The organism is Pantoea sp. Cy-640, from assembly GCF_011752635.1.
Classification (GTDB): Bacteria; Pseudomonadota; Gammaproteobacteria; order Enterobacterales; family Enterobacteriaceae; genus Pantoea; species Pantoea dispersa.
This window is the reverse complement of record NZ_VWXB01000003.1, coordinates 284,739-342,409: the sequence shown is the minus strand read 5'-3', so window position 1 is coordinate 342,409 and position 57,671 is coordinate 284,739. Positions and strand designations below refer to the sequence as shown.

Genomic DNA, 57,671 nt, shown 5'->3' with positions numbered 1-57,671 from the left:
CAGCAGCGCGCGCAGCCGCGCGTCCAGCTCGTCCAGCTCAAACGGTTTAGTGAGGTAATCATCGGCGCCGGCATTCAGTCCCTGCACGCGCTGCTGCAGCGCGCTCTGTGCGGTCAGCAGCAACACCGGCACGTGTTGCCCACGCCGGCGCAGGCGCGCCAGCACCGCCAGGCCATCGAGCCGCGGCAGCGACACGTCCAGCACCACCAGCGCATAGTCTTCGCTTTGCAGCACATGGTCCGCCGCCACCCCGTCGGCCACCCAGTCCACGGCGAAGCCTTTTTGCGTCAGCGCTTTCTGCAGCCAGTTGGCCAGCTCCACGGTATCTTCCACCAGTAAGAGACGCATATCACATCCTGTTAGTTTTGCCGATGGCTGAAAGGTAAATGAAAGGTTGCTGTTTTAACAATTCAGCAACCCCGAATGTTCGGTGGCAATCACACTCTGGAAGAAACAATGGAGCGACAGATGAAAAAAACAATGCGCACCGCCTTTGCCACAACCCTGCTGGCTTTTTCCCTCGCGGCGGCTCAGGCCGCAGCACCCGAGCGGACCGAATGTATCGCCCCGGCCAAACCCGGCGGCGGTTTTGATCTGACCTGTAAACTGATCCAGGTTTCGCTGCAGGAAACCGGGCAGATCACCACGCCGATGCGCGTAACCTACATGCCCGGTGGCGTCGGTGCCGTGGCCTATAACGCCATCATTGCGCAGCGGCCCGCCGAAGCAGGCACGCTGGTGGCCTTCTCCGGCGGGTCGCTGCTGAACCTGTCGCAGGGCAAGTTTGGCCGTTATTCGGTGGATGATGTGAAGTGGCTGGCGGCCGTCGGCACCGATTACGGCATGGTGGCGGTGCGTGCCGATGCACCGTGGAAAACGCTGGGCGAGTTGCTGGCGGCGATGAAGAACGATCCGACCAAAGTGGTGGTTGGTGCCGGCGCCTCCATCGGCAGCCAGGACTGGATGAAAACGGCGCTGCTGGCGCGGGAAGCCGGTATCGATCCGCGCAAAATGCGCTATGTGGCGTTCGAAGGCGGCGGCGAACCGGTCACCGCGCTGCTTGGCAATCACATCCAGGTGGTATCAGGCGACATGAGCGAAATGGTGCCCCATCTGCAAAGCGGCAAGATGCGCGTGCTCGCCGTGATGAGCGATAAACGTTTGCCGGGCGAACTGGCTGACATCCCGACCGCCAAAGAGCAGGGCTTTAACGTCGAGTGGCCGATCATTCGCGGCTATTACCTCGGCCCTAAAGTCAGCGACGCCGATTATCAGTGGTGGGAACAGGCGTTTAAAAAACTGGTCACCACCAAAGAGTTTCAGCAGCAGCGCGATCTGCGCGGTCTGTTTGAGTTCAACCTGTTCGGGAGCGAGCTGGACGCTTACGTGAAAAAACAGGTGGCTGACTATCGCGAACAGGCGAAATCCTTCGGCCTGGCGAAATAACGGAGGCGCACATGAGCGATCGTATTTTTGCTGCCGTCTGGCTGGTGCTGTGCCTCGCCGGACTGTTTATCGGCTGGCAGATTCAGAGCGAGTACAGCTACGAGCCGGTTGGCCCGCGCCCTTTCCCGCTGCTGCTGCTCGGGCTGATGGCGATCTGCGCGGTGATGATGCTGCTGCGCAAGCCGGACAGCGTGCAGTGGCCGGTGGCCTCGACGCTGAAAAAGCTGCTGGCGCTGTGCGTGATGCTGATTGTCTACGGCTGGCTGTTTGAGCGTCTTGGTTTTGCCCTGTGTACCACGCTGCTGACCTTTGGCATCGGCATGCTGTTTGGTGCGCGCTGGTGGGCGGCGGCGCTCTCCGGCGCGGTAATGGGCATTTCACTGTTCTACGCCTTCGATCATCTGCTGGATGTCACCCTGCCCTTCGGCAGCTGGCTGAGCTAACGGGAGTCACTTATGGATACCTGGTCTTTTCTGATGCAGGGCTTCGCCGTCGCCATGACGCCGGAAAACCTGATGATTGCCCTGATAGGCTGCTTTATCGGCACCATCGTCGGCCTGCTGCCGGGGCTGGGGCCGATTAACGGCGTCGCAATTCTGATGCCGCTGGCGTTTGCGCTGCACTTACCGGCGGAATCCGCGCTGATCCTGCTGGCAACGGTGTATATCGGGTGCGAATATGGCGGGCGCATCTCGTCGATTCTGCTCAACGTGCCGGGGGATGCCGGGGCGATCATGACGGCGCTGGATGGCTATCCGATGGCGCAGCAGGGTAAAGCCGGCGTGGCGCTGTCGATCTCGGCGGTCAGCTCGTTTATCGGCTCGACCATTGCCATCATCGGCATCATTCTGTTTGCGCCAATCCTCGCCAACTGGTCGCTGGCGTTTGGTCCGGCAGAGTATTTCGCGCTGATGGTGTTCGCCATTGCCTGCCTCGGCAGCATGATGAGCCACAACCCGCTGAAGTCGTTCCTCGCTGCGCTGATTGGCCTCGGCATGGCGACGGTGGGCGTCGATGCGAATACCGGCGTCTATCGCTTTACCTTTGACAGCGTGCATCTCTCAGACGGCATCCAGTTTGTGGTGGTGGTCATCGGCCTGTTCTCGGTGAGCGAAATTCTGCTGATGCTGGAGTCCACCAGCAGCGGCCAGAAGATGGTGCGCGCCAGCGGCCGCATGCTGTTCAATATGAAAGAGGCGGCACAGGCCACCGGCGCGACGCTGCGCGCCTCGTTCATTGGCTTCTTTGTCGGCGTGCTGCCAGGTGCCGGTGCCACCATCGCCAGCGCCATTGCCTATATGAGTGAGAAGAAAATCAGCGGCAGTGATCAGTTTGGCAAGGGTGACATTCGCGGCGTGGCAGCGCCGGAGGCCGCGAACAACGCCTCAGCCTGCGGATCGTTTATCCCGATGCTGACGCTGGGCATTCCCGGCTCCGGCACCACGGCGGTGATGGTCGGCGCGCTGACGCTGTATAACATCACGCCCGGTCCGGCGATGTTTACCGAGCAGCCGGACATTGTCTGGGGGCTGATCGCCGCACTGCTGATCGGTAACGTGATGCTGCTGATCATGAACATCCCGATGATCAACATCTTTGCGCGCATGCTGACCATTCCGCTGTGGTTCCTGGTACCGGCAATTGCCGCGATTTCGGCGGTGGGCGTGTATGCGGTGCACAGCACCACGTTTGACCTGCTGCTGATGGTCGGGCTGGGCATTTTCGGCTATATCCTGCGTAAGATGGATTTCCCGATGTCGCCGCTGATTCTCGGCTTTGTGCTGGGCGAAATGCTGGAGCAGAACCTGCGCCGCGCGCTGTCAATCAGCAACGGCAACCTGCCAATTCTGTGGGAAAGCCTGATCTGTAAAGTGCTGCTGGTGCTGGCTGTCGCCGTGCTGGTGGTGCCGCTGCTGTGGAAGCGCTGGCGTCGCAAGCGCATGAAGCTGGCCGCCGCCGAATAAATCCGTGTCTTATTGTTTTTCTCCCTGCCGCCCCCGTGGATTTCCCGGGGGCTTTTGCTATCATGTGCCATCGTTTTTCCGGCGCACCCGGATCTGACTCGTTTTCAAGGATTCCGCCATGCAACCTCTCAGCGGTCCCGGTGTGCCCGCGGGCGATCGTTCCTCTGTTAACCCGGCTAACGGCACCGGCCGCCCCGGCGCGGCACTGGGCGACCAGCCGCTCTCCCCGGCCCAGCGCACCACGCTGGAACGCCTGATCGTCCGTATCATGTCACTCAGCACGCTGAAAGCGCCCGAACTGTGGGCTGGCATACGCCACGAAGTGGGCGTGAAAAATGATGCCGAACTGCAGTCGCGCCACTTTCCGGCGGCGGAGCAGCATCTCAACAGCCGTCTGACCCAGGTGCAGAACAGCCACGCCACGCGTCAGCTGTTGCAGCAGTTGCTGGAAAAGCTGCCGCAGGGCAACAATCGCCAGGCGGTGAGCGACTTTATCCGCCAGCAATTTAACCAGACGGTGTTAAGCGCGCTGAGCCAGGATCAGCTGCGTCAGGTGCTGACCATGCTGCAGAACGGCCAGATGGCTATCCCGCAGCCGCAGCAGACGCGCACCACCGATCGCACCCTGTTACCGGCCGAACAGCAGGCGCTCAACCAGCAGGTCACGCGCCTTGCCGCCGCGACCGGGGAATCGCCGGTAAAAGTGCTGGCCGACACGCTGAAACTGGTCAATCTGAAGAGCGGCGACCCGGTTCCGTCGCGCCACTTCCCGCTGCTGACGCAGTTTCTACAGGTGCGCCAGACGCTGAGCCAGCACAGCGCGCCGACGCTGCAGCTGCTGGAAAGCTCGCTGAAGCAGCCGCTGAGCCACGACGAGCAGCGTATGCTGGAGGATTACAGCCTGCAGCGCTTCCATGCCACGCCGCAGACGTTGCTGACGCCAGCGCAGAGTCAGGATCTGCTGATGCTGCTGTTCAGCCGCCGCGCCGAGCGCAACAGCGAAACGCCGCTGGCCGACAGCGAGCTGCGTCCGCAGCCAATCTGGGCACCGTTTGTTGAAATTCTGCCGCGTCCACTGGCGCAGCGCCCGGCGCTGACGTTGGTGCTCGGCCTGGCGCTGTTCTTCTTTTTGCTCTGGCTGCTGCTGTAGTTAAGCCATCGCACTCAGCAGCCGCACTCCGCCGCGGGTGCCGCGGCGGGCCACTCGCCTGCCGCCGCGCCCCACGCCATCGGGTGGCCGTCGCGCTTCCAGAAATCCAGCCCGCCAATCAGCTCTTTAACCTGAAACCCCAGCTCAGCCAGCTTTAGCGCCGCTTTGGTCGAACCGTTGCAGCCGATGCCGTCGCAGTAAGTCACATAGACGCGGTGACGATCGAGCCGCGCGGTGCTGGCCGCATCCATTTCGCGATGCGGCAACGACAGCGCGCCGCAGATATGTCCGGCCTGATACGCGTCGCGGCTGCGGGCATCAATCACCACAATCTGCGTGACGCCCTGCGCCAAATCCGCCGCCAGATCCCAGGCATCGGTGTAATAGCTGAGTTTGTGCTGCAAATAAGCCACGCTGTGCTGCGGGCTGGCGGGCGGATAAAACAAAACGGCTGACATGGCATTCTCCTGTTGTGATGTCCCTGTAGTGTACGGCAAAGTGGTCTGCATCCTGATACCACTTTGACCGTAACGATAAGACCATTATGCACCACGCCTTTTTGCCACTGTTTCGCCATCAGACCCAGGGCGGCTTACGTCAGCGGCTGTGCGCTACGCTGCGCCAGGCCATTGTCAGCGGCCATTTGCGCTTCGGGCAGAAGCTGCCCTCCAGCCGCCAGCTGGCTGCCGATCTGGCACTGTCACGCGTGACGGTCGAAGCCGCTTACAGCCAGCTGGAGAGCGAAGGCTACGTGCAGCGGCACAGCGGACGCGGCACCTTCGTCGCCATCGCGCTGCCGCCACCGGCGGAAAAGGCGACAGCGCAGCGCGCACCGCGCTTTTCGCAGCGCGGCACGCAGGTGCTGGCGACCGGTGGCTGCCAGGATCCCCCTTTTCCCCTTGCCTTTGCCGCCGGATCACCGGAACTGCGCGCGTTTCCGCACCGCCAGTGGCAGCGGCTGAGCCACAGCGTACAGCGCGCGCTGGGCAGCCAGGTGATGGGCTATGGCGATCCGCTCGGTTATGCGCCGCTGCGCCAGGCGGTGGCGGATTATCTGGCGCTGTCGCGCGGCGTGCGCTGTACGGCTGAGCAGGTCATCATGCTTACCAGTTCACAGCAGGCGCTGCAGCTGCTGGCGCTGATGTTTCTGGATGCAGAGGATGAAGTGTGGCTGGAGGAGCCGGGCTACCGTGGCGCACGGAACGCCTTTCTCGCCGCCGGTGCCCGCTGCCGTGCCATGCCGCTGGACGATCAGGGCGCGCTGCCACTCAGCGGCCGGGCGCAACTGGTGTATCTGACGCCCGGCCACCAGTATCCGACCGGCACACCGATGAGCCTCGCGCGGCGGCTGCAGTGGCTGGCGTGGGCTCGTCAGCACGATAGCTGGCTGATCGAGGATGACTACGACAGTGAATTTCACTATGACGGTCGCCCGGCGCCGGCGCTGCAGGGCATGGAAGCCGATAGCCGGGTCATCAGCCTGGGGACCTTTTCCAAAACCCTGTTTCCATCGCTGCGACTGGCGTGGATGGTGGTGCCCGCGGCGCTGGTGACGGCGCTGGGTCGCGCGCGCAGCGTACTGGACGGCCATAGCGCCCTGCTGCCGCAGGCGATCACCGCCGAATTTATCCAGCAAGGCTATTTAGCCAGCCACCTGCGGCTGATGCGTCAGCTCTATCATAGCCGGCGCGATCGGCTGCTGGCGCAGCTGGAACAGCATCTGCAGCCGTGGCTGCGGCCGCTGCCGGCAACAGGCGGGTTGCAATTGACGGTTGAGTTATTACAGGGAGATGAGGCGCGGCTCACACACCTGGCGCAGGCCGACGGTCTGCTGCTGCCGCCGCTGTCACCCCTTTACGCCGGCGCATCGAAACAGCAGGGCTGGATACTCGGCTTTGCCGCGTTGACGCCCGGCGAAATTGACCGCGCCTGCGCGAAGCTGGTAAGGCTGCTGGCAACCTGAATCCGTCAGCGACAAAAACAACAAAGGCCGGATTAACCGGCCTTTGAGCATTAGCGTAAGCGTTACGCCTGGTATTTACGCAGGGTCAGCGTGGCGTTGGTGCCACCGAAGCCGAAGCTATTGGACATCACCGTGGTCAGCGCTTTTTCGGTTGGCTGCGTCACAATGTTCATGCCCTTCGCTGCGTCATCCAGCTGTTCCACGTTAATGCTTGGCGCGATGAAGCTGTGCTCCAGCATCAGCAGAGTGTAAATCGCTTCCTGCACACCTGCCGCACCCAGCGAGTGACCGGTCATGGCTTTGGTCGCAGAGATGTATGGCGTGTTGTCGCCAAACACTTCGCGAATCGCGCCCAGCTCTTTCACGTCGCCGACTGGCGTTGACGTGCCGTGAGTGTTGAGGTAGTCGATTGGCGTATCCAGACCCTGCATCGCCATCTTCATGCAACGCACCGCGCCTTCGCCTGACGGTGCCACCATGTCAGCGCCGTCAGAGGTTGCGCCGTAGCCGACGATCTCAGCGTAGATGTGGGCACCACGCGCCAGCGCATGCTCCAGCTCTTCCACTACCACCATACCGCCGCCGCCGGCGATCACGAAACCGTCACGGCTGGCATCGTAAGTACGCGACGCTTTTTCCGGGGTTTCGTTGTACTTCGTCGAGAGCGCGCCCATGGCGTCGAACTCACAGGCCATTTCCCAGCTCAGCTCTTCGCCGCCGCCAGCAAATACCACATCCTGTTTGCCCAGCTGAATCTGCTCCACCGCGTTGCCGATGCAGTGTGCTGACGTCGCGCACGCCGAGCTGATGGAGTAGTTGACGCCGTGGATTTTGAACGGCGTGGCCAGGCAGGCAGAGACGCCGGACGCCATCGCTTTGGTCACTACGTACGGGCCAACGCCTTTCAGGCCGCGCGGGCCACGCATCGCGTCGGCACCGAACACCTGATAACGCGGGGAACCGCCACCGGAACCGGCAATCAGACCAACACGCGGGTTGTTCTGGTACTGCTCATCGGTCAGGCCGGAATCTTTGATTGCTTCTGCCATCGACAGATAGGCATAGATTGAGGCATCACTCATGAAACGCACGATTTTGCGATCGATGAGCCCGTTAGTGTCCAGTTTGACGTTACCCCATACATGGCTGCGCATGCCGGCATCTTTCATCTCTTCGGAGAAAGTGATTCCGGAACGGCCTTCACGCAGGGAAGCCAGCACTTCCTGCTGGTTATTACCAATACTGGAAACGATACCCAGGCCAGTAATCACTGCACGTTTCATTCAATAGTCCTCATTCCACTTCTTTTGGATTGACGTGCACTCTAGCTTACAGTTGTACGCCGAACAAGTCCGATCAGCCATTTCCTTTTGTAAATTTGCGTCATGTGACGCCACTCGCTAAAATCGCGCCACTGCCTGAAAAATGAGCCTTTCCCGTGAAGTTATCCCCGGTTGAACACGCGCAATTAAACTGGAACGATCAGGGTACACCTGTTTCCCGAGCGTTCGACGACGTCTATTTCTCCAACGACAACGGACTGGAGGAGACGCGCTATGTGTTCCTCGACGGTAACCATCTTCCGCAGCGATTTGCCGCACATCCGCGCGATCTGTTCATCGTTGCCGAGAGCGGTTTTGGCACCGGACTCAACTTTCTTACCCTGTGGCAGGCGTTCGATCGCTTCCGCGCCGCCCATCCGCAAGCCGGCTTGCGCCGCCTGCACTTCATCAGCTGCGAAAAATACCCGCTGACCCACGCCGATCTGGTGAGCGCGCACGCGCACTGGCCGGAACTGGCCCCGTGGGCCGGACAGCTACAGCAGCAGTGGCCGCTGGCCCTGCCCGGCTGTCAGCGCCTGCTGTTCAATGGCGGCGAGGTGACGCTGGATCTGTGGCTGGGTGATATTAACGCGCTGATTGATACTTTTGATGACAGCCTCAACGGCCAGGTTGACGCGTGGTTTTTAGATGGCTTCGCGCCGGCGAAAAACCCGGAGATGTGGACGCCTTCGCTGTTCGCCGCCATGGCGCGGCTGGCGCGTCCCGGCGGCACCTTCGCCACCTTTACCTCGGCGGGCTTTGTGCGGCGGGGCTTACAGCAGGCCGGCTTCAGCGTGGCGAAACGCAAAGGCTTCGGCCACAAGCGTGAAATGCTGACCGGCGTGCTGGACAGCGCCCCTGGGCAGCTAGCGGCTCAGCCGTGGTATGCGCGTCCGCAGGCCACCAGCCGCGAGGTGGCGCTGATTGGCGGCGGCGTGGCCAGCGCGGTGCTGGCGCTGGCGCTGCTGCGGCGTGGCTGGCAGGTTACGCTGTACTGCACCGATGCCGCCCCGGCGCTCGGCGCATCGGGTAACCGTCAGGGCGCGCTCTATCCGCTGCTTAACCAGCACGATCCGGCGCTCGCCACTTTTTTCCCGGCGGCATTCAGCTTTGCCCGCCGCCTGTACGATGCGCTGCCGGTGATGTTCGAACATCAGTGGAGCGGCGTGCTGCAGCTCGGCTGGGATGCCAAAAGCGCAGAGAAGATCGCGCAGATGCTGAGCATGGATCTGCCGCACGAGCTGGCGCACGGCGTCAGCCCGCAGCAGGCTCAGCAGCTGGCCGGCGTCGATCTCGACTGCGGCGGCATTTTCTATCCACAGGGCGGCTGGCTGTCGCCGTCACAGCTCACCAGCAATCTGCTGGAGTATGCCCAGACTCAGGGGCTGCGCATGCACTGGCTGCATCGCGTGACGCAGCTGGTCCGCCAGCAGGCAGGCTGGACGCTGCAGTTCGCCCAACAGCCTGCGGTAAGCCATCAGCAGGTGGTGCTGGCCAACGGCCATGCGCTGCAGGCGATCGGGCAAAGCCGCGATTTGCCGGTGTATGCGGTGGCCGGTCAGGTCAGCCATGTGCCGACCAACGCGGCGCTGAACCCGCTGCGCACCGTGCTGTGTTACGACGGCTATCTCACCCCGGTCAGCCCGAACTTTGCCACGCACTGCATTGGTGCCAGCTACCATCGCGGTGAGACGGCAACCGCTTTCCGCGCCGACGATCAGCAGGAGAATCGCCAGCGGCTGATTAACTGTCTGCCGCAGGTCAGCTGGCCGACACAGGTTGACGTCAGCGCTGATGAAGCGCGCAGCGGCGTGCGCTGCGCCACGCGCGATCACCTGCCGATGAGCGGCAGCGTGCCGGATTACGCGGCGACGCTCAGTGAGTATGCGGATTTACCGGCGCAGCGCGCGCGCGGCGAGCAGATTGCGGACGCGCCGGTGCATCCCGGCCTGTTCGTGCTCGGCGCACTGGGGTCGCGCGGACTGTGCAGCGCGCCGCTGGCAGCAGAAGTGCTGGCGGCACAAATGAGTGGCGAGCCGCAGCCGCTGGACAGCAGCACGCTGGCGGCGCTGCATCCCAACCGTTACTGGGTGCGCAAATTGCTGAAAGGGAAAAAGGCAGGACGCTAAAGCGCGGGGCGAGCGATCGCCCCGGCCAGTCAGGCAGTGAGGCGCGCCTGGGTAAACAGGTTATCCCACATGCCCACCACCAGCGCCTGGTCGCGCGGCGACAGCTCACCGGCGGCGATGGCGTTTTGCAGGCTGTTGGTGACCTGAATCTGCAGCGCTTCCGGCGTGTGTTCGCCGCTCTGCTCAATTTCCGCTACTGCCAGCGTCAGATGGCCACGCAGATAACCGCTGGCAAACAGTTCGTCGTCGCTGGCGTGTTCGACCATATCGTCAATCAGCGCCAGAATGCGGGACTCGAATTCTACGATCATCTTCTCATCATCCTTCATTTATCGGAGTGCGGCTCACAGATCTTCCGGCCACGGAAACTGTGCCGCCGTCAGTGCAGGCGTACCATAATAGCTTGCTAACGCATCAATAAAGCGCGCCGGACGCGCCGGAATGCCGTGCTGCAGATAATGCATCACCTGCGCATGCACCTTGCGCTGAAACGCGATGCGATCCGGTTCACAATCGCCGTCGAGATTGTCACAGCTGACGTTGAAGGGAAAGCCGGCTGCCACACAGAACAGCCACTCCAGCGCCTGCGGCTTAATCTCCACCGCTTCAAACTGGCCCTGCGTTTGCGCATCGCGCCCGTCCGGGCAGTACCAGTAACCAAAATCCACCAGCTTACGCCGCGCTTCACCGGCAATGCACCAGTGCGAAATTTCGTGCAGCGCGCTGGCGTAAAAGCCATGGGCAAACACCACGCGGTGCCACGGTGAGGTGTCATCCGCTGGAAGATAAATAGGTTCATCATCGCCTTTAATTAGACGCGTCTGAAAATCGTCAGCAAAGCAGCCGTCAAAAATCTCCACCAGCTGCTGATAATGGTGCTCTTTACTCATAATATTTTAATCTTTAAACAAACCGCCGCCATTGTCGCACTGGCGGCCGGTTTTGACGAGTGCGGATTACAGTGCGGCAAACCAGGCGAGAATGACACTGCCGTGGCTGTCCCACAACAGCTTAGCGCTCATCACGGCAGACACCGTCACCACCATCGGGCGAATCAGCTTCTGACCGCGGCTCAGCACCAGCCTGGCGCCGAGGCGTGCGCCAATAAACGCCCCCAGCAGCATAATCACGCCGGTGCCCCACACCACCTTGCCGCCGAACATAAAGAACAGCAGACTGGCGAAGTTGGAGGTGAAATTTAGGATTTTGGCGTGGGCGGTGGCTTTGGCCAGATTGAAGCCGCAAAGCGTGACGAAGGCCAGCGCATAGAACGAGCCGGCACCCGGGCCGAAGAAGCCATCGTAAAAGCCGACGCAGCCGCCACCGACCAGCGCAAACGCCAGGCCATGCAGGCGCTGCTCGCGATCGGCCTCGCCAAGACGTGGCATCAGCAGGAACCACAGCCCGATGCTGATCAGCAGCAGCGGCAGTATCTGGCGCAGTATCTCAGCCTGAATATGCTGAATCAGCAGCGTTCCGCCAATCGCGCCGAGAAAGGTCATGGCGATATTCAGCCGCTGCTCGCGCAGTTTCACCGCGCCGCGCCGCACAAAATAGAGGCTGGCCGAGAAGGAGCCGCCGACCGATTGCAGCTTGTTGGTCGCCAGCGCCTGCGCCGGCGAAAGACCGGCCGCCAGCAGCGACGGCACGGTCAGCAGACCGCCACCGCCGGCGATGGAATCAATAAAGGCCGCCAGCACCGCGACCAGAAACAGCACGCCAAGTACCATCGGGCTGACAACAAACAGATCCATCTCAGGTTCCTACAGTAGATGCTTATCAAGTAACGCCTGGCAGGAAGGCGGCAACGGCGGCGGCGACTTCTTCACCGGCGGCGTAGTGCCCGGCTTCTTCGGCAGGAACCAGCTTTCCAGCTCTGCGCCGCAGCCATCGCCCGGCGGCGGTGGCGCCTGATCTTCACACTCCAGGCTGCCCGGCGGACAGCGCAGGCGCACGTGCATGTGTGCCCGGTGGGCGAACCACGGTCGCACTTTGTTGAGCCACGCACGATCGTTACCGGCATCGGCACAAAGCTGCTTTTTAATCGCCGGATTGACGAAGATGCGCGTGACGTCGTCATCTTTCGCCGCCAGCTTGATCAGGCTGTCGATCTGCGGCTGCCAGTGCCGCGCGATGACCTGGCGATCGTCCGGCCCAACCAGATCGAGCGGCTGCGGCTTCAGCAGCTGCTGTGCCGTCCAGCGGCTCTGCGGCAGCTGCAGCCAGATATCCACGTCGAGGCCGGTCTGATGGCTGGCGTGGCCGCTGCTAAAGCGTCCGCCGGCGGCCATGCCCATATCACCAATCAGCACCTGGCCCAGCTGCAGCTGATGTGCCTGGGTGCTGAGGCGCTGGATAAAGGCGATCAGGTCCGGGTGGCCGTAATAGCGGCGCTGATCCTGACGCATCACCTGATAGTTAGGCGAGTTGAGGGGCAGCTGCTGCGCCCCGACGATACAGCCGTTGGCAAAGCTGCCGATGGACTGCGGGCTGCCGGCAATCGGTTGATGGATTTGCTGCCACGGCGTGGCAGCCAGGCTGACCGCACTGCACAGCAGCGCGGCAAGGGAGAGAAGCAGGCGGCGTATCATGCGGCTTACCAGCGCGGGACGCTGCTGTTGACGTCAGCGTTCTGCCCACGCTGGCGCAGCAGGTGATCCATCAGCACAATAGCCATCATCGCTTCCGCGATCGGCACCGCGCGGATGCCAACACAGGGATCGTGACGGCCTTTGGTAATCATCTCCACTTCCGCGCCGTCGCGGGTGATGGTGTTGCCCGGCACGGTGATGCTGGAAGTGGGCTTCATCGCCAGGTTGGCGCTGATGGTCTGACCGCTGCTGATCCCGCCGAGAATGCCACCGGCATGGTTGCTTTGAAAACCGTTGCTGCGGATTTCATCACGGTGCTGACTGCCGCGCTGGTTGATTACCGCGAAACCATCACCGATCTCCACGCCTTTCACCGCGTTGATGCTCATCAGCGCGTGGGCCAGGTCGGCGTCAAGGCGATCGAACACCGGCTCACCGAGGCCCGGCGGCACATTTTCGGCCATCACCGTGACTTTGGCACCGATGGAGTCACCCTCTTTTTTCAGCGCGCGCATCAGTTCGTCCAGTGCATCGAGCTGGTCGGCATCGGGGCAGAAAAACGGGTTATCTTCCACGATACTCCAGTCTTTCAGCTCGCAGGCGATGTCGCCAATCTGCGCCAGATAGCCGCGCACCACGATACCGTGCTTCATCTGCAGATACTTTTTAGCAATGGCACCGGCCGCCACGCGCATGGCGGTTTCGCGGGCCGAGGACCGGCCGCCGCCGCGATAGTCGCGCAGGCCATATTTCTGTTCGTAGGTGTAATCCGCATGGCCGGGACGGAACAGATCTTTAATCGCGCTGTAATCCTGCGAACGCTGGTCGGTGTTTTCAATCAGCAGACCGATGGAGGTGCCGGTGGTGACGCCTTCAAACACGCCGGACAAAATCTTCACCTGATCCGGCTCGCGGCGCTGGGTGGTATAGCGCGAAGTGCCGGGACGACGACGATCGAGATCGTGCTGAATATCGGCTTCGGTCAGCGGGATGCCGGGCGGCACACCATCAACAATGCAGCCAAGCGCAATACCGTGCGACTCGCCAAAGGTGGTAACGCGAAAAAGTTGTCCGATGCTGTTTCCGGCCATGGGGGTTCCTTGTTGCGATGTTGCGGGCGAGCGCTCGCCCCGATTTTTAGTCTTTATAGAATGAGAAGTGCGACTGCGCCGCGACGATTTGATCGCGCGTCAGCATGAACACGCCGTCACCGCCGTTATCAAATTCCAGCCAGGTAAAAGGCACGTCCGGATACTGCTCCATCATATGCACCATGCTGTTACCGACTTCGCAAATCAGCACGCCCTGCTCGCTGAGGTAGTCCGGCGCGCAAGCCAGGATGCGGCGCACCAGCTTCAGGCCGTCGCTGCCCGCGGCGAGGCCGAGCTCCGGCTCGTGGCGATATTCGTTCGGCAGGTCGTCCATGTCTTCGGCATCGACGTACGGTGGATTGGTGACGATCAGGTCATATTTAACCTGCGGCAGATTGCGGAACAGGTCGGCGCGAATCGGCGTGACGTGATGCAGCAGACCGTGCTCTTCGATATTCTGTTCAGCCACGGCCAGCGCGTCGGTGGAGATATCGACCGCATCCACTTCCGCTTCCGGGAAGGCGTACGCACAGGCGATGGCGATGCAGCCGCTGCCGGTGCACATATCGAGAATGTGGCGTGGCGCGCCGTCGATCAGGCCGGCAAAGCGGTTTTCGATCAGCTCGCCAATTGGTGAACGCGGCACCAGCACGCGCTCATCGACGTAGAATTCATGGCCGCAGAACCAGGCTTTGTTGGTGAGATAGGCCACCGGAATGCGCTCGTTAACGCGACGGATTACGCGTTCTACGATGCGGTGACGTTCGCTGGCGGTCAGGCGCGCGTGGCGCATGTCTTCCGGAATATCCAGCGGCAGCCACAGCGTCGGCAGCACCAGTTGGACCGCTTCGTCCCAGGGATTGTCCGTGCCGTGGCCGTACCAGATGCCCGCCGCCGAAAAGCGGCTTACTGCCCAGCGCAGCATATCCTGAATGGTGTGCAGTTCGTTCACTGCCTCATCGACGAAAATCTTGTCCACGTAGCCCTCCGCAGGCCATAAAATCAATCGGCCGATAGTGTGCCATGAAGCCGGGCAGAATTCAGCGCAGCGAGGTGAAAAAGCTGACATTTGTTGACGCTTAGCGGTAAGGTAACGGCCAGACACCCGCCATTTCTGATGATTCACTGAGACATGAGTAAAAAGACGCCGCTAAGCCAGGACGACCAGGCGCTGTTCCGCCAGCTAATGAGCGGTACGCGCCAGCTGAAACAGGATACGATCGTGCACAAACCGGCAGTGAAAAGCCGTGAAGTGCCGCTGAAGCGGCTGCTGTCTGAGCAGGCCGATAACAGCCATTATTTCTCCGATGAGTTTCAGCCCCTGCTCTCCAGCGACGGGCCGACGCGCTACGTACGCGCCGACGTCAGCCATTACGAGCTGAAAAAATTACGGCGTGGCGATTACACGCCAGAGATTTTTCTCGATCTGCACGGGTTAACCCAGCTTCAGGCCAAACAGGAACTCGGCGCGCTGATTGCCGCCTGCCGCCGCGAGCATATTTTCTGTGCCAGCGTGATGACCGGCCACGGCAAGCACATTCTCAAGCAGCAAACCCCGCTGTGGCTGGCACAGCATCCGCACGTGATGGCGTTTCACCAGGCACCCAAACTGTTTGGCGGCGACGCCGCGCTGCTGGTATTGATTGAAGTCGAAGAGTGGCAGCCGCCGGAATTACCCTGACAGGCCAGGATTAAGGAATATTGCGCTCAATATTCCCCGAAATAATTCAGGTTGCAGCAAGGCGGCAAGGAAATGAATCCCCAGGAGCTTACATCAGTAAGTGACTGGGGTGAATTGACGCAGCCAACGCAGCTGCAGCCTGAAGTATGAAGGGGAATTACATGGCTTTGGCTAATTTGGCCGGACTCACCTGCCACGCCAGCTTGCCTTCGCAGGCGTCGGCATCAAACTCCACGCAGGCAATGGCGGAGGTGGCGAACATCGGTGGCGCTTCCTGCGGGCAGAGTTCAGATACCAGATAACCGACCAGCGGCAGATGCGAAATCACCAGCACCGCGTGCGCACCCTGCACCGCCAGCGCCTGTAAATGACAGGCGACCATGCCCGGATCGCCGCCTGGCGTCAGTTCTGGCAGCACTTCCTGCCCTTCCGGCAGTTTCAGCGCTTCACGTACCGTGGCGAGCGTTTGCCCGGCGCGCAGATAAGGGCTGACCAGCACCTTATCGATTCCCGGCGTCTGACCATTCAGCCAGCTCGCCATCTGACGTGATTCGTCGCAGCCACACAGGGTGAGAGGACGAACCGCATCACTCGCTGCTTCCAGAGCTGCGTCGCCGTGACGCATGATAAAAACTTGCATAAAGCACCGCTGTTGTTTGTCGATATCGCCGGGTACCACAGCACCAGACGCTTCATTCTGCGAATGAACGCTGTGTTTTACCCCAATGGCTTGAGTATAGTCAACCGGTTGTTTATTAAATAAGCATATCTCAGAATGGTGCCGCGCCAGGCACTGCGCGGCCCCGATTCTAACCCGCTGAATCCGTGCGGCTATTCATGAATGTGCAGAAGTGTAAAAATTCGTTTTCCCTTCTGACATTGCCACTAACGCGTCACAGGGCGTAAAACGCTCGCCGTATTGCTGCATTAATGTACGTAATGTATTGACGATCTCGCCCGCACCACGCTGGTCAATATAGCGGAACGGCCCGCCGAGAAACGGCGGAAACCCGATGCCAAACACTGCCGCGATGTCGCCATCGCGGGCGCTGCGGATCACCGCCTCGTCGAGACAACGTACCGCCTCGTTGAGCATCAGCATCACACAGCGCGTGGCGATCTGCTGCTCGCTCTGTTTCGCCTGGGGTTTTAACTGCAGCAGGCGGTACAGACTGGCATCGGCCTGACGTTTGCGCGGCCAGCGCGTGCGCTGATAATCATAAAAACCTTTCTGGTTTTTACGCCCTTTGCGTTCGTCGGCCAGGATAGCGCTCACCGCCTGCGGCGCGCTGAAGCGTGAACCGTAGGCCTGTTCAAGAATTGGGCTGATTTTGCTGCCGACATCAATACCGACTTCATCCAGCAGCTGCAGCGGGCCGACCGGGAAACCAAATTTCACCAGTGCGCTATCAATGTGTTCAATGGGCTCGCCCTCCAGCAGACAGCGCATGGCTTCATTTATATAGGGCGCGAGAATGCGGTTAACATAAAAGCCGGGACGGTCAGCCACCACCACGGCGGTTTTGCCCTGACGACGCGCCAGATCCACCGTGGTGGCCAGCGTCTGTGCTGAAGTGCCGCTATGCGGAATCACCTCGACCAGCGGCATCTTGTCTACCGGACTGAAGAAGTGCAGGCCGATAACATTCTCCGGGCGCTGCGCGCCGGCGGCGATCTGCGCAATCGGCAGCGAAGAGGTGTTAGACGCAAAGATAGTGTGCGGCTGACAGTGTTCTTCAATCTCGGCCACCATTTGCTGCTTCAGCGCCAGATCCTCAAACACCGCTTCGATCACCAGATCGCGCTGGCGGAAGCCCTGATAATCGGTGCCGCCGCTGATGCGCGCCATCTGCTGCTGGCGTTCCGCCGGCTTGAGCTGGCGCCGTTTCACCTTTTTGCTCAGCAAATCCCAGCTGTACTGCAGCGCGTGGTTAACGCCGTTCAGGTTGATATCGCGGATTCGCACCGGCAGACCGGCTTTCAGCGCGGTGACGCTGGCAATCCCACCGCCCATCAGCCCGCCGCCCAGCACGCCAATCTGCTGCAGCGGGCGCGGCGGCGCATCCGCCATCGGCTCTTTCTTCAGGGCGGTGGAAGCAAAAAACAGGCTGCGCAGTGCGGCCGACTGCGCGGTCATCGCCAGCTCGCCAAACGCGCGCGCTTCCGCGGCGTGACCGGCGGCGCTGCCCTGCTCCAGCCCGATGCGTACCACCTGCAAAATGCGGTCGGTGGCCGGATAGTTACCGTGGGTTTTACCGTCGGTCTGGCGTTTGGCCAGCGTAAACAGCAGCGGACGCGCCAGCGGCCCCTGCAGCAGGCGATCGCGGCGCGACAGGCTGCGTGCGGCGTGCTTTCCTTTATGTACACGTGCCACGGCGGTTGCCAGCAGAATCGCCTGCGGCACCGCATCATCCACCAGGCCAAGCTTTAGCGCCTGCTTTGCGCGCAGCTGTTTGCCACTGAGGATCAGCGGCAGCGCCTGCTGCACACCTATCAGACGCGGCAACCGCTGGGTGCCGCCGGAACCTGGCAACAGGCCGAGCTGCACCTCCGGCAGGCCGAGACGGGTTTTCTCATCCAGCGAGCAGATGCGCGCATCGCAGGCCAGCGCCAGCTCCAGCCCGCCGCCAAGACAGGCTCCATGAATGGCGGCGACCACCGGGAACGGCAGCGCGGCGATCTCCGCCATCACTTCCTGTCCCTGCCGCGCCAGCGCTTCAGCCTGCTGCGCCGTTTCACAACTGGCGATCATGCTGATGTCCGCACCGGCGACAAAGTTGTCGCGTTTGCCTGAAATCAGCACGATGCCCGCCAGATGCGCATCGCTGCGCGCCTCCGCCAGCACCGCGCGGATTTGCGGCACAAACTCTGCTTTCAGGGTGTTCATCTTTTCGCCCGGTACATCAATGGTGATCACCGCAACGTGATCCGGACGCATCTGTAAATGGAATGCAGATTCGCTCATTATTCGGCCTCCAGAACCATCGCGCTGCCTAATCCGCCAGCGGCACAGGCGGTTACCAGCCCTAAGCCGCCGCCGCGCCGCCGCAGCTCATGCAGCGTTTGCGTGATCATGCGCGCGCCGGTGGCGGCGAACGGATGACCGTAGGCGATGGAACCGCCCAGCACGTTGAAACGCGTCTCGTCGACTTCGCCCAGCGCGCGATCGCGCTTCAGCACCTCGCGCGCAAAGCGTTCATCGTTAAACAGCCTGAGGTTGGCCAGCGTCTGCGCGGCAAAGGCTTCATGCATGTCGATCAGCGTCAGATCGCCGAGGGTAATGCCGGCACGATCCAGCGCCAACGGTGATGCGTAAGCCGGTCCGAGCAACATGTCCTGCCAGACATCAATCGCGGCAAACGCATAGCTGCGCAGGTAACCGAGCGGTGTAATGCCCAGCTCACGCGCGCGCCCTTCGCGCATCAGAATCAGCGCAGCCGCGCCATCGGTCAGCGGCGTGCTGTTGGCCGCGGTAACCGAGCCGTGGCGACGGTCAAACGCCGGACGCAGCTTTGCATAATCCGCCGCACTGGCGTTAAAGCGAATGTTGTTGTCCTGCTCAATCGGTGCTTTCCACGGCGGCACAAACGCCGGCATCACTTCCTGCGCCAGCACGCCGGATTGCCAGGCCTGCGCTGCACGCTGGTGCGAGCGCAGCGCCAGCGCGTCCTGCTGCTCACGCGTAATACCGTGCGTTTTGGCCATCTGCTCGGCGGTGTCGCCCATGCGTAAACCGGTGGAGTATTCCGCCACTGCCGGCGGCACCGGCAACAGATCGCGTGGGCGCAGGCGGCGTAAGATGTGTAATTTTTTGCTCAGGGTGCGGGCTTTGTTGAGGTCAACCAGCGCGCGCGCCAGCGTTTTGCTGACGCCAATCGGCAGCACCGAGGAGGAGTCAGCGCCACCGGCAATACCCGCATCAATGGTCCCGGCCATCAGGCTTTCCGCCACGTTGGCCACTGCCTGAAAGCTGGTGGCGCAGGCGCGGCTCACGCTGTAGGCATCGGTGTGCACGCTCAGTCCGCTGCTTAGCACGATTTCACGCGCGATGTTGGGGGCTTCCGGCATCTGCACCACCTGGCCGAACACCAGCTGATCGATCACCTCCACCGGCAATTCGCTGCGCGCCATTAATTCGCTGACCACCATGCGCCCCAGCTCCAGCGCCGGAATGCCATGAAAGTCGCTTGCCTGGCGGGCAAACGGGGTGCGTAATCCGTGGGTAATGGCGATACGTTCGCCCTGACGCGTCAGCAGCGGCTGCGCTTTGCTCATTGCTCTCACCTGTAATTTACGACCTGAGCATCATTGCCCAACAGGTCTGACCTGATCATCAGTGTTAACCAGGTGTTGCTAAGTCGCCAATAACAGAAGAAAAAAAGTGCGAGGAGTAACACGAAAAAGAGGCAACGCTGCCGAAAAAGCGGGTCGGCAGCGGCGGGATTAGCGTAAGCCGAGCTGGAAAATCAGGGTTTCGGCCTGGCAGGCAAAGGTGAAATCGACGTCCAGGCGCACGCCGTCTGCTTCGTCGGTAAAGCGCGAATGAATCTCGCACGGATCGGACTCAACCTGGCGCGCTTTGGCGCTCAGCTCGGCCAGCATTGCTTCAGCCGCCTGACGGTCAGCGAACACGCCTGACCAGCTGGCGCTGCAATCGGTATTGTCCATCACGGTGCCCACGTCAACGCAGCAGCAGGCTGCCGTTTCGTTCGCACTACAGTTTCTAATGGCATCAGTCATGTTTTTCTCCTGACGATAAATCAACACTATCGGATCATTTTCTGCTGCAAAGTGTACGCCGGATGCCACGTCGCGGCTATCTTCCGCCCGCTAAGTGACGAATATCACACTAAAATTTGATCCAAAACAAATTTGACTCGCTATGCTGGAGCAGAACCGCAAGGATTTTGTTAAGCAGATCTGATTTTATCGATCAAAGCAGAAATATTTTAAAAACAATATTGCAACAAATACACAGGTCGGACCTATACTCGTCGCACTGGTCTGATATGTGTCTGTATCGTCAGTCCCTACAATCCGCCGTCCTTTGTTACGCGACGTAACTACGTTTAATAATAATTTAGATGAGGTTGTGGTCATGAACCATAAGAACCTGTTTGCAAAGTCAGCTGTGGCAGCTGCAGTGGCGCTCGTCTCTTCTCACGTCTACGCCGCAGGCTTTCAACTTAACGAATTCTCAGCAATCGGCCTGGGCCGCGCCTATTCCGGTGAAGGCGCCATGGGTGATACCGCCGCCTCTGCCAGCCGTAACCCAGCCACCATGGCCCTGATGGACCGCCCTTCTTTCTCCATCGGTGCCGTCTATATCGACCCGGAAGTGGATATCAGCGGTAACAGCCCGACCGGCAACAGCCTCAACGCCAGCAATATTGCGCCAAACCAGTGGATCCCGAACATCCATTATGTGCATCCGATTAACGATCAGTGGTGGATTGGCGCCTCGGCCACCTCGAACTACGGTCTGGCCACCGAATTTAATAACGGTTACACCGCGGGCGGCTTTGGTGGCAAAACCGATCTGATGACCGGCAACTTCAACCTCAGCACCGCTTATCGGTTAAATGATAACTTCAGCTTCGGCGTCGGCTTTGACGCGGTGTACGCCAAAGCGAAAATTGAGCGCTACGCCGGTGAAGCCGGTGCCCGCGCCGGTCTGCCGGCCGATACCCAGGTCGCGCACCTGAAAGGTGACGAATGGGGCTACGGCTGGAACGCCGGTATCCTGTATGAAGTGGATAAAAACAACCGCTTCGGCTTCACCTATCGTTCCAAAGTGAAGATCGACTTCGACGGCGACTATAAGAGCAATATCCCGCGCGCCTTTAACGGCACGCCGCAGGCGATTGCGCTGGGTCTGCCGTATGGCACCAGCGGCGCCACCATTCCAGGTTCGCTGACGCTGAACCTGCCGGAAATGTGGGAAGTGTCCGGCTGGCATAAAGTGGCGCCACAGTGGGCGGTGCACTACAGCCTCGCCTATACCAGCTGGAGCCAGTTCCAGGAGCTGAAAGCCACCGGCAGCAACGGCCAGACGCTGTTCTATAAAGATGAAGGCTACCGTGATGCATATCGCATCGCGTTAGGTACCACTTACAACTACGACGACAACTGGACGTTCCGTACCGGTATCGCGTTTGATGACAGCCCGGTGCCGGCGGATAAACGTTCCATCTCGATTCCGGATCAGGATCGCCTGTGGCTGAGCGCCGGTGCATCTTACGCCTTCACGCCGGACGCGTCGGTTGATGTCGGGGTTTCCTATATGCACGGTCAGCACGTGACGGTAAAAGAAGGTCCTTATACCTTTAATTCCGAAGGTAAGGCCTGGCTGTACGGCGCTAACTTTAACTACAAGTTCTGATAATCAGTGCAGCGGCCCATGCGGGTCGCCAGCTGAAAACAAAACGGCGACCTGTTGGTCGCCGTTGTCATTTATTGAGAGTCGATATCTTTTAAATCGTCCTGAATCGCGCTGGCGTTCGGATTCTCCTCCGGCTTCAGCTTGCCGCCGCTGGCGAGGAAATCGTTACGCTGGAAATAGGCGTTGCGGATAAAGGCGTACGGATCCTGCTGCTGTCGGAGCAGGCCATCGGAATCAAGCAGCTGCGCGCGCGTTTCCACCCCTTCCAGCGTCCATTTACCGATCGACATCGGCCAGGTAAGCCAGCTCAGCACCGGATAAAGCGTATCGACGTAGTCGCCGCCATCCTGACGCACGGTAAAGCTGCCGTAACCTGGCAGCACCACGTACGGACCGTAGCCAACGCCATAACGGCCCAGCGTGCTGCCAAAGTGGTGCGGCACTTCACGCGCCAGCTGGGGATTGGCTTTACCGGCGACGTCGATGAAACCGCCAAGGCCGAGCACGGTATTCAGGAAGAAACGGGTAAAGTGAATGCCCGCCTGACGCGGCTCGCCGACCAGAATCGAGTTCACCATGCTGGCCGGTTCATCAAGGTTACCGAGAAAGTTGCTCAGCCCGGTACGGGCCGGCACCGGCACGTAATCACGCCAGGCAACCGCCACCGGGCGCACCACATAGGGATCCAGCACGTTGTAGTTGAAGTTAAACATCGTGCGGTTGAACCCTTCGAGCGGATCGCTGCGCTGCGCAGGCGTCGTCTCGTCGGCCGGTTTGGAACTGGCACATCCCACCAGCAGTAAACTGGCCAGCGCCAGGCCGGTCAGGCGATTATTCATTCTTCTCTCCCTGTGCAGATAAAAGGTGTATCGCTTCAGGGCTGCTGCTGATTGACCTCAACAGCCATCGGCTGGTGACCATCCCAGGGGGTGACCGCGCTTAAACCAAACCAGTCGCCGGACTGCGGATTAGCACTACCATCGCGCGAAATGCGCACCCTGACCTGCACCTGATGCTGCGCCGAAAGCAGGCGATCCGGCATCATGGCGTTGCTGTCATCCAGCGTAAGCGATAGCGGGAAGTGGCTGAGCGGTAAACGCTTTACAGCCACAGGCACCGGTGAAACACCGTCAGACACAGAAATATACAACACTCCGCCCGGCGGTAACATTTTTTCTGCCTCTGGCGTTAAGCTCACCGTCAATGCCAGCTGGCTATTTTGCTGTCCCGCGTCGGTTTTCGCTTGTTCAATGCTGCGCTCGATCATGGTAATGCGTCGATCGCCGGCCGGCAGCAGCTTCAGCATCACCTGCCATGCGCCAATCGCTTCGCCATACTGCTGCTGTTCAAAGGCATTGAACGCCAGCAGACTGAGGGTGCGCACGTTGCTGTGGTCGCGCTTCAGCAGGTCTTTGAGCAGCATATTGGCCTGGCGGTTATCCTGCGGATCGCTGGAACGCGTCAGCACTTCGGCATAATCCTGCTGCAGTTCAAGGTTGTCCGGCGCCAGCTGCAAAGCGTGCTCAAAGGCCTGGCTGGCATCGGTGGCGTTGTTCAGCACCATGCCGAGGCGGCCCAGCATCGCCCAGTCATTGAGGTTTTGCGGATCGTTTTGCAGCGAGGTGCGCAGGCCGAGCTGCAGACGCGCCAGCTCTTCCATGGTCAGCGGCTGCGCGTTGGGATCCATCACCCGCGCGCGCAGCGCCGGGTACTCCTGCTGCACGCTCTGCCAGCCCGCCAGCTGGGCGAGGCCACCGGTTTTCAGATAAACGCCCACCGACACCAGCACCAGGACGATCACGCCCGGCAGCAGCACCCAGCGGCTGCTGTGATGCGCGCGTGCCGCCGCGTCGCCGGGCACGTCGGTCAGCAGCGTTTGCTGCAGTTCGCGCACCATCTCCGGACGCTCACTGACCACGCCCTCGGCTTCATCATGCTCCAGCTCGCGCAGGCGCTGCTGATAAAAATCGGTATTGAGACGATCGCGATCGCCGCTGCTGGCCTGACGCTGCCGCCAGCCGGCACCGACAAACAGCGCCGTCGCGGCCGCCAGTAAAATAATCAGGGTAATCCAGAATCCAGTCATTACGGCTTCCCGTCACGCTTCAGAATCGCCGCAAGGCGCTGTTGTTCATCGTCATCCAGCTCACTGCGCGCGTTGCCGCGTCGGCTGCGCAGAATAATAATCAGCCCACCGAGCACCACAAACAGTGCCGGTCCGACCCACAGAATCAGCGTCGACGGCGTCACCGGCGGTTCATAAGTGACGAAGTTGCCATAACGCGCCACCATGTAATCAATGATCTGCTGGCGGCTCTGGCCCTGCTTCATCAGCTCATACACTTTTAGCCGCATGTCGGCGGCAATCATCGCGTTGGAGTCGGCAATACTGTTGTTCTGGCACTTCGGGCAGCGCAGCGATGCGGTGAGCTCGCGATACTGCTCCTCCTGCTGGACCGAATCGAACTGATAAGTATCGATCGCGGCCCACAGGCTGGTGCTCAGCAGCAGACCCGCGAGCAGCATAAGCAGCTGTTTCATACGCCGGCCTCCCTGCTGTATTTCTGCCACAGCGGCTTCACCTCTTCATTCCACACCCGGTCGTTCATGTCGCCGGCGTGGCGGTAGCGGATAATGCCGTGGCCATCAATCAGGAAGGTCTCCGGCGCGCCGTAGACGCCGAGATCCAGACCGAGCATGCCGTCGCCGTCATACAGGCTCAGCGCATACGGATTGCCGAGCGTGTTAAGCCAGGTGACGGCTTTGCTGCGGTCGTCTTTGTAATTGAGGCCAACCACGCGAATGCCCTGCTCCGCCAGCGTGTTGAGATATTGATGTTCGGCGCGGCAGGTCGGGCACCAGGTGGCCCAGACATTCAGCAGCAGCGGTTTGCCATCGGTCAGCACCTGCTGGTTATAGATTTTACCCGGCTGATCCAGCGCTTCGAGTTTAAACACCGGCACCGGTTTACCGATCAGCGCCGATTCGAGGCGCGTAGGATCGTCACCGCTGGCGTTGCGCGTCAGCTGCCACAGCAGCGCTGCCGCCAGCAGCAGAAACAGGACTAAAGGAATAAACAGGATCTTTTTATTCATGCCAGTTCCTCGCGCTGCGCTTTTTTGCGCGAGCGATAGCGCGGATCGAGCAGGCACAGCAGGCCGCCCACCGCCATAAACACGCCGCCGAACCAGATCCAGCGCACAAAGGGTTTGTAATAAATCCGCACCGCCCAGGAACCGTCATCCAGCTCTTCGCCCAGCGCCGCATAGAGATCGCGCGTGAAGCCGCCGCTGATCGCCGCTTCCGTCATCATGGTGCGCGCTGCGGTATAGAAGCGCTTCTCTGCATGCAGCACCGCTTCTGGCTTACCGTTGCGTGTGACATCGATAATCGCCACGCCGCCGCTGTAGTTGGGGCCCTGCAGATTGTGCACGTCGCGGAAAATAAAGTGATAGTTGTGGATATCCACGCTGTCGCCGGCCTTCATGCGCACGTCACGCTCAACGCTGTATTGGGTGCTGAAGGCAATGCCCACCACCGTCACCGCCACGCCAAGATGGCCCAGCACCATGCCCCAGTGGCTGCGCGACAGATGGCGCAATCCCGCCAGGAAACGGTGCCGATGGGTAGCGCGTTCGTGCAGCTCCATCAGCGTCAGCAGGATCACCCAGATGGCCATCAGCAGGCCAATCACCGTCATCGCTTCGATGCGATCCTGCAACAGCCACGGCAGCACGATCGACAGGATCAGCGTCACCAGCAGACCCACACCGAGCCGCTTCCACAGCTTTTGCGGCTCATCGCGGCGCCAGCGCACCAGCGGCCCGATGCCGAGCATCAGCGCGAACGGTGCCATCAGCCAGGTGAACATGGTATTGAAGAACGGCTCACCAACCGAAATGCTGCCCAGCCCAAGCTGTTTATGCACCAGCGGCAGCAGCGTACCGAGCAGCACCACCAGCATTGCGGCAATCAGCAGCACGTTGTTGCCGAGCAGGAAGGATTCGCGCGACCAGGCTTCGCTCTGCACGCGGCTGCGCACCTGGCCCCCTTTCAGGGCGTACAGCAGCAGCGAACTGCCGATGACAATCACCAGGAAGGCGAGGATAAACATCCCGCGCGCCGGATCCGAGGCGAACGAGTGCACCGATACCAGCACGCCGGAACGCACCAGGAAGGTGCCCAGCAGGCTCAATGAGAACGCGGTAATCGCCAGCAGCACCGTCCACGACTTAAAGCTGCCGCGTTTTTCTGTCACCGCCAATGAGTGCATCAGCGCAGTACCGGCCAGCCACGGCATAAAGGACGCGTTTTCAACCGGATCCCAGAACCACCAGCCGCCCCAGCCGAGTTCGTAATACGCCCACGCGGAACCGAGCACGATACCAATAGTCAGAAATACCCATGCCGCAGTGGTCCACGGACGTGACCAGCGCGCCCAGGCAGTATCCAGCCGGCCCGCCATCAGCGACGCGATGGCAAAGGCAAACGCCACCGAGAAGCCAACATAGCCCATATAGAGCAGCGGCGGATGGAAGATCAGCCCGATATCCTGCAGCATCGGGTTGAGGTCGCGCCCATCAATCGGGAAGTTCGGCAGCGTGCGGGTAAACGGATTCGAGGTGAGGATGATGAACAACAGGAAGCCGAGGTTGATCATCCCCATCACCGCCAGTACGCGCGCCAGCGCATCCTGCGGCATGCCGCGGCTGAAAATCGCCACTGCTAATGTCCAGGTGCTGAGCAGCAGTACCCATAGCAGCAGCGATCCTTCATGCGCACCCCAGGTGGCGGCGATGCGGTAATACACCGGCAGCAGCGAATTGGAGTTGGTGGCAACGTAGCCGACGGTAAAATCGTTGACCACAAACGCTTGCACCAGCACGAGGAACGCGGCGGCGATGCACAGGAACATGCCCCAGGTGAGCGGACGCGCCAGCGCCATCAGCCGGCCATCCTGACGTGCTGCGCCCCACAGCGGATAAATACTTAATAACAGCGCTAAGCCCAGCGCCAGACACAGCAGAAAGCTGCCAATTTCCGGCATCATGATTGCGTACCCGCCTGCTGATAGGCCGCTGCCGGTCCGTTATGATTCTTCTTCATTGCGTCCTGAATTTCCGGCGGCGTGTACTTCTCATCGTGCTTCGCCAGCACCTCTTTGGCGTTGACCAGGTTGCCGTCTTCCAGCACGCCCTGCGCCACCACGCCCTGCCCTTCACGGAACAGATCCGGCAGAATGCCTTCGTAGCTGACGCTCACCACGCCGTTGGCATCATACAGTTTGAACGACACCGCCAGCGTTTTCGGATCGCGTTTTACGCTACCGGGCATCACCATGCCGCCGACGCGCAGGCGCTGACCGGCCTCTGGCTTCTGGTGATCCTCACCTTTGCCGTACAGAATTTCACTCGGGGTGTAGAACAGGTCGATGTTGGAACGCAGTGCGTACATCACCAGCGACGTGGCAAGGCCTAAGCCCACCAGCACCGCCACCACCACATACAGGCGGTTACGACGACGGATATTCACACGGACTCTCCTGCTGCTTCACTGGCAGCTTGTTTAGCTTTTGCCGCGCGGATGCGGCGCTCGCGGGACTGACGCTGGCGAATTTCTGCCAGCAGGCGGCGACGGAACAACACGGTGTGCAGCACCAGACCGATCAGCGGAATCAGCGTAAAACACACGGCCAGCCAGACGTAAAAGGCATAGCCGCCCATGGCGAAAAACTCGCTCCACGATGAGAAGGCAGGCGTCATGCTTTGCGTCCTCCCTGCGCCACGTCAATCGCCCACGGGCGGTGACGCTCGGTAAACAGAATCAGGTTGCGCAGACGCATCAGGGTGAGCGCACCAAACACCAGCAGATAGCCAAGAATCGACCAGCGCAGCGGCGTGCGCATGCTGGGATCGATCGCCTGTTGCAGAATGCCCGACGAGCCCTGATGCAGCGTGTTCCACCACTGCACGGAGAAGTGAATAATCGGCAGGTTAACCACGCCGACCAGAATCAGGATGCCGGCCGCGCGTCCGGCGGTGCGGCGATCGTCGAAAGAGTGATAGAGCGCAATCACGCCCATATAGAAGAACAGCAGCACCAGTTCAGAAGTCAGACGCGCGTCCCAAATCCACCAGGTGCCCCACATCGGCTTGCCCCACGCCGAGCCGGTCACCAGCGCGATAAAGGTGAACACCGCACCAATCGGCGCCATCGCGGCAGCCGCCAGATCGGCCATTTTCATCTGCCACACCAGGCCGATGAGGGCGGCGATGGCCATCGAGGCATAGACGCCCATCGACCACATCGCCGCCGGCACGTGAATGTACATGATGCGGAAGCTGTTGCCCTGCTGATAATCCGCCGGCGCAAAGCCGAATCCCCAAATCCAGCCGAGCAGCAGCGCGCCGACGCCCAGAACTGCGAACCAGGGTATCAAGCGACCGCATAGCTGGTAAAGCCGCTCAGGCTTTGCCCACTGGTGTAACCATTTCCACATTGACATTGCTCACACTAAATAAGAATTCGGATGGCGGCCTCTCTGCCGGAGGCCCGCCTTAATGCAGACTGATGCGCAGCGCGGCAGCAGTCGCAAACGGCGACAGCGTGGCGCTGACCGCCAGCATGGCGCCGAGAATCGCCAGATAACCGCCGATCGGTAACCCCTGACCGGCCGCATCAATCGCCGCGCTGGCAAAAATCAGTACCGGTATCGACAGCGGCAACACCAGTAAACTCAGCAATACGCCGCCGCGCCGCAGCCCGACGGTCAGGCCGGTGCCAATCGCACCGAGAAAACTCAGGGTTGGCGTGCCGATCAGCAGCGTCAGCGCCATTGCCCGCCAGCCTGCAAAATCCAGCGACAGCAGCAGCGCCGCCAGCGGCGAGAGTAAAATCAGCGGCAGCCCGGTAATCAGCCAGTGCGCAATCACTTTGCCCAGCACGGTGATTGGCAGCGGCGTCGGCAGCAACAGCAGCTGCTCCAGCGATCCATCCAGAAAGTCGTCGCGAAACAGCCGCTCCAGCGCCAGCAGCGATGCCAGCAGCGCGGCTACCCAGGCGACGCCAGGCGCGATGCGCGCCAGCTGCTGCGGCTCAGGGCCAATGCCTAACGGGAACAGCGTAATCACGATCAGAAAAAACCACAGCGGATTAACCACTTCCGCGCCGCTGCGAAAGGCAATCTTTAACTCACGCTGAATAACCCGGCCAAGCATCACGCCCACTCCGATATAAGACGAATTTTGCGCACGCGCGCATGGCTGTCCGGCAGATCCTGATGGGTCGTCAGAATCACCACGCCACCGTTATCGGCATGCTCGGCGAAGCGCGCCATTAATTTTTCCACGCCGTGTTTGTCGATGGCGGTCAGCGGCTCATCCAGAATCCACACCGGAGCCGGGCTGAGCCAAAGTCGCGCCAGCGCCACGCGCCGCTGCTGCCCGGCAGAAAGCTGAGCCACCGGCACCTCTTCATAGCCCAGCAGATTGACCTGCTCCAGCGCGTCATACAGCGTGTCTTCGCTGCGATCGCCGTGCCAGAAATGCAGATTCTCCCGCGGCGACAGCACCGATTTCACGCCCGGATGATGGCCGAGATACAGCAGGTTTTGCTGCCATATTTCGCGCTGCCGGCGAATAGACTGCTGCTGCCAGCGTACTTCGCCCTGCTCTGGCCGGCTTAACCCGGCCAGCAGTCGCAACAGTGAAGTTTTGCCTGCGCCGTTGGGCCCTTCGATTTGCACCACATCGCCCGCCTGCACCTGGAAACTCAGTCCGTGGAACAGGGTTCGCTCATCGCGAACGCAGGCGAGATTAATCACTTCGAGCATAGAAGGGAGATTCATAGCAATAAATGAGGCGGGAATAATACCACACTCAAACCAGGGGCCGAAGTCTGTGCGCAAGCTCCCCCTTCCCCCAAATGAGGTATTCATGCGCATCAGATCAAGAAAGCGCTCAAAAAACCATCTTTGCTAATCTCTTGTTACTCTTAATTTGAATCTTTGTAACATTTCGCCCTTGCTAAAAACGTCTACGCTTATTACGCACTGGCATTATCACCGGGAGAAAAAATGAAGCCATCGCCATCAAATAACACGCATGACAATGACGTGGACAGTGAAGAAAAAGAACAGGGAACGGATATTGAAGTGGACGAAGACGCCCTGCCCTCGCGGGCTGCGGCGATCCATGAAGAAATTCGGCAGGATGGGGAAAAGGAGCTGGAGCGCGACGGCATGGCGCTGCTGTGGTCAGCGATTGCCGCCGGCTTATCAATGGGTGCCTCGCTGATGGCGAAAGGCATTTTCCAGGTGCACCTCGCTGGCGTGCCCGGCGCCTATCTGCTGGAGAATCTCGGCTACACCTTTGGTTTTGTCATCGTGATTATGGCGCGCCAGCAGCTGTTTACTGAGAATACCGTCACCGCCGTGCTGCCGGTGATGCATAAACCCACCGGCGGCAATTTTATGCTGCTGCTGCGGCTGTGGAGCGTGGTGCTGATCGGCAATTTGATTGGTACCGCGCTTGGGGCGCTGGCGTTTAATCATATGCCGATTTTCGATGACGCTACGCGCCAGGCCTTCACCGCCATCAGCGAAAAAGTGATGGAGCACACGCCGGGCGAAATGTTTGCCAACGCAGTGATTTCAGGCTGGATCATCGCCACCATGGTGTGGATGTTTCCTTACGCTGGCGGCGCCAAAATTGTGGTGATCGTGATGATGACCTGGCTGGTGGCGCTGGGCGATCTGGCCCACATTGTGGTCGGATCGGTTGAAGTGCTGTATCTGGTGTTTGCCGGCACGCTGCCGTGGCAGGAGTTTTTGTGGCCGTTTGCACTGCCCACCCTGCTGGGCAACATCACCGGCGGTACGCTGATTTTTGCTCTGATCAGTCACGCGCAGATCCGTAACGACATGAGCGAAGCGGCCAAAGCCAAAGCGCGAGCCGAACAGAAGCGTAAAGAGAGGCAGGAAAAGCAGAAAGATCAGGAAAAAGCGTGATCGCCACCGCCTGATTGCTGACACTTTGAGCAAACAGGCGGCCCACGGTTAAAATCCCCTGCACGGTGCGCTATACTGCGCGCCGCACGTCTCCTTAGTTAAATGGATATAACGAGCCCCTCCTAAGGGCTAGTTGCAGGTTCGATTCCTGCAGGGGACACCAGTAACGACTCTTCTGCTTTGGTTTACCGCTTCGCTTATTGGTCCTCTCCCTCTGCTACCCCAACGCTGTTTTTCATCTGCCACAAGGTGTAAATCTGCGATCGCAGGTGCTGTTCGAGCTGGCGGATAAGCTGTTGCCGCTGGGGCGCACTGGCTGGTAGCGAGTGAATTTGCCGCAATTGTTCCTCAATGGGCTCAGCCTGCTGAAAACGGGTCATCATGACAAATACCGAGGACTTCAGCTCACTCACCGTGATGTATTTTCCTTTTTGCTCATCCAGGCCATTCAGCCGCTCGCTTAACTGTGCCAGCTTCATCATCCCCTGATGCCAGGCCGCAAGGTTTTGCGCTGGCAACGTGCTGGCCTCAAGCTGATGCTGCCACCGAGCTGATAACGAACCCGCCTGTTCCGGCCACAGCACCTGCGCCTGCTCCACCAGCTGCTGGCCATACGCAATATTCCAGTCGGGCGCGAGTTGTTCCAGACGAGATAACTGCTGCTGCGTGTCGGCGATCAAGGCTGATGGTAAGGACGTCCGCTGCCGCAGCACATCCCGCTGCTGTGACGTGAGTGTGGCGGGCACAGGAGCCAGCGATGCCACCAGCTGAGCCTGCAGTGGATCGGGCCGGTGCAGATATTGCCAGCCGCCCACCGCGGCCATGCTGATTAGCAGCATGGTAAACATCCCGGCACTGAAAAATTGCCACTTATTACTACGGGACAGCGCCGCTGTCTGCACCTTTATCTTTGGCTGATGTTGCTGCTGCGCGACATACACCCATCTGGCGCTATGCGGGGTTTTCGTTTCATGCGGGTGTGCGGATATCGCCCCGTTATCTAGCGTGGTGCCGGGCAAGATGTCGCTGGTCGTATCGTCACGGCTTTCCAGCCTGGCGGCACTGTTGTGCATCAGAGCACGCAATGTATCAAGCTGGCTAAGATGTTTAAGCTCCAGCCGCTGTAACACGGTCCCCAGGCGGGTAAGCAGTTGTTCAGCACGATAAAGCTGACTCAGATCGTCATAATTCAGGGAAAGGGTGCGCATCTGCTGCTGCACGCGCTGGCTCAGGCTGGTGAGAATGTCCATGCGCGCGTGGATCGGTTGCGGCCACAGCACACCCCATTGATGACTCACCAGCGCTTCCAGTAGCGCCAGACCTTCATTCAATCCGATCAAACCAGCCAGTTGCAGGCGGGCAAGCGTGTACCAGGCCGCGGTCTGCAACTCCACTCCGTTTTGTTCGAACAGCGAAAGACAGCGTTGTTCAACATAAAGCCAGTCTATATCTGGCCGTGCCGGATGGGTCAATTTGCTCAGCTCTTCACGCAGAGCAGCATAATCCGGCAGCTTACGCGGGTCGCTGCCGGTTTTAACTTTACGTTGGGAAAGATTGTTCATGGCCAGATATCCATATGGCGTAGTTGAAGCAATGGCAATTATTATTTATGCGGCTTAACTTTCTACATACTCAAGGGCTTGCAAATACTGCAAAGCTATCGGATCTGCAAGGTATTCCACCAGCTCATGATGGCGTTCCACTTCATCGATAATGCGACTGAGTACGATGCGGAAAAACTTTTTACGCAGGTGGATCCTGTTAATCCGGTAACTTTCCAAATATTCATGCAGGGTCTTTTCAAGTGCGGGTGCGTCATCGCATGAACTCATAGCGTGAACATCAAAATAAAAAGGTACGGCAGTTCCACTCGTTTTTTTACGCGCTTCTTGGGTTTCAGTCGTCATTTCATGCCAATTTTGAAGACATTTTCACCGAAGGATCCAATATTCGAAATCATATACACATGTCCCTGTTTTGGAAGCTGAACCATAGATTTGACACGTTCATATTGCTGGTGTACCTCCTGAATTTTCTGCTCCAGCGCCAGGCGCTGCCTTTCCAGCTCTTCCCTGTGGGCACCTTCGGCAGCGAGCAGGGCTTCTTCCTGTAAACACTGCTGCTCAGCAAGACGTTACTCTTCCTCTTCCGCTTCGCGCTGTTGCTGGTCCAACTCATCCTGACGCTGTTTCTCTTCCCGCATCTGATGCTTAATCTCAGCCTGATACTCTTTGTCTTCCTGCGCTTTTTCAGCAGGACAACTTTATCCAGAAACTACTGCCTGACGCCTTCCCAGGCAGCATTATCTTCAAGTTCCAGAAAGGTGATTTTCTCACTAAAGGCAGAGTAAGCCTCTCTTTTCCTAATCAGCTGGTCGCATTTACTTTGCCAGTTATTCTTACGAATATTTTGGGTTCGGCAATAGCAATGCGCTGCATTTTTCATCCATTTTTAAAGTAATAGTGACAACCAATGAAGGGAATGATTAGTGCTTACTGATTTAGATATTTTTACAAGTTTTCCAATCAAAATCACCACCCCCTCTAAAATTCTGTTTAGGATAGTTATCAGGCAGCGTCAGGGACCATCCTTTTAGCCTTGATACGCAAACAACAACAGGAAAAAGGGAATAATCTATTGACTCACCAATGAACTGAGCTTTACCTATATTGCTCAGGAATTTATCACCTCGATTCCAAATTGCTTTTCTTAGTCGAATATTCCACTCTCGATAACTTATGCCAGCAATATATCTCCCTTGTCCATTTTCGTTTGTTTTCTTCCAATTAACCTCGCCACCATCACTTAAATATTGCCATATTGCATAGCGCTCAAGTTCAAATTGACTGGGTAATTCACTGGCGTGTGCAGAATTAACATGGTCAAGCAAATGCGGGTCTGCCAGCAACATAGCCATTGCTTTATGCATATAACCAAGCATGATTTCAGGATGCTCCGGCAATCCTTCTTCAGCATTAAACAAGCTAAGATACGATAAATAAAGTGCATCATTTTGCACTGTTCTTCCGTTATCTTTAGCTGTTGCAACTATTTTTGCAGCACGATATTGCAAACTCCCCCAGGATTCTGCGCCGCTGATTGGTCTGTAACGATGAGGATAAAGATTTCCTGTAAGGAATCCTTCTGCAGATTTTAGATCCCCGTTGTCCATTGCTGAAACTGCCCGAGCATGATCGGAAAGTGTCAATGTATTATTTTTAATATTTTTTGCAGTATTGATTATAGGTATGCATCCGGAAGACATAACACTAGAAAACACCACAAAAAAAAGCAGAAATCGCGACCCTTTTAATTTTATCCATGAGCTTCCCTTTACTTATATATATATTGCGTTGTTATTTGATATGGTTCAAGTGTAAGCAAGACAACTGTGCGGCCTTTTTCGTAGTCGCTCTGCCATTTTGGGCAATTTGTTATTTTGCTAACATCCAGACCTTTAGTATACCACTCCTTCTGTTTTCTCTTACATTCAGAAAGGCTTTTATAAAAATTCCTCTTGTCAGTAACTGTCTCTTCTTTATTTTTAGCCAGACCATATTGATTTTTCAGAAATTTAGTTTGTTTTTGATAAATCTCAAGCCCCTCTTTTCCATTATCAACTCTCGCTAATTTATTTTTGTTATCATGCTGTTCATCGACTGATGCTGTAAATACGGCACCTATCAGTCCGGCTTTCTTGTCAAAATATAAAATCACATGCTGGAATTCATTAGCATTCAATTCAGATGGTTCTACCACTGCAGAGATTAGGTTAGGATCCATCCCTGCGTAGTTAATATCCTGGACTTCTAATGAGTACAACGGAATATTCCTTGCCTCATCGTAACTCATACCCCACCTTAAATTGTATGGCGCTGATGGTTCACCATCGTGATTAACACTGGCAACTGCGGCTACAAATATAGACGAAAGGAAACACGCCACTACTATCATTAACTTTACTTTTTTCATTACCATCTCTCTTTTTAATACACCTATTTGAAATCACCTATCATTCAGCAATGAATGCATCAGTGATCAACTTTTATAACATCAGTCCTTTTATCTGCCACCGATGATAAGTTGGCCATTTTAATAATTCGGACATCAACCGGGGCAAGACGGTCTTAAGCCCCTATATTTCTGATATCCTGATTACAACACATGCTCCACGATAACAACATTCTGGCGCAGTGGTTACTGAGTAAAAAAATCAACATTAAGCACCGAAAAATTGATTAAACATTCAATTTATTTGGATTATCATTGCCATCTGATAGGTCACACTACTTTCAATTGGTTAAATGATTCACTTTGGCGAACAGAAACACCTTCAGATTTCAGGATGGGATTTACACAGGTTTACTTGCTATATTTTCAATGCATCAAATACTTTCTCATTACTAAGGAAATCAGCGCAATTTCATTTCACATCATTAAATTACAATCAAAAAAATAGTAGCTCCCTATTTATTGACATGGATTTGCACTCGTGAGTGGCGACAAGAATTAACAAGGCAGACATTATGATGGAGATATCAGCACCTGATCTATAATAAAAAAAATAACAGTAGATGCTGACGCACAGCTTGCTACAGCAAAGAAAAATCAACATATAGTTTTGTTTATGTATTACTAAGTGGCTCCATTTCCTGCATTCTAATGTCATTTTTTCACACATAAGGTCCGGCCGTATTTAGCCATTTTGATAATTCATGGGACGTCCGAATCATGCCCATCGCACGACATCACTTGCTGCCAGTTTTTGTTACGGATATTCATTCACTAACTGGGCTAAACTCTGGCCTGGTGAGCAAGATACTGCTGCTGCTTAAGATGCCTCAACAGAACACGTCCCTCGGGCATAAACTCGGTGCCATAGCGTACGAGGCCAATGCCTTTCAATTCAGCATCAATGGCATAACGCAACTCGCCGGGGACATTCTGCTCCAGCAGTACCACTCTGATACTTTTCAGGCGCGGCTCATACCTGAGCAGAACAGCAGACAGGGTGCCAATCAGCTCATGGGCAGTACCCGGCATGCCCTGAAGGATTTTGGTCATATCGGGCAGACCATAGTCCGGCAAATGCGCCAGCGTGCCGGCGCGGCAGTTGAGGATGCGCTGCATGTTATCGAGCACGGACAAAATCACCTGATTTTGTTCGCTGACCTGATCGAGAGCCAGGCCGCCAGTGAAGTTGCCGGTGAGCATTTCATACAGCGAAGGTGTGTTATGTCCCTGGGGCATCAGTCGTCCTTGAGCGGTTGCAGCGTCAGATGGTTGTTACCGGCTTCCAGAATGCGCGGCTTATCCGGGTCGAGGTCTTCACGCCCTATGACCAGCTTCCAGGTGTTGTTAACCCTATCCGGATGGCGGAACAGCCCTGCCACGGCGACAAACTGCGCATCTTCTTCCATTGGCATATCGAGGTTCGCATCACCGCCAGGTTTTACCACTACATCCCGGGTCGCCAGCAGATCGGCTTTCAGGATCGTGTCGCCATCCCTGAGGAGCTGCTGATAGACCGTTTTGTCGAAGGTTTTACGGTCTTTCAGCTGCCAGACACGAATAACCACCGGCTCAGACAGCGAGTTACTTTCACGGGAATCAGTGTTCAGCGCCTCACGGGCGGTGAAATCCAGGTGAAGCACCTTAATCTTTTTGTAAAACACGGCGTTAAATGCCGATTTGGTGCCATCGGTGATCCCCTGCGTCACTCCACACCCCGCCAGGCTGAACGCCAGTAGCGCAGGAAGCAAGCATGCGGATTTAATCAAACTTGTACGTAACACGTCGGTTTCCTTGTTGTGATGATGCAGGCTCCAGCCCGGCGTAATAACCCAGTTCCGTGGTAAAGGTCTGCGGAAAATCCTCCGGGATATCTTCGTCTTGCGCGCCCAGAACGCCATTCATCCCCAGCCAGAATGGGCCTTCGCCGAGCGGCGGCGCAACCAGCAGGCGGATTCGGGTGGTCAGGGTGATTTTTGCTTTAAAGCGCCAGCCGAGATACACCCGCAGCATCACCATAAAGTCCTGATACAGCAGGCCGTCCGGTTTCCAGCCCTGTGATTCCTGCTCGTTATCGGTGGACAGAGCAATCAGCAGCTGGCTGTTGGCATCCATCGCCTCTTCACCCAGCGGTGTGTTGCCATCCAGCAGAAAATCGTCATCGCCGTAAAAGCCCAGCGGCTGGCTGACTGCCACTGGTCGCAGGCAATACGGGCTCACCTGCACCGTCGTGTCGGGTGCCAGCAGGCTCACCAGGGCCTGTATTCCCTCCTGGGTTTTACCTGGCTGTTGCAGCACACCCAGCAGCGCCAGAAATCGGGACACCGGGGTGGCGATGTGCTCTGCGGTGCCCGGTATCCCCAGTCCCACCAGACCCAGCAGTGACTGCGAGATAGTATCAGTACCGCCGGGCTCAAAGGTGGCCGGGTAGGAGTATTTACGCCAGATACGGTAAAACTGCGTCAGGATACGGTGGCTGAAGATATCCAGAAAACCCTGCAGCGCTTCGTGACCTTCGCGACGCTGAGTGATGTCATCGAGATAGGCGGTCGGCAAGGGGGAATCAACCCCGTACATCCCCATAAAGGTCGTGCGGATGAGCGGTGGCTTGCTGTCATCCTCCTCGTCATATTCGACAGCCTTCAATTCGCTGGCCGGAAATCCCATCCCCGGATGTGGCGCAAACCGCACCGGGTCATCCGCCGGGTGGCTGGTCGAGCCCATCAGCGGCCTGCCAGGATTACGCTTCTCCAGCAGCTGGCATAAGCGGTAAAAGTTGATGCGGTGAAGGTCGGCTTCCAGCCGCGGGGTCAGCCGGGAATGCGGCGGTTGTGCTTCTCTTCCCATTCCAGGCGCTCTCCGGTCGGTTGCAGGATGATAATCAGGCGGTTGAACAGATAGATATCGGTATACAGCGCAAAGAAGCGGCTCAGCATCTCGCCGAACAGACAGATGTCGCCGCGCCCGGCAAAGCCGTGACTGTCCAGCGTCACCTCAATCTGCACACCGCGTACCAGATAGCCCTGTTCGAAACGCTCGGTTTCGCGGTGCTTCACGTCAATAATGGCTTCCAGCCGACGGCGGTTCATCTCACTGTCGGTCCATTCGTACAGCGCCAGCGTCCCGCGCAGCACGTCGGCGTTGTCCATCATCGACAGGAATCCGCTGCCGAGATGGCTCAGCACGCGCCAGTGGAAACGGTCCTGCGCCGGTGGATAACAGGGTAGTGTCGGCGCACACAGGTTACGCACGGCGATACTGGCTGAGGTGGTTTTCATCACCGTATCAAGCACCGTGCTCTGCAGAGCTCGTCGTGGCAGTTGGCCGTTGGTGCCGGTGAGCGTCAGCGACAGGCTTTCGTCTTCCGGCACCGTGTGGTTATCAAACGCTTCACCGCCAAGGATAAGCCAGGTGTTATGCAGTCCGGACGGACCGCGACGTACGCGAGTGTGGTAGTAATATTCGGGGGCCTGATGGCGCATCATGCCGCCTTTGTGGCGAAAGCTCGAAAACGGCACGTAGGTATGCTGGCTGGATGACATCACCGAATCCACCGCATAAATCTCGGTATGACCATCCTGCACGCGCATCGGACGCAGCATGTATTCGGTCTGCAGGGAGTTGAGCGTCAGCGGGTCTGACTCCAGCGGGAACAGGTTAATCACCGGCACACAGTTCAGGCGCAGATGCTTTTCGGTAAAGCTGAAGTCATGTTCCCAGCGCGCCGCCAGCACCACGTCGATTTCAAACCAGGGGAGCTCAGCCGGAAAGACCACGGTCTCCAGCCCACGCAGGCCCGTGAACATGAATTTCTCGCGGAAGGTGAAATACTCCAGCAACAGCTGATAGCCGCTGAAACTGCTGCTGCCCTTCGGCCACAGGTCGTCGTTATCGCCAAAGCCCAGCGCGGTGAAATACCCGTCGAGCGGTCTTGTGTCCATGTCACCCGGCAGGCGCAGCCACAGGCGGGCGACATTCATGGTGAAGGCTTCATGCATGGCACAGGCAAGCGGCGCATCGGCGTTGAAATACAGCGGAATACAGCTCAGGTCGATGCGCGTCCAGTCAGCCAGGTCACTGCAGTGAAAACGCAGATTGATAACCGAACGCCCGTCAGGGTCAGTCGACAGACGGGCATGTTCCAGCGACAACGGTTGAAGAGTCATCTCTTTGGTGGTGGTATACCGGCAGCGCGTGCCCTTCTCGCCGATCGGCCGCGAGTTCACCTCAAAACCTTTGACGATGCGCATCGGCTCTTTCATCTCGCGCCAGTCAGGGGTGAATTCCACCACCGACATGGACGGAATGGTACGCAGGTAATGTGGCCACAGCAGGCTGACCAGCCCTTCGGTCAGTTCAGGTAGGTCGTCATCAAGCTTCTCGCGCAGCCGGCCCATCAGGAAGGCAAAGCCCTCGAACAGCCGCTCCACGTACGGGTCGCGCGCACCTGCTTTATCGAGATTGAGCATTGCCGCCTGCTCGGGGTGAGCACGGGCAAACTCTTCACCGGCTTCCAGCAGGTAGCGCATTTCAGCGTCGTAATAACGCAGGGTTAAGTCATCCATATTTATTCTGCTTAGTAAATTGCTGCGTGTTAAACACTGAAGCAGACTCCGGGAGCCTGCACGGGTAATCATAGAGTCAAGAGAACCTTCAATGCTGAATACAAAGGGATGGCTTTATGGCATATTTTCTTGCCATGCCAGGCATCCAACCCGAAGGGATCCCCTGGCATTCTGTGTAACCTTTATGCATTAAAGATGTTGTGTATTTTTCTTGAAAGATAAACATCCCCAGGAAAGTTAACCCCAGGATAATAAACGTGGTTTTCAGTAATTTTTTACCTGATGCAATGGTTATCTGCCTCCCGGTAAAAATAACAGGAAAAACCACCACCAATAACGGTGAGAAAAAAAAGAAAAATGCGGCAGCAAAAGTCACCCAAAAAGAAAAGTTAACGACATCGGGGTAAGAAAGGTATTCACGCAACTTAAAAATACCGAGATATGAAATCCCGATAGAAATCACCAGGAAGAATACCACCCCGAAAAATGCAATTACACGTTGTTTAAGAGGATACATTATTAATAATCCATTGGAATAATTTCTTGTAGCGTTTCACGCAGGTATTTCCTGGTTTCTGCAATCACAAACTCTCTCCCGGTCCGTAGCATCCCATCCAGATACATAGCTCCAAGATCCCAGAATCCGTCCTCTATCTCGCGAGCTTTATCAACAAACTCCTGTTGTGCATTTTCAATAAATTCAACTAGTTTATCAGTAACTTTAAAGTGATCGTCAAGTACGTTCAATGCGATGCTCGCCCCAAGACCAACAAGTACGACAGCCACGATCGGGCCAATAACAAATGGAGTCATTGTCAATAAGGCACCGGCCCCCCAACTGACAGCAGACGCTATACCGATTTTTACAACATCTGTTGCCAGCGAGCTTATAAATTCAGCCAGACTGGTATCATCATTCATTATGAAATCAATAGTACGATACGCGAGAGCGAAATAAAATGTTATAACAGTGCCTTCGGCAATGGCACTTTTAACACCAAACTTCCCAATCCCCAAGCTGACGACCTTGGGATTTTTAAGCGCATATACAGGTGCGTTTAATATTTTTCGTATCCCTGCATATCCAGTAAGCTTTATGAGCTCAGTTCCATTTTTATTTACGTACACTGTAGATTTAATGTCATACAGTTTTAAATCGGCAATAAGCATGGTTGTTGTAATGGCATCTTTAATACCCAGGCCATAATTTACTGCAATCTGTCCCGGCTGACTTTGTGTCAGGTCCACCCAACCATTTTTGTAAACCCCCCATGACGACAGTATTTCATATACTTCGCCGAGGGTAAGTAGCATAACTTCCTGGCTATTGGCCTGTAGCATGGCCCTTAACTTACTATCCGGGAAGTTACGTGTATTACGTAATGCCGGGTAATCAGGCACAAACCCTGTCGGCTTTTGCTCACCGGTCAGATAACCAGGCAATTCAGGAGAAGTTTGCGTCGGAGCCGCTGTAAAGCCTGCTGCCGATTCTCCAGCGGAAGCTCCACTGCTCTTCTCGTACGTATCATTCATCATCGATGGAATAAACTTCGCCTTACAGGGGCAGGTACTGTAGCTGTCGAGGGTTCCGGCCATTCGCCTGTCGTGTATGGTATCGTTGTCGATGCCACCGGCTATCTTGAATAGTCCGGCATGCTTCCCGCAGGTCACACTGTCCTGCTCCCGGGCCACAGGTTTATCAAACAGAGTATGATCCTCTGCACCTGTGGTAATTCTCCCACCGCAGGTCGTTTTGTCGCCCTGCACCAGATAAAAGCCTTCCGCTGCCATATTTTTCCCTTTAGCTGAATTCTGTCCGGGTTAGCCGCAAAGCACTGCACTGCTTGCCGGATCGAGCGCAATCAGACCCGCCAGAAGCTGGTCCATCTCTGGCTGTAACCGTGATTTATCAGTTTCACTGCGTGTGGCTTTCATGCGTAGCAGTCTGAGGCGGCGCGATTTCACTTCAAACAGCAATGCCGGTGTCCACTGCGTGAGGGTAATTGACTGTGCGGCACTGTCGAGCTCTCCCAGCAGATGCAGGGCCAGTTCATTTTTGCCCTTCTGCTCGGCCACGCGGGCCATCAGCAAACGCAGCAACCATCTGTCTTTTGTCGAGTCGGTGCCCTGGCGTGTCTGTAGCCAGCGAAGCGTGGCATCCAGACCGTCGGTGTCGGCTTTATCCAGCGCTTCCGGCTCAAGCGCCAGAATATCGTTGTCATCCGTGCTGGCGGCGCTGACCGGCTCATCCCGCCAGCCGGAAATGTCGTCCAGTACGCTCTGGTTTATCCAGTTCAGCGTCACTTCATCGGCAAACGGCGTACCGTCATTAAAGGCCAGGGTTTCAAGCCCGGTAAGGCGACGCAGTAATCCTTTCAGGTCGGCGGCGATGATCCCGGCAAGCACCTCCTGCCCCGATTTCATCAGCGCCTGGTGGATATACCACTGCAAATCCAGCCAGAGGTGATTAGCGCCACGCGAAAAGGCGCTGTCTGCCTGCTCCAGTATTTCGCCCCAGCTCTGCTGCAGATACAGACGTTTGAGCATGGCACGCTGGTCTGCGCGAGGCGGATCTATACGGGTTTTGCCTTGTGCATCCGGGGCAGGAATGCTGTGCAACGTGTCATGACGCAGACTTTTCATCAGCCGGTGGGCGGCAAGCCAGCCATCGGGTTGCTCACGCAGATATCCGGTCAGGGTGCGGGCCTGGGCCAGCAAATCCTGACCGGAGGTGATGCGGCTCAGCACTGGCGCATCTGGCTCCGTCACAGGCGTGGAGAACTGTGACGGAGCCTTATCACCTGCATTCTGCGGTACCACGGCATCCACACCACCGGCCTTTATCAGGCGGGATTCCAGCGCGCTGTACAAGGCATTCAGCTCTGGCCGCGATGCTTCCGGCTCTGTATCCAGGCTGTCGCGCAACAGCAGCAGCGCACCGGCAGTGCGCAGTGCATGGTCGCGAATCACTTCCGGCCAGAGTGACAGGCTGTCCAGAACGCGGGAGCCTGCGAGCCACTCCAGCGCCGGTTTACGGCTCCGCTCGCGCTGAGGATGAAGCTGCGTGCCATAACGCTGTAGCAATCCCGCCAGCAGCTCAAGTCCTTCGGCAAAACCGGCTTCGCCGTCCTGGTGCAGGCGCGCCCAGCAGTAATAAGTCGCAATGCGGATATCTTTGGCCGCAGTGGTCAGCAGTTTTTCGGCAAGCGTACAAATCAACCCGGTATCAATGCCGGAGAGCTTATTGACCTCTTCACGGATACGCTGAAAATCATCATCATAGCCCGGGTCTTCACCGGTCGGACAGATACCACTTACCGGCGCAAGCCAGGGCTGCCAGTTTTCCGTGCATGTCTGCGCCTGCCGCCGCAGCTCAGTTTCGTCAGCCTGACAGGCGGTGACCAGATTCTGCAGTGTGCTCATTCTTCGACCTCCTCCATGTCACTGTTTGCGGTGTCAGCCATCAGCGCCTGCGCGGTGGCTGCGCTGTCGACACTGAATATCTGATCCGGCAGCGTGAAACCACGCAGATCCAGCAACGCCAGCGGACCTTTTCCGAGTTGTGAGCGCAGCACCCACTGCAAAGTGCGACCGTCCGGGGCAGTAAAGCTCATCATCCACTGGCTGCGGTCAAGCTGCTGGCGTCTGCCCTGGTCCAGCCAGCGAATAAAGCCCCAGGTTCCGCTGTAATCCCCGTACAGACGCGCCCCGGCGTTGACTGAGGTCCAGGTCAGCATCGACCCCGGCTTGTAAGTGTCACCCGGCCAGCGGAAGCTCTGCCAGTCGGCCATCTGGTTGAAGTAGTGCAGCTTTTGTCCATCAATAATCAGCTGGGTTTCCACTACCTGCGGTACAGGACGCGCCTGCAGCTCAAAGCTGATGCCCTGGCTGCCATCGGTGAACAGAATGTCTGACAGTTGGCTCAGCTGATTAATCGCCCGCAGCAAGGCCGGGTTAAAGCTCAGCCCCTGGCTGTTGACCTTATCCGGCACCCACTGGCTGCCCTCTTTGTGCAGCACTCCGTTGAGCTCTGTCGTCAGGAAGCGCTCGATACGCCCGCTGTCCTTGCGCACAAATTCAGCCAGCATGGGTAAAGAGGCATCACTTTTGCTGGCGGCAAACGGGAAACGTCCGTCAAAGGCAGTTTGCCAGTTGGCGACAATCGAGCGGCTCCATTTATCATTCAGGCTCGCCGCCGACGGCTGAAGCACGGTCTCCCAGGCCTGAGTCAGAGGCTGGACAAACATCGTGCTGCCAAAACCACTCCACTCTTCGCCCAGACTTGCTGAAATCAGACTGCCGTACTGCTGGGTGTCGGTCAGATCCACACTTTTGCCCTGGAACACGGTCTGCGCCAGAGTCTGCATCATTGCCTGCGGATCAGAGGCGCTGGCCACCTGCTGCAGGCGCAGGCGCACGCGGGTGATGCGTGTCAGATACGTCTGCAGGCTCAGTGAAGTGTCCGCCGACATAACGTTGCTGCCTTTGTTTTTACCTAAAAGCTGAAGCAGTGGGCCAAAGGTGTCATCCAGCGGGCCCTGCGGCCCTGATGCAGACTGGTCAATCGCTGGCTTGTCCTGTCCACTTACGAGATCTTTAGCCGATTTGATAATGGAATCCGACAGACTTTCGCTGTGCTGGCCGGTCTGCCCCTGCCAGGCAATCGTATTCATCAGGGCAATCAGTGGCGACTGGCGGACATCGCTCATCAGCGTCAGCTGGTCGGTAACGTCTGCGATGTTGTTAGCAGGATTAAGTCGCAGACTGTTAAGGAAGCTGAGCCAGCTACCGGCAAAGTCGGTGAAGTAACGTTGCGTCAGACGTGCTTTCAGGGCCTCCGGCGACAGGTCTGAAGAGACCGCTTTCCGGCTGTCACTCAGCACCCAGTCAATTTCATCCCGACGGGAGTTGGCGGCCTTTTCGATAGCCTGCTGAATACCGCCCTCCCACGCCTGCCGGGTAAACATGCCCGGTACTACTTCATCAGTGGTGAACAGGCGGCGGGCATCAGTACCGCTGGTCATGTCTTCCAGCGACACATCGGCAAAGTTACGCCGCACCGATGTGAGCATGTTTTCATACAGCGTGCTTTCGGCGTTGCGCCGGCCAATCTGTTGCAACAAAACCTGGCGGCTCTGGCTCACCAGCTGCGCATCCGGGGTGATTTTCCACTGTGGTTGCCCGGGCAGTTCGTTGATGTAGAAAGCCCACAAATCCGGCGCCAGGCTTTGCCACAGACCGGTTGAAATGCCCTTTCGCGTCGGCTGCACAGTTTTCATGGTCTGGGCGTAATACGCGCCATCGGCTTTATCCGGACGCGCCATCATCAGCCAGGCCTTCAGCTGGTCATAGCCCAGCGTCGCCAGCTGAGCGCGCCGATCGCTGTTCGGTTCGGAATTCGCCAGCGCATTGAGTTTTTTAGTCAGCGCAGCACTGGCCGGATTGCGGATCAGGCGATTGTTCGCCACGCCATACCAGGGCAGCAATGCATCGAGCAGCTGCGGGTTATGGTCCAGGCCAAAGCGCTGATACCAGGGAGCGCCTTCCTGAATACGGTGCTGCAGGCGGCCGGCATGATTACGCAGCGTATGCAGCGCCGTCAGCTGCTCATCCGATACCGCAGGATGCTCCACCAGGGCATGGGCCTGCTCAGCAACAGAAACGATCTGCTGACGGTTGACCGCGAACGACAGCAGCGTTCCCGCACCCCAGATACCCATGATGGCCATCAGCGTCCAGGCAAGCGTCTGTTCCCACGCCATACCGACTCGGCGGCCACGAACACGGATACAGTCGTCCACGATGCCCTGCCAGGTCACTGGCAAAGTCAGCGCATGGCGTTGTGATTGCGGGATATATTTCTCAGCGTCGGCTGTTCCCTCTGTCGGATGAATAGAGTGACTGTCCGGCAGGCTGAACATCAGACCACGCAGCGGAACGCGCTGCTGGGAGGCTGTCAGCCATGGCACCAGTTGCTGGACCCAGCGGGCGATACCGCCGTCTTTGAGGTGCTGACCCAGACGCAGCAGGAAGTCGTGGCCGTTGTTCTCAGCGACCTGACTCACCCCCTGCGTCCGTAGGCCAGACAGCATCCGTTCAAGCTGACGACAAATATCGTCAGGCTCAGCACGCAGAGGAAAAGTAGCTCCTACCGTCTGTTCAGTGCGTTTTGCCTGCGACCAGGCGCTGTCGCACAGCTGCCACAAATAAACCGGGGCGGAATAGCGCAGCAGTTCGCTGATTTTTTCCAGGCCGCGTAAATCGTTGTCACTGATTTGCGGAGTCAGATTAAACGACTGCGGCATGACGCGGACAATCCCGTCCAGCGGGCGCCCGCGGCGCAGTTTACGCAGCGCGGTGTATTCTTCCTTATCGGGCTCAGCAGTCAGGCTGCCGCCATAAATCAGAACGGTACGGTTACCTTCCAGCCACTGGTTTTCCTTCAGGCCAGGAATCAGCTGTTCGATTGCTGCCTCATCGCCAGTGACTAATAACAGACGGGTTTTACGACGCCAGTAAAGGCCAATACGGGCGCGGAGATGTCCCCGAATCTTGTTACACATGGCCACCGCAGGGTGAACAGGTGCTTTATCATTTTCCCGTTGCTTTTTCTCATCATCACCTTTGGTGTTGTCGACAAGCGCATTAAACTCCTGCTTACCGGCACTACGCACCGCCGCCAGAAGCACCACGGATACGATAAGGGCACAGCCTGAAATACATCCGCCGGCAATAAGCCAGTAAATTTGCTGCTGACTACCGTCTTCAATCCCGGCTATATCCGGATGCTTCCAGACCATGAGCGTCATAACGGCTAACAGCAAAAAGAAAATCAATGCGACAGCAAGATAGCGGCCTTCCGTAGTCTTCGGTGCTAAAGGTAGCTTCACGGATCCATCTCCTGTCGGGAAGCAATCGGGGTAATGAGCGTGCTCCACAGCACATTCTGTGTGGTATCACCGCAGATAATCATCTGTGGTGACTGAGTTTGTCGGGCGATTTCAGTGGCGGCGGCGATAGCCAGCCAGGGGGCCGCGGCACCGGCATGTCCCATGGAGATATCGAGCGAAACGACCGCTTCGTCCTCTACAGACTGCGCTGGGTGCGCATTCTGGCACTTAATAACTTCTGCACGCTGCTCACCTTTCAGCCCGGCGAGCCATAAATTTTTCACGATATTTTCTTTAAGCGGGACGTTATAAGCGGCCATGTTCATCCCCTCACTCAATTCACCGGTTGGAGCAGCATCTGGCCGGTGTAGCAACGCGAGAGGTTCAAGTGTCTTCTGGGTCAGGCGGTTGCCAAGAAGCAGAGCAACGGCTGCTTCAGCAGTATTGTTTGAAATAACCGGATCAATCTGGAGACCAACAATCAATAACATTGCATCATCTTTAAAGCGGTGATCCAGCCAGTGGCTGACTACCCCCAGGCCATTGCTGTCTGTGTACTCAAACGCGCAGGTTATGCCACTCTCCTGCCAGGCTTCCTGCCAGATATTTCTGACAGCAGGGAGTGACAGAGATGACGAGGCATCGAGGATGACAACAAGCGAAGCGTTCTCCGGAAACTGGTGAACGGGAAGATCTGCAATGAGCTCAGAGAACAGACGTGAGATGACCAATCCAGGAGTATCTTCTGGTTCTGCCGTAATACGGCTTAGCCTCCTGCTTTTTTCGCCTTTCCAGTCCGACTGCGAAATGATAATGCTGTGATTATTGAGCATATCATCAGCGACAGAACGCTGTTCATCTTCCACATGGGCTGTAATAAATGTCGTATTCAACACCTGAAGCGCACGACGAGCCCTGCGGGTTTCACTCAAGATCCATTGCTCCCGACGCCGGTCAAAACCATTCGCTTTACTGTCCTGTAATGACCAGGCCCACATGCGAATAGTGAAACTCACAATCCACACAACTAATGGTATACCTATAGCCAGCATCCAGAAGTGACTGTTATCGATGTATCGTCCGAATATCCGCATAAGAATCACGCTGATGACCAGCATCGCAACCAATACGGCAAGCCAACGGGATATTTTAGGTGATACTTGCCGGGGATAACATTTCGGAAGATCTTTCAGGGAATACGACATTCACACTCTCATGCTTTAAAATTTCCAAACTTTAACTAAGGCTAGTCATCATCAAATGAAATGCTCTCAAGCAATTTCAATGTTTCTTTAGATAGATCTTCACCTTTATTATCCGAAGAATTAACACCAGAACCACATAGGGCATTATTTTTATGTATTAAACAAAAATAAACACTCTGGCCTGGCGTTCCATCTTTAAGTTTCGCCATGGCATTAACAGCCATAAAACCAGATACATCTTTGCTTTTAACCTGAAATAGAGACAGATGATTTGCCTTCCCATTTTTCACATATGTAGCATCCGGAATTGATTTCCATACCTTATTCTTGCAGTCATAAACAATTTTATTATCAGCGGCACTAACACTGACCCCCTTGTTGTTAACCTGCTGTACATCATATCCTGCTTCAAATGCTTCACCAGAATACATGCAAGTCCACTCCGATATTGGTGATTTTTTTGGAAGTACTCATCATCAGACAATGCGGGGTATTTAAAATCAATAAAATGCATATTGCATGCATCAAAATTGGATGACGACGAAATGTCGGCACTTGAATCAGATGACAGGGTTCTGGTTACAGATACAAATCCTGCATTAGCAGTAAGAACAGAAGCCATAGAGAAAAAACCGAAACCGATAATGAATGGCATGCAAAATTTTTTCATAACATTATATTCTGTGCTTACATACCTACATGGATGCCCTAATGACTATGAAATTTAACTTTTCCCCAGGCTTCGATCATTGATACAATTCTTCAATTAAATATATCTTTAACTCTATATATCTCTTTTACATATCGAATGCAGTTATTTAAGACTTTTGAGGGGGATAGAGCATGACTTTGGAGTGTTATCGTCATAAATCATATTAATCAGATCATGACCTTCAATTCTTACGTTAACAAAGTCATCGCCGCATGTTGGCTTTATCTCTTTGAACTTGTTGTCGGCAGGAGAAAAGACAAAAAACCTATAAATTTTATAAGTGCCCATTCCCTCATCCAGATGCCAAATACTAAAATCTTTATAGCCATCACGATTGTAATCTTCAAATGTAATGTGATTTTTTTTCTCCGATGACACATCAACATTTTCTTGATTAACTTCCTTGCCGGCTTCTGAAACTGATACTTCCAACGAAGCATTATCTTTCAGCAAAACCTTAGCAGAAATTTTTTTTGCACTATTAACATCTAAAATATCATCATCACAACCAAATGCAATTTTGGTAAAAATGAACAAAAAGAAAAAAGCATATTTCATAGTAATACCTTTATGATTTTATTAAGTCTACAACAATGCGAGACTTTCCAGTAGGACTTACGCTAACCGTGGTGTTAGTATTTACTTCATCCATCAAATAAAGCCCTATAAATTTTGAGTACGCTTGCCTTTCATAGTATCCATTGGACCCTCCATTAACCAAACGATTAATTAACCCAACATTGTCCGCAGTAAAATCTTCATCTGCGACTCTGTTCATTGACGTTTTGTGTTTATAGACTTTTGAAGCCCAATAAAAGCCTCCAGAATCACAAGCGTTGTATGAATCTTCAGCCACAATATCGGGATCAAATCCTGGAGACCATCGGAACAAAGTACCACCATCATCGGGATGGACTGTATAATGAGTTGAGACTGCAGTAAGCCTAGGGGTATCAGTGTGTAATCTATCAGTATATGAGCCTGAGTGATTTGGAAAACTTCGGTATTCACCGTAGGTTTTATACAGTCCAGCCCATGTAAGTTGCATAATCCCTCTGCCATAAAAAACAGTATAATACTCTGTGGCTGGATTCACTGAGTTATAACGACCAAACCCCCACTCATGTAATAACCTTCTGCTGCCACCTAAATCTCTCCACTGCGCAGTTTCTAGTAATGTCTGAGGTAAGAAGAATGATATTCTTTTCTTATCTCCTCCAATATATTTTCTAATATTTAAATTCAAAGAGTCATAATGTGACTCAATTCTACTTTTAGCATGGGTATGATTTATTGAATATACGCTTGCAGGCTGCTTTTGAGCCGTTCTTGGGTTGCCGCTTGATGAGTAAAATAAGTACTTCGGAAATGTGGAGGCTAACTCATCAAGACTCATCCAACTACAATTCCTAAAATGTTCAATAAATGCCTTTGGTTCAAAATGCCACAAGCTCCCGCTACTAAGTTCCGCAGAGTCAAAACACAACGCTTCGGCATGAGCCTTGAATTTTGCATAATCTTCTTGCGTCATCGGATCATGCTCTTCACTACCCATTTTCAGCCACGAGAAGCGGGTGTCGATTGTGTTTTTTTCCCATTCGAACGGGAAATGACAGATTAACTTTCCGCACTGGTTATCGAACTCACCGCTTTCCTGTAGTTTCTTGATAGCGGCTGAATTACACTGGCTGTCGCTGTCACTATCGTCATCGACCAATTGCCAGCCCGTCCAGTGAGGGAAATCAGCGTCACTAAACTTTTTAATGCTGGAGTCAGCAAGATTGACCACCCCTTTTCCTCCCGGGTAACTGACCGTCATCCATAATGGCGCGTCTGCCGGCACCAGTGTTTCATGCTCAGTATTGATTACCCGTCCAAAACGGAGTAATTCGAATCCGGCACTTGGGCTCTCCTTATAATTCCGCATCGCGGTTTTATAGAGATTATATTCGTAGTCTTTGCCATCAGCATTCACCAGTGGCTCGCCCAGCAGATCATATTTCTCATCAACCTGCGTATTTTTCTCCCGCGTTACCATCGTACAGTTGCCTTGGGCCAGAGTCATGCTGGCATACAGAGGCGCATTGCTGGTATAGAGCTCAGAAAGTCCGGTGATAGACGTGCTGTTATCTGCTGGGGCCTTGTCATAAAACTTTGTCTGCGGAGGCAGATAAAAATGAATATCACCGTAAACCGCATCAGTGCGGCCATTCTTCGAAATATCCAGCTCTCCTGTTTTCCTGCCTGTGAGCTTACTGGTGTTGTCGTCGTCGCAGAATACCTGGAAGTGGAACGCATTCACTCCATCCACCACCCCGGGAGTACCCAACGGATCTTTACGATAAACTTTCTCACCTTCCTTAACAGTTTCAGCCAGCGACTTCAGGTGCATGTAGAGGGAGTAGAAAACTACTTTTGCTTCATCACCGCTGCCGATCTCAGTTTCATGCTTTATCAGCACATAACCATCATCACTGCCTTTAGAGTTCGGCTTATCAGCATTGAGATTCAGTGGTGCCTGATCACGTTTGTCGGAGCTATTACGCAGTGAAACGACGGTGCCATCTGCAATCGCCCGCACTTTCTCCGCAGGCCTTCCCTCGTCAGTGTGATGGATATGGATCCCACCATGCCACGAGCCATAGATGTTTACCGGAAAATCACGACCATCAACAACGGTCATCACTCTCTCAATCCAGGCCACATCAGTTTCATGAGCTTCTTTCGCTTTAAGAAGCGGTGGGCTGATAATCATAGACTGACTCCCTGTCAGGAAAATATGAATTTACTGGAAGGTTCTGTGGTTTCAGCAGCCACATTCGGAAAGTCTTCTTGTTTGCTGGCCTTTTCTTTTCGCCCGTAGTGCCCGGCTTTAGTCCGGTACTCACCCTGAGTGGCAGATTCAATACCATTGGCATCAAGGGTGATATAGCTTCCACCCCCGTTGATCGTGACCTGCTTCCTGGCAATAATTTCGATACGATCTTCAGTACTGACGACGCTGATTTCTCCACGAGCGATGAGCTCCATCAAATCATTCTGTGCCTGGATCTTCACCGGCCCCTGGTTCGCGATGAGCTTGATCCCCAGCTTGCGAACAAACACACTCAGGGCATTACCTACCCCGATGAACAGATTTTTCACCACGCTGACGTCGGCATTTTTACCGGCAGTGGCTATCAGGTTCTCACCAGCAGATACCTGCAGATGTTGTCCGCTGGTCAGCGCCATTCCATCCGGTGCGCTGAGCAGCAGTACCGATTTTTTGAGGTCCGTCAGCTGCTGTTCCAGCAGTTTAATTTGCGCCTGGAGATCGGCCGGGTTCGCGGTCGCCTTCTGCGCATCATCGGAGATGGACGTCATCTGCTCCCGGGCATCACCCAGATTGCTGACCGCCGGCTGCATCTCCAGCACCTGGCCCTGTGCTTTCGTCTGGCCATCAGCGCTGATAAACATCCCTTTCTGTGCCCGGATGGCGCCCCAGCTGTCGGTTCTGAGCTCGAAACCCTCCCCACGCTTCTGCTTTTCGCCGTCGACCAGGTGCCCCAGATTCAGCTGGCTCTTGCCGCCGTACTCGGTGCTGACCTTGACATGCTCTTTTCCGCGCTCGTCGTCGAGGCGGATTTTGTTGTTCGCCGGCGTGCGCAGCACGTTGCGTTTGTAGTTGCGGATGGTGACGTGGTCGCCGTGCGCCGAGTCGTGCAGCACGCCGGCGATGTACGGCCGGTCCGGGTTACCGTCCTCAAAGCCAATCGCCACTTCGGTGCCCGCCAGCAGCGGCAGGTGCAGACCGTAAGTGTCGCCGGCATACGGGCGGGACTGGCGCACCCACAGGCTCTCAAACCCGGTTTCCCGGTTATCCCGGTCAAACAGCATGTTGACGCGATAGCGGCCGTCTTTATCGATGTGGCCGTAGGTGTCATTCTCGGTGGTGCTGGTGACGCGGGCTGGTAATGTGCCGGCCATCACCGGGCGTGAGCCTGGCTCAGGACGGAAACTAAAATCCGTGCTGTCCGGGATCCCGTCAAAATGCACTTCAAAATCCCGGTCACGCCGCGCATGGCTGCGCATCGCCGTGATGACAACGCCCTGAGCAAACACCTCGGCCACTTCATACCCACCGGTGACGTTGAGCACCTGGCCCGGAGAGAGGGTCAGGCAGCTGGTGATGGCATGGGTCCGGGTCTGGCCATTCAGGTAGCGCTCATGACGAATGCGGGCATAGAACGCCCCCGACTCCGCAGCCGGATTGCGGTCGTATGTATTACCCTGGGTAAGGTAGTTGTCCCCCCAGTGGTAGGCATCTCCACAGGTGGTGGCATCCCCGCGGGTCACATCAACCTCGGTATTCATGTCATCCGTGGCCTGGCGGTAGTTGTAGTCGCGGGTGCTGACCTGCTTCTGCACCACGTTATGATGGCTCTCCATGCCCCACACCGCGTCCACTCCGTCTGAATGCTGGCCCGACGGCGGCACTGAGGGCAGCGTCAGGCCTTTTTCATACCCCTGCTGACCGTCGTAAAACTCCACCACGTCGATGTTCAGACGTGTATCCGTGGTAAAGCGAAACCAGATACCCACCTCACCCAGCAGGCGGGTAATGAAGCGCAGGTCATCCTCGCCGTACTGCATCACCTGCTCACGGCGCGGGTACTCTTTTGAGAGCGAGAACAGAAAATCCTGACCGCGCAGGGTGTGACGCTCGCGCAGGATTTTTTCCACAATCTGCGGCACCGACATGTCCTGATAAATGGCGTTCTGATGCGAACGGTCGAGCAGCGCCAGGCGTGGCTGCAGCGTCAGGGCATAATGGGTCTCATCTTTTGAGGTGTTGAGGCGTTCAAAGCCGCTCACCACGCCCTGAAGGGTGCGCACCGCCTGCTGCATTTTGATGCCGTAACCCTGGTCAACCGGGGCCTGCAGCGTCAGGGAGGCCGCTTTCATCAGCATCATCTCTTTGCTGATTGCATGGTCAGAGCTGGTGAATTCAATACGGTAGCTGAACGGCCGGCTGAGCGCTTCATCGCCTTCAAACGCCAGTACATCGAGCCCGGCTTCACATCCCTTCACCGATAACTGGTGATGGCTGTGGCTGAATCTGATCGGGAGACGGGTGTTCATGCGTTATCTCCTTCAGTCCGGTCAAACTCCAGCCCGATCCCCTCTTCCTCGCTCCAGCTCAGCCATAGCGACTGTGGTTTCTGTCTGGCGGCCATGTGTCTCAGCAGTTGCTGACTCAGCACCGGCAAAATCTGCTGATTGAGCAGGCTGTCAACGTTGCGCGCGCCGGTATCCGGCAGCAGGCAGGCGGCGGTCAGCGCGTCATACAGGCTCTCATCAATGTGCGTGTTCAAACCGTAGTGACGATGTAAGCGCTTGCTGACCTGTGACAGCTTCATTTCCACGATGGTACGCATGGCGGCCTCAGCCAGCGGGCGATAAATCACCGTCTGGAAGCGCGCCAGCAGCGCCGGCTGGAAGTGGTCGCGCAATATCGGGCGCAGCAGCTCGTGGAGATTACCTTCGCTGGCCTCCGGCTGTTCGCTGAGCAGCTGCATCAGATGGTCGCTACCAAGGTTGGAGGTCATCAGGATCACGGTGTTGCGGAAGTCAATTTCACGCCCTTCGCCGTCGCGCATAAAGCCGCGATCAAACACCTGATAGAACAGGTTCATCACGTCACGGTGCGCCTTTTCCACCTCATCGAGCAGTACCACGCTGTACGGGCGCTTACGTACCGCTTCGGTGAGGATGCCGCCCTGACCGTAACCCACGTAGCCCGGCGGTGAGCCTTTCAACTGGGAAACAGTGTGCGGCTCCTGGTACTCGGACAGGTTGATGGTAATCAGCGATTTTTCACCGCCGTACAGCACATCCGCCAGCGCCAGCGCGGTTTCGGTTTTACCGACGCCGCTCGAACCGACCAGCAGGAACACGCCCTGCGGGCCGTTCTCTGACGTGAGTCCGGTCTTCGCCGCGCGCAGGCGCCGGGCGATGGCGGTCAGCGCCACGTCCTGCCCGACCACACGCTGGCCGATTTCGTTTTCCAGCGTCAGCAGTTCGGTTTGCTCGTCTTTCATCAGCGAAGACAGCGGCACGCCGGTCCAGTCGGCAATCACATTCGCGACGGTGCGGGTGTCCACATCCACCTGAACCAGCACATCGCCCTGCTGCGCCTGTTCAAGCTGCTGTTGCAGGTCGGCAACGTCAGCCTGCTGGCTGATGTCCTGGCGGCTGATCATCAGTTGCTGTGCCAGCGCCTTTTCGTGGCTGAAACGTGCTTCCTGCTCTTCGATGCGCGTCTCCAGTTCAGTCCGCTGCTGCTCAATGACACCCAGGCGGTCATCGTGACGGTTGCTGCCGGCGGCGATATCTTCCCGCAGCGCCTGCGCTTCCAGTGCCAGTGCGGTCAGTTGTGCTGTCAGGCGCACAATTTGTTCTGGCACGGTATCAAGACTCATCCGCACACGTGCGGCGGCGGTATCCAGCAAATCAACCGCCTTGTCCGGCAGCTGGCGGCCCGTCAGATAGCGGCGGGAAAGCGTAACGGCTGCGCGTACTGCATCATCAGTGATATGCACGTTGTGGTGTTCGGCGTAGCGGGCTTTCAGTCCGCGCAGCATCAGGCAGGCGGTGTCGTCGTCCGGCTCGTCGACCTTCACCATCTGAAAGCGGCGCTCCAGCGCGGCATCGCGTTCGAAGTATTGCTTGTATTCAGACCAGGTAGTGGCGGCGATGGTACGCAGTTCGCCACGAGCGAGTGCCGGTTTCAGCAGGTTGGCGGCATCCGCGCCGCCGGCCTGGTTGCCGGCGCCAATGATAGTGTGCGCTTCATCGATAAACAGCAGAATCGGTACCGGGGACTGCTGCACCGCATCAATGACGTTTTTCAGGCGCTGTTCGAATTCGCCCTTCACGCCTGCGCCCGCCTGCAACAGGCCGAGGTCGAGGGTGCGCAGAATAACCGGCTTCAGGCTTTCCGGAACGTTGCCTTCAGCGATACGTAAAGCCAGGCCTTCCACCAGCGCGGTTTTACCGACGCCCGGTTCACCGACCAGAATCGGGTTGTTCTTGCGGCGACGCGAGAGAATATCCACCATCTGGCGGATCTCCGTATCGCGCCCAAAAACCGGGTCGATTTTGCCTTCTCTGGCTTTGGCAGTAACGTCGAGCGTGAATTTATCGAGTGCGTTCTGCAGCGCTGGATTGAGTTCGCCGTCCTTTATGGCCGCGCCGACCGGGTGCCCGACAAACTCCACCTCACCACCATAACTCTGCGCAAGTTCCGCTGCCTGTTGCCGTTCCGGGCGTTCCTCCGACTGCCCATCAAGCAGCGGACGCAGACGATCCAGCTGACTGTGGCCCAGCGTCAGCAGCGGCCACAGCCCGTCACAGCGCACCAGTTTCTGTTTATCAACCAGCGCCATCAGCAGATGGACGCTGCGGATCTGTTCCTCACCGTTGAGAGAAGCAATCAGCCAGGCTTCCTGCATCAGTGTCTGAAGAGTGTCAGACAATTGCGGACGCTGACGGACTGAACGTGGCAGTTTATCCAGCCAGGCAAGCAAATCCTGCCATAGCATATCCATATCCCACTCATAGCGGCGTGCCAGCACCGTCAGGTCACCTTCCCCCTGTTCGAGCAGCTTCAGCAGCCAGTGCTCCGGCAAAATTTCCGCATGCGCGCGGGTCTGACACAGGGAGGCGGCGGCTTCCAGTGCCTGCGCGCAGAATGGGTTAAGACGACGCAGAAGCGCGGCTGACTGACTGTCCATAGCAAAAATCTCCTGATTAGGGGCACGCTACCGCCCATCGCTGTAAACCAAAGCGCATAAGGCAGCAGGAAAGAAGGAAATGACTTGTGATTTCACCCGCCGCGAATGAAATCACCAGACATCTGACAGAATGCGTATCACGGTCGCGAACAAGGCAACACGGCCGAATTTGGGCGGCCAGAATGCCGCCCCCACGACGCCATCACACAGTCGATTACGCTAAATAGTTCGTGTCGCAGGAAGGCGGCAAGCTCATCCGCCCCGGGAGCATAGATAACTATGTGACCGGGGCGGACGAGTGCGGCCAACGCACCTGCGGCACGAAATATGACGCGTAATCAGGCGGTGGCGCGTTCGTTCCAGCTATCTGAATGAATGATGTTGCCGTCTTTATAGGTCCAGGTGATTTTTTCGTAGCGCAGTTCGATCTGCTCAAGGTGGTTGTGCTTCTCGAAAGAAGGATTTTTGATGTCATGCATTACCGGATTCACTTTCACGACTTTCACGTTTTCCAGTTTGGTGTTGAAGTACTCCACTTCCTGGCCCGCGTCGTTGATTTTGTACCACTTGAATTCCGCATACTTCAGGGTCTGCCCGGTGGTCACCGCCTTGTACAGGTAAGGACTGGAGGAGTCGATTTCCTTGGTGAACAGGAACGGGGTATGGATACGGGTACCGGTCAGCTTGCCGGTGTTGTTGTCGGTCGGGATGTACAGGTTATGCTGCTGTGCCACCACTTCGATGCTGCCTTCACGATCCTGAACGTCCACAGAACCTTTGATGTCCGCACCACCGTCGTCTTTCAGCCAAAGATAAACAGGGATTGCCATGGATTACTCTCCGTTGTGTTGTGATACGTCATCATCCTGCGATGACGTCTGGGGGTTGCCCGGTATCTGGCAGGCATCAGCCTGCGGTACCAGACTGATTTCGACGCGACGGTTAAGCGCACGCCCATCCGTCGTGTCATTGGTTGCGACTGGGCGGCTTTCGCCATAGCCCTGCACCGCAAAACAGCTTTCCGGTACATCACCGGTGTCACGCATCCAGTCGCGCACCGCTTCGGCACGTTTCAGAGAGAGCGTTTGGTTCAGTTGCGGGTTACCGGTGTTATCGGTGTGGCCGGCGACCACAATCAGCCAGCCCGGCTTCGCTTTGATGCCGACCAGTGAGTTCACCAGCATTTTGGTGGACCCGGCTTTCAGCGTGGATTTGCCGGAATCAAACAGCGACATGCTGTCGAGGCGAACAATTTTCGGCACCGGTTTCGGCTGCGGTTTTGGCGGCGGTGGCGGGGGCACATACGAACGGATCGCATCCAGCACAGGCATTCGCAGACGCTCGCCCTGATACAGACCGAGACCCATCCGCATCGGTACGCCATTGCGCGCCTGGTCATCCAGCCCGGCCGCATCGTTACGCAGAACGGCAACGGCGTCGGCTTTGGGTGCGAAATCCTGCATCGGGATGCGTTCATAACGGGCAATATCGAAGCTGACACGCTGCAGCAACTGGCGATTGTTCCAGCCACTGCTGAGCAGTGCAGCCATGGCCGCCAGCGTGAAAATCGCGAGCGCATAACGGAAGGCTTGCCCACGCGGCGTCAGGCCTCGCCCTTCCGGCAGCAGCGGCAGGATAAAATCCGGCAACGCGGCAATAACCGTACTGTCCGTTCCCACCGGCTGCCAGCCCGCTACCTGTTGCATCGCAGTATGACGGGACAGCCATGCCGTCCATACCGAGGTGGCCAGACTTCCGGCCAGGATCGGTCCCAATCCCCACAGCAC

51 protein-coding genes, 1 tRNA gene and 1 pseudogene (2 of these 53 cut by a window edge) are annotated in these 57,671 nt (G+C 56.8%); 10 read left to right on the top strand and 43 right to left on the bottom strand.

Features of this window, described 5'->3' with window-relative positions; all coding sequences use genetic code 11:
- A protein-coding gene (gene tctD / locus F3J36_RS10440) for a transcriptional regulator TctD (protein ID WP_021509171.1) crosses the window boundary here: on the bottom strand, window positions 1-348 show its 5' portion. The gene continues 324 nt to the left of window position 1, outside the view; the window shows 348 of its 672 coding nt (coding positions 1-348); its start codon is at window positions 346-348; its stop codon lies beyond the left edge, outside the window.
- Between the two features lie 132 nt (window positions 349-480).
- On the opposite strand from tctD, the gene F3J36_RS10435 reads away from it, so the two are divergent.
- The 4 genes from F3J36_RS10435 (at window position 481) to flk (ending at window position 4,560) form a co-directional block, all read left to right on the top strand.
- Complete coding sequence (locus tag F3J36_RS10435) at window positions 481-1,446, top strand: tripartite tricarboxylate transporter substrate binding protein (RefSeq protein ID WP_241492952.1); 966 nt, start codon at window positions 481-483, stop codon at window positions 1,444-1,446.
- 11 nt (window positions 1,447-1,457) lie between these two features.
- Window positions 1,458-1,889 carry a tripartite tricarboxylate transporter TctB family protein gene (locus F3J36_RS10430; RefSeq protein WP_021509169.1) on the top strand — a complete coding sequence of 144 codons (432 nt, stop codon included), beginning with the start codon at window positions 1,458-1,460 and terminating at the stop codon, window positions 1,887-1,889.
- Window positions 1,890-1,901: 12 nt separating this feature from the next.
- Window positions 1,902-3,410 carry a tripartite tricarboxylate transporter permease gene (locus F3J36_RS10425; RefSeq protein ID WP_166719637.1) on the top strand — a complete coding sequence of 503 codons (1,509 nt, stop codon included), beginning with the start codon at window positions 1,902-1,904 and terminating at the stop codon, window positions 3,408-3,410.
- A gap of 118 nt (window positions 3,411-3,528) precedes the next feature.
- Complete coding sequence (gene flk, locus F3J36_RS10420; RefSeq protein WP_166719636.1) at window positions 3,529-4,560, top strand: flagella biosynthesis regulator Flk; 1,032 nt, start codon at window positions 3,529-3,531, stop codon at window positions 4,558-4,560.
- 14 nt (window positions 4,561-4,574) lie between these two features.
- On the opposite strand, the gene F3J36_RS10415 is transcribed toward flk, so the two are convergent.
- The gene (locus tag F3J36_RS10415) at window positions 4,575-5,018 is read right to left on the bottom strand and encodes a rhodanese-like domain-containing protein (protein ID WP_058769886.1); all 444 of its coding nucleotides are present in this window, start codon (window positions 5,016-5,018) and stop codon (window positions 4,575-4,577) included.
- An 86-nt stretch (window positions 5,019-5,104) separates the two neighbouring features.
- On the opposite strand from F3J36_RS10415, the gene F3J36_RS10410 reads away from it, so the two are divergent.
- Window positions 5,105-6,523, top strand: a complete 1,419-nt coding sequence (locus tag F3J36_RS10410) for a PLP-dependent aminotransferase family protein (protein WP_166719635.1) — start codon at window positions 5,105-5,107, stop codon at window positions 6,521-6,523.
- A 62-nt stretch (window positions 6,524-6,585) separates the two neighbouring features.
- On the opposite strand, the gene fabB is transcribed toward F3J36_RS10410, so the two are convergent.
- The gene (gene fabB, locus F3J36_RS10405) at window positions 6,586-7,806 is read right to left on the bottom strand and encodes a beta-ketoacyl-ACP synthase I (protein WP_021509164.1); all 1,221 of its coding nucleotides are present in this window, start codon (window positions 7,804-7,806) and stop codon (window positions 6,586-6,588) included.
- A gap of 155 nt (window positions 7,807-7,961) precedes the next feature.
- Here fabB and mnmC point away from each other — a divergent pair, with 155 nt between their 5' ends.
- Entirely contained in the window at window positions 7,962-9,974 is a 2,013-nt protein-coding gene (gene mnmC, locus F3J36_RS10400; RefSeq protein WP_166719634.1) for a bifunctional tRNA (5-methylaminomethyl-2-thiouridine)(34)-methyltransferase MnmD/FAD-dependent 5-carboxymethylaminomethyl-2-thiouridine(34) oxidoreductase MnmC, read from the top strand.
- Window positions 9,975-10,003: 29 nt separating this feature from the next.
- On the opposite strand, the gene F3J36_RS10395 is transcribed toward mnmC, so the two are convergent.
- The 6 genes from F3J36_RS10395 to prmB form a co-directional block, all read right to left on the bottom strand.
- Window positions 10,004-10,285 (bottom strand): YfcL family protein, encoded by a 282-nt coding sequence (locus tag F3J36_RS10395; RefSeq protein ID WP_010617478.1) that lies wholly within the window; start codon window positions 10,283-10,285, stop codon window positions 10,004-10,006.
- A 33-nt stretch (window positions 10,286-10,318) separates the two neighbouring features.
- The gene (locus F3J36_RS10390; RefSeq protein ID WP_021509161.1) at window positions 10,319-10,864 is read right to left on the bottom strand and encodes an elongation factor P hydroxylase; all 546 of its coding nucleotides are present in this window, start codon (window positions 10,862-10,864) and stop codon (window positions 10,319-10,321) included.
- Between the two features lie 66 nt (window positions 10,865-10,930).
- Window positions 10,931-11,728 (bottom strand): sulfite exporter TauE/SafE family protein, encoded by a 798-nt coding sequence (locus tag F3J36_RS10385; protein ID WP_152390613.1) that lies wholly within the window; start codon window positions 11,726-11,728, stop codon window positions 10,931-10,933.
- Window positions 11,729-11,737: 9 nt separating this feature from the next.
- The gene (gene mepA / locus F3J36_RS10380) at window positions 11,738-12,565 is read right to left on the bottom strand and encodes a penicillin-insensitive murein endopeptidase (protein ID WP_211072997.1); all 828 of its coding nucleotides are present in this window, start codon (window positions 12,563-12,565) and stop codon (window positions 11,738-11,740) included.
- 5 nt (window positions 12,566-12,570) lie between these two features.
- Window positions 12,571-13,656, bottom strand: a complete 1,086-nt coding sequence (gene aroC, locus F3J36_RS10375) for a chorismate synthase (RefSeq protein WP_058758410.1) — start codon at window positions 13,654-13,656, stop codon at window positions 12,571-12,573.
- A 46-nt stretch (window positions 13,657-13,702) separates the two neighbouring features.
- Window positions 13,703-14,635 (bottom strand): 50S ribosomal protein L3 N(5)-glutamine methyltransferase, encoded by a 933-nt coding sequence (gene prmB / locus F3J36_RS10370; RefSeq protein WP_021509157.1) that lies wholly within the window; start codon window positions 14,633-14,635, stop codon window positions 13,703-13,705.
- 153 nt (window positions 14,636-14,788) lie between these two features.
- Here prmB and smrB point away from each other — a divergent pair, with 153 nt between their 5' ends.
- Window positions 14,789-15,337 carry an endonuclease SmrB gene (gene smrB / locus F3J36_RS10365; RefSeq protein ID WP_021509156.1) on the top strand — a complete coding sequence of 183 codons (549 nt, stop codon included), beginning with the start codon at window positions 14,789-14,791 and terminating at the stop codon, window positions 15,335-15,337.
- A gap of 157 nt (window positions 15,338-15,494) precedes the next feature.
- Here the strand turns inward: smrB and sixA are convergent, their stop codons facing one another.
- The 4 genes from sixA to F3J36_RS10345 all read right to left on the bottom strand — a co-directional run bounded on the left by sixA (window position 15,495) and on the right by F3J36_RS10345 (window position 20,077).
- On the bottom strand, window positions 15,495-15,977 hold the full coding sequence (sixA, locus tag F3J36_RS10360; protein WP_021509155.1) for a phosphohistidine phosphatase SixA: 483 nt from the start codon (window positions 15,975-15,977) through the stop codon (window positions 15,495-15,497).
- Window positions 15,978-16,172: 195 nt separating this feature from the next.
- On the bottom strand, window positions 16,173-18,302 hold the full coding sequence (fadJ, locus tag F3J36_RS10355; protein WP_166719633.1) for a fatty acid oxidation complex subunit alpha FadJ: 2,130 nt from the start codon (window positions 18,300-18,302) through the stop codon (window positions 16,173-16,175).
- Window positions 18,302-19,612 carry an acetyl-CoA C-acyltransferase FadI gene (gene fadI, locus F3J36_RS10350; RefSeq protein WP_021509153.1) on the bottom strand — a complete coding sequence of 437 codons (1,311 nt, stop codon included), beginning with the start codon at window positions 19,610-19,612 and terminating at the stop codon, window positions 18,302-18,304. The genes fadJ and fadI overlap by 1 nt, the downstream gene beginning before the upstream one ends.
- A gap of 168 nt (window positions 19,613-19,780) precedes the next feature.
- A complete protein-coding gene (locus F3J36_RS10345; protein ID WP_021509152.1) occupies window positions 19,781-20,077 on the bottom strand; it encodes a YfcZ/YiiS family protein in 297 nt (98 codons plus the stop codon).
- 358 nt (window positions 20,078-20,435) lie between these two features.
- Between F3J36_RS10345 and fadL the strand changes: the two genes are divergently transcribed.
- Window positions 20,436-21,719: a long-chain fatty acid transporter FadL gene (gene fadL, locus F3J36_RS10340; RefSeq protein ID WP_021509151.1), complete on the top strand. Its 1,284-nt coding sequence runs from the start codon at window positions 20,436-20,438 to the stop codon at window positions 21,717-21,719.
- Between the two features lie 71 nt (window positions 21,720-21,790).
- On the opposite strand, the gene mlaA is transcribed toward fadL, so the two are convergent.
- The 10 genes from mlaA to ccmA are packed head-to-tail and all read right to left on the bottom strand — an operon-like array spanning window position 21,791 to window position 29,550.
- Window positions 21,791-22,558: a phospholipid-binding lipoprotein MlaA gene (mlaA, locus tag F3J36_RS10335; RefSeq protein ID WP_021509150.1), complete on the bottom strand. Its 768-nt coding sequence runs from the start codon at window positions 22,556-22,558 to the stop codon at window positions 21,791-21,793.
- A gap of 35 nt (window positions 22,559-22,593) precedes the next feature.
- A complete protein-coding gene (gene ccmI, locus F3J36_RS10330; RefSeq protein ID WP_058769878.1) occupies window positions 22,594-23,805 on the bottom strand; it encodes a c-type cytochrome biogenesis protein CcmI in 1,212 nt (403 codons plus the stop codon).
- Window positions 23,805-24,260: a cytochrome c-type biogenesis protein gene (locus F3J36_RS10325; protein ID WP_021509148.1), complete on the bottom strand. Its 456-nt coding sequence runs from the start codon at window positions 24,258-24,260 to the stop codon at window positions 23,805-23,807. Before F3J36_RS10325 ends, ccmI begins: the two co-directional genes overlap by 1 nt.
- The gene (locus F3J36_RS10320; RefSeq protein ID WP_058782039.1) at window positions 24,257-24,814 is read right to left on the bottom strand and encodes a DsbE family thiol:disulfide interchange protein; all 558 of its coding nucleotides are present in this window, start codon (window positions 24,812-24,814) and stop codon (window positions 24,257-24,259) included. The genes F3J36_RS10325 and F3J36_RS10320 overlap by 4 nt, the downstream gene beginning before the upstream one ends.
- Window positions 24,811-26,769 carry a heme lyase CcmF/NrfE family subunit gene (locus F3J36_RS10315; protein ID WP_166719632.1) on the bottom strand — a complete coding sequence of 653 codons (1,959 nt, stop codon included), beginning with the start codon at window positions 26,767-26,769 and terminating at the stop codon, window positions 24,811-24,813. Before F3J36_RS10315 ends, F3J36_RS10320 begins: the two co-directional genes overlap by 4 nt.
- Window positions 26,766-27,251, bottom strand: coding sequence for a cytochrome c maturation protein CcmE (ccmE, locus tag F3J36_RS10310; RefSeq protein WP_021509145.1), 486 nt, complete (start codon window positions 27,249-27,251; stop codon window positions 26,766-26,768). The genes F3J36_RS10315 and ccmE overlap by 4 nt, the downstream gene beginning before the upstream one ends.
- Window positions 27,248-27,481, bottom strand: coding sequence for a heme exporter protein CcmD (gene ccmD, locus F3J36_RS10305; RefSeq protein WP_031280028.1), 234 nt, complete (start codon window positions 27,479-27,481; stop codon window positions 27,248-27,250). Before ccmD ends, ccmE begins: the two co-directional genes overlap by 4 nt.
- The gene (locus F3J36_RS10300; RefSeq protein ID WP_166719631.1) at window positions 27,478-28,218 is read right to left on the bottom strand and encodes a heme ABC transporter permease; all 741 of its coding nucleotides are present in this window, start codon (window positions 28,216-28,218) and stop codon (window positions 27,478-27,480) included. The genes ccmD and F3J36_RS10300 overlap by 4 nt, the downstream gene beginning before the upstream one ends.
- Before the next feature lie 58 nt (window positions 28,219-28,276).
- Complete coding sequence (ccmB, locus tag F3J36_RS10295) at window positions 28,277-28,936, bottom strand: heme exporter protein CcmB (protein WP_058758454.1); 660 nt, start codon at window positions 28,934-28,936, stop codon at window positions 28,277-28,279.
- Window positions 28,936-29,550: a cytochrome c biogenesis heme-transporting ATPase CcmA gene (ccmA, locus tag F3J36_RS10290; RefSeq protein ID WP_132464955.1), complete on the bottom strand. Its 615-nt coding sequence runs from the start codon at window positions 29,548-29,550 to the stop codon at window positions 28,936-28,938. The genes ccmB and ccmA overlap by 1 nt, the downstream gene beginning before the upstream one ends.
- 243 nt (window positions 29,551-29,793) lie before the next feature.
- Here ccmA and F3J36_RS10285 point away from each other — a divergent pair, with 243 nt between their 5' ends.
- Complete coding sequence (locus F3J36_RS10285) at window positions 29,794-30,726, top strand: formate/nitrite transporter family protein (RefSeq protein WP_058775841.1); 933 nt, start codon at window positions 29,794-29,796, stop codon at window positions 30,724-30,726.
- A gap of 88 nt (window positions 30,727-30,814) precedes the next feature.
- Window positions 30,815-30,889: transfer RNA gene (locus F3J36_RS10280), tRNA-Arg, on the top strand.
- A 34-nt stretch (window positions 30,890-30,923) separates the two neighbouring features.
- On the opposite strand, the gene F3J36_RS10275 is transcribed toward F3J36_RS10280, so the two are convergent.
- From F3J36_RS10275 to F3J36_RS10180, 20 genes and pseudogenes are all read right to left on the bottom strand, one after another.
- Window positions 30,924-32,288 carry a VasL domain-containing protein gene (locus F3J36_RS10275; RefSeq protein WP_166719630.1) on the bottom strand — a complete coding sequence of 455 codons (1,365 nt, stop codon included), beginning with the start codon at window positions 32,286-32,288 and terminating at the stop codon, window positions 30,924-30,926.
- Between the two features lie 54 nt (window positions 32,289-32,342).
- A pseudogene (locus F3J36_RS24200) lies at window positions 32,343-33,123 on the bottom strand (GIY-YIG nuclease family protein); the annotation flags it as partial.
- Window positions 33,124-33,226: 103 nt separating this feature from the next.
- A complete protein-coding gene (locus F3J36_RS10265; protein WP_247653169.1) occupies window positions 33,227-33,991 on the bottom strand; it encodes a transcriptional regulator in 765 nt (254 codons plus the stop codon).
- A 68-nt stretch (window positions 33,992-34,059) separates the two neighbouring features.
- Entirely contained in the window at window positions 34,060-34,698 is a 639-nt protein-coding gene (locus F3J36_RS10260) for a hypothetical protein (protein WP_166719629.1), read from the bottom strand.
- A gap of 822 nt (window positions 34,699-35,520) precedes the next feature.
- Window positions 35,521-35,976: a type VI secretion system baseplate subunit TssE gene (gene tssE / locus F3J36_RS10255; RefSeq protein ID WP_132464946.1), complete on the bottom strand. Its 456-nt coding sequence runs from the start codon at window positions 35,974-35,976 to the stop codon at window positions 35,521-35,523.
- On the bottom strand, window positions 35,976-36,521 hold the full coding sequence (tssJ, locus tag F3J36_RS10250) for a type VI secretion system lipoprotein TssJ (RefSeq protein WP_166719628.1): 546 nt from the start codon (window positions 36,519-36,521) through the stop codon (window positions 35,976-35,978). Before tssJ ends, tssE begins: the two co-directional genes overlap by 1 nt.
- A complete protein-coding gene (tssG, locus tag F3J36_RS10245) occupies window positions 36,499-37,584 on the bottom strand; it encodes a type VI secretion system baseplate subunit TssG (RefSeq protein ID WP_166719627.1) in 1,086 nt (361 codons plus the stop codon). Before tssG ends, tssJ begins: the two co-directional genes overlap by 23 nt.
- Window positions 37,548-39,302: a type VI secretion system baseplate subunit TssF gene (tssF, locus tag F3J36_RS10240; protein WP_166719626.1), complete on the bottom strand. Its 1,755-nt coding sequence runs from the start codon at window positions 39,300-39,302 to the stop codon at window positions 37,548-37,550. Before tssF ends, tssG begins: the two co-directional genes overlap by 37 nt.
- Before the next feature lie 88 nt (window positions 39,303-39,390).
- Entirely contained in the window at window positions 39,391-39,819 is a 429-nt protein-coding gene (locus F3J36_RS10235) for a hypothetical protein (RefSeq protein ID WP_166719625.1), read from the bottom strand.
- Between the two features lie 2 nt (window positions 39,820-39,821).
- Entirely contained in the window at window positions 39,822-41,093 is a 1,272-nt protein-coding gene (locus tag F3J36_RS10230; protein WP_166719624.1) for a PAAR domain-containing protein, read from the bottom strand.
- Window positions 41,094-41,123: 30 nt separating this feature from the next.
- Window positions 41,124-42,725, bottom strand: coding sequence for a type VI secretion system protein TssA (gene tssA, locus F3J36_RS10225; protein WP_166719623.1), 1,602 nt, complete (start codon window positions 42,723-42,725; stop codon window positions 41,124-41,126).
- The gene (locus tag F3J36_RS10220; RefSeq protein ID WP_166719622.1) at window positions 42,722-46,192 is read right to left on the bottom strand and encodes an ImcF-related family protein; all 3,471 of its coding nucleotides are present in this window, start codon (window positions 46,190-46,192) and stop codon (window positions 42,722-42,724) included. The genes tssA and F3J36_RS10220 overlap by 4 nt, the downstream gene beginning before the upstream one ends.
- On the bottom strand, window positions 46,189-47,397 hold the full coding sequence (locus F3J36_RS10215) for a hypothetical protein (RefSeq protein WP_166719621.1): 1,209 nt from the start codon (window positions 47,395-47,397) through the stop codon (window positions 46,189-46,191). Before F3J36_RS10215 ends, F3J36_RS10220 begins: the two co-directional genes overlap by 4 nt.
- 41 nt (window positions 47,398-47,438) lie before the next feature.
- Window positions 47,439-47,828 carry a hypothetical protein gene (locus F3J36_RS10210; RefSeq protein ID WP_166719620.1) on the bottom strand — a complete coding sequence of 130 codons (390 nt, stop codon included), beginning with the start codon at window positions 47,826-47,828 and terminating at the stop codon, window positions 47,439-47,441.
- Between the two features lie 383 nt (window positions 47,829-48,211).
- Window positions 48,212-48,667, bottom strand: coding sequence for a hypothetical protein (locus F3J36_RS24195; RefSeq protein ID WP_247653168.1), 456 nt, complete (start codon window positions 48,665-48,667; stop codon window positions 48,212-48,214).
- A gap of 10 nt (window positions 48,668-48,677) precedes the next feature.
- Window positions 48,678-50,864: a M23 family metallopeptidase gene (locus F3J36_RS10200; RefSeq protein WP_166719619.1), complete on the bottom strand. Its 2,187-nt coding sequence runs from the start codon at window positions 50,862-50,864 to the stop codon at window positions 48,678-48,680.
- 14 nt (window positions 50,865-50,878) lie between these two features.
- Entirely contained in the window at window positions 50,879-53,230 is a 2,352-nt protein-coding gene (locus F3J36_RS10195; RefSeq protein ID WP_166719618.1) for a type VI secretion system Vgr family protein, read from the bottom strand.
- Entirely contained in the window at window positions 53,227-55,884 is a 2,658-nt protein-coding gene (gene tssH, locus F3J36_RS10190) for a type VI secretion system ATPase TssH (RefSeq protein WP_166719617.1), read from the bottom strand. Before tssH ends, F3J36_RS10195 begins: the two co-directional genes overlap by 4 nt.
- A gap of 338 nt (window positions 55,885-56,222) precedes the next feature.
- Window positions 56,223-56,714 carry a type VI secretion system effector Hcp gene (gene hcp / locus F3J36_RS10185; protein WP_166719616.1) on the bottom strand — a complete coding sequence of 164 codons (492 nt, stop codon included), beginning with the start codon at window positions 56,712-56,714 and terminating at the stop codon, window positions 56,223-56,225.
- Window positions 56,715-56,717: 3 nt separating this feature from the next.
- A protein-coding gene (locus tag F3J36_RS10180) for an OmpA family protein (protein WP_166719615.1) crosses the window boundary here: on the bottom strand, window positions 56,718-57,671 show its 3' portion. It continues 753 nt past the right edge of the window; only the last 954 of its 1,707 coding nucleotides appear in the window; its start codon lies off the right edge, out of view; the stop codon is at window positions 56,718-56,720.

Coding starts and splice junctions, on each gene's coding strand:
- F3J36_RS10435 (WP_241492952.1), top strand. CDS start 481: ATGCGCACCGCCTTTGCCACAACCCTGCTGGCTTTTTCCCTCGCGGCG.
- F3J36_RS10430 (WP_021509169.1), top strand. CDS start 1,458: ATGAGCGATCGTATTTTTGCTGCCGTCTGGCTGGTGCTGTGCCTCGCC.
- F3J36_RS10425 (WP_166719637.1), top strand. CDS start 1,902: ATGGATACCTGGTCTTTTCTGATGCAGGGCTTCGCCGTCGCCATGACG.
- flk (WP_166719636.1), top strand. CDS start 3,529: ATGCAACCTCTCAGCGGTCCCGGTGTGCCCGCGGGCGATCGTTCCTCT.
- F3J36_RS10415 (WP_058769886.1), bottom strand. CDS start 5,018: ATGTCAGCCGTTTTGTTTTATCCGCCCGCCAGCCCGCAGCACAGCGTG.
- F3J36_RS10410 (WP_166719635.1), top strand. CDS start 5,105: ATGCACCACGCCTTTTTGCCACTGTTTCGCCATCAGACCCAGGGCGGC.
- fabB (WP_021509164.1), bottom strand. CDS start 7,806: ATGAAACGTGCAGTGATTACTGGCCTGGGTATCGTTTCCAGTATTGGT.
- F3J36_RS10395 (WP_010617478.1), bottom strand. CDS start 10,285: ATGATCGTAGAATTCGAGTCCCGCATTCTGGCGCTGATTGACGATATG.
- F3J36_RS10390 (WP_021509161.1), bottom strand. CDS start 10,864: ATGAGTAAAGAGCACCATTATCAGCAGCTGGTGGAGATTTTTGACGGC.
- F3J36_RS10385 (WP_152390613.1), bottom strand. CDS start 11,728: ATGGATCTGTTTGTTGTCAGCCCGATGGTACTTGGCGTGCTGTTTCTG.
- mepA (WP_211072997.1), bottom strand. CDS start 12,565: ATGATACGCCGCCTGCTTCTCTCCCTTGCCGCGCTGCTGTGCAGTGCG.
- aroC (WP_058758410.1), bottom strand. CDS start 13,656: ATGGCCGGAAACAGCATCGGACAACTTTTTCGCGTTACCACCTTTGGC.
- smrB (WP_021509156.1), top strand. CDS start 14,789: ATGAGTAAAAAGACGCCGCTAAGCCAGGACGACCAGGCGCTGTTCCGC.
- sixA (WP_021509155.1), bottom strand. CDS start 15,977: ATGCAAGTTTTTATCATGCGTCACGGCGACGCAGCTCTGGAAGCAGCG.
- fadJ (WP_166719633.1), bottom strand. CDS start 18,302: ATGAGCGAATCTGCATTCCATTTACAGATGCGTCCGGATCACGTTGCG.
- fadI (WP_021509153.1), bottom strand. CDS start 19,612: ATGAGCAAAGCGCAGCCGCTGCTGACGCGTCAGGGCGAACGTATCGCC.
- F3J36_RS10345 (WP_021509152.1), bottom strand. CDS start 20,077: ATGACTGATGCCATTAGAAACTGTAGTGCGAACGAAACGGCAGCCTGC.
- fadL (WP_021509151.1), top strand. CDS start 20,436: ATGAACCATAAGAACCTGTTTGCAAAGTCAGCTGTGGCAGCTGCAGTG.
- mlaA (WP_021509150.1), bottom strand. CDS start 22,558: ATGAATAATCGCCTGACCGGCCTGGCGCTGGCCAGTTTACTGCTGGTG.
- ccmI (WP_058769878.1), bottom strand. CDS start 23,805: ATGACTGGATTCTGGATTACCCTGATTATTTTACTGGCGGCCGCGACG.
- F3J36_RS10325 (WP_021509148.1), bottom strand. CDS start 24,260: ATGAAACAGCTGCTTATGCTGCTCGCGGGTCTGCTGCTGAGCACCAGC.
- F3J36_RS10320 (WP_058782039.1), bottom strand. CDS start 24,814: ATGAATAAAAAGATCCTGTTTATTCCTTTAGTCCTGTTTCTGCTGCTG.
- F3J36_RS10315 (WP_166719632.1), bottom strand. CDS start 26,769: ATGATGCCGGAAATTGGCAGCTTTCTGCTGTGTCTGGCGCTGGGCTTA.
- ccmD (WP_031280028.1), bottom strand. CDS start 27,481: ATGACGCCTGCCTTCTCATCGTGGAGCGAGTTTTTCGCCATGGGCGGC.
- F3J36_RS10300 (WP_166719631.1), bottom strand. CDS start 28,218: ATGTGGAAATGGTTACACCAGTGGGCAAAGCCTGAGCGGCTTTACCAG.
- ccmB (WP_058758454.1), bottom strand. CDS start 28,936: ATGCTTGGCCGGGTTATTCAGCGTGAGTTAAAGATTGCCTTTCGCAGC.
- ccmA (WP_132464955.1), bottom strand. CDS start 29,550: ATGCTCGAAGTGATTAATCTCGCCTGCGTTCGCGATGAGCGAACCCTG.
- F3J36_RS10285 (WP_058775841.1), top strand. CDS start 29,794: ATGAAGCCATCGCCATCAAATAACACGCATGACAATGACGTGGACAGT.
- F3J36_RS10275 (WP_166719630.1), bottom strand. CDS start 32,288: ATGAACAATCTTTCCCAACGTAAAGTTAAAACCGGCAGCGACCCGCGT.
- F3J36_RS10265 (WP_247653169.1), bottom strand. CDS start 33,991: ATGTCTTCCGGATGCATACCTATAATCAATACTGCAAAAAATATTAAA.
- F3J36_RS10260 (WP_166719629.1), bottom strand. CDS start 34,698: ATGAAAAAAGTAAAGTTAATGATAGTAGTGGCGTGTTTCCTTTCGTCT.
- tssE (WP_132464946.1), bottom strand. CDS start 35,976: ATGCCCCAGGGACATAACACACCTTCGCTGTATGAAATGCTCACCGGC.
- tssG (WP_166719627.1), bottom strand. CDS start 37,584: ATGGGAAGAGAAGCACAACCGCCGCATTCCCGGCTGACCCCGCGGCTG.
- tssF (WP_166719626.1), bottom strand. CDS start 39,302: ATGGATGACTTAACCCTGCGTTATTACGACGCTGAAATGCGCTACCTG.
- F3J36_RS10235 (WP_166719625.1), bottom strand. CDS start 39,819: ATGTATCCTCTTAAACAACGTGTAATTGCATTTTTCGGGGTGGTATTC.
- F3J36_RS10230 (WP_166719624.1), bottom strand. CDS start 41,093: ATGGCAGCGGAAGGCTTTTATCTGGTGCAGGGCGACAAAACGACCTGC.
- tssA (WP_166719623.1), bottom strand. CDS start 42,725: ATGAGCACACTGCAGAATCTGGTCACCGCCTGTCAGGCTGACGAAACT.
- F3J36_RS10215 (WP_166719621.1), bottom strand. CDS start 47,397: ATGTCGTATTCCCTGAAAGATCTTCCGAAATGTTATCCCCGGCAAGTA.
- F3J36_RS10210 (WP_166719620.1), bottom strand. CDS start 47,828: ATGTATTCTGGTGAAGCATTTGAAGCAGGATATGATGTACAGCAGGTT.
- F3J36_RS24195 (WP_247653168.1), bottom strand. CDS start 48,667: ATGAAATATGCTTTTTTCTTTTTGTTCATTTTTACCAAAATTGCATTT.
- F3J36_RS10200 (WP_166719619.1), bottom strand. CDS start 50,864: ATGATTATCAGCCCACCGCTTCTTAAAGCGAAAGAAGCTCATGAAACT.
- F3J36_RS10195 (WP_166719618.1), bottom strand. CDS start 53,230: ATGAACACCCGTCTCCCGATCAGATTCAGCCACAGCCATCACCAGTTA.
- tssH (WP_166719617.1), bottom strand. CDS start 55,884: ATGGACAGTCAGTCAGCCGCGCTTCTGCGTCGTCTTAACCCATTCTGC.
- hcp (WP_166719616.1), bottom strand. CDS start 56,714: ATGGCAATCCCTGTTTATCTTTGGCTGAAAGACGACGGTGGTGCGGAC.